The following is a 55,723-nucleotide window of genomic DNA, read 5'->3' on the forward strand; positions in this document are numbered from 1 at the left end:
CATGGCCGCTGGCCTGACCACCCTCAAACTGATCAGCCGCCCAGGCTTTCATGACGAACTGAGCGCGTTCACCAGCCGCCTGCTCGATGGCCTGCAACAGCGCGCCGATGCCGCCGGCATCCCGTTCGTCACCACCCAGGCCGGCGGCATGTTTGGCCTGTACTTCAGCGGTGCCGACGACATCGTCACCTTCGATGACGTCATGGCCAGCGATGCCGAGCGCTTCAAGCGCTTCTTCCACCTGATGCTCGAAGGCGGCGTGTACCTGGCGCCAAGCGCCTTCGAAGCCGGCTTTACCTCGATTGCCCACGGTGAAACCGAGCTGCAGATCACCCTGGATGCGGCTGAGCGAGCGTTCGCCAAGCTCTGATTTTTGCAGCCATCGCGGGGCCAGCCCGCTCCCACAGTGATCATTGTGGGAGCGGGCTGGCCCCACGATGGTGCCTTGGAAGCAGAAAATCGAGTAAAGACTTTGTAAGGTAGGCGCTGCTTATCCCATAATGTGCCACCAGACACTTTGGCCGCAGCTTTGCAGAGGTAAGTCGATCCCCATGAACCGCACCGGCCGCGCCCTCGCCCTGGGCTGCCTGTTGCTTCTTCAGCCCCTGCTGGCCACAGCAGGCGGTAACTCGTTGCTGATTCCGGCGACGGGCCGCTGCACCCTCGATTCCCAGCCCGAAGACCTGCCGCAAGCGCTCGCTGCCTGCCAGGACGCGGCCAAGTCCGGGGATGCACAAGCCCAGTACGAGTTGGGTGAGTTCTACTACGAAGGCACCAACACCCCACGCGACCTCAACCAGGCCCTGAGCTACTTCGAGCAAGCCTCGCTGCAAGGCCACGCCGAGGCGCAGTACCGTCTGGGCACCATGTTCTACAAGGGTGAAGGTGTGGCGGCCAACAATGTGCAGGCCTACATCCTGCTGAAGATGGCAGCGGTCAATGGTGCCGAGGATGCGCTGGACATGGCTGACGAGGTGTCTGCCAAGATGCCGCGCGACGAGCTGGAAATCGCGACCCAGGTGCTGGGGCAGATCTTTCGCAAATACCTGCTGGAGCTGCAGACCGTCGACGGTCGCACGCCCTTCTCGCCGCTGCCCTGAGACCCGTACTTACTTTTCCGGCATTGGCATCGGAAACGGCATTACATTGCCAGTACCGCGCGCCTCGCTGATCTTTGGCGTGCCCAGACGCTCGACCTCATCGATGCGCACGATCGAATGCATCGGCACAAAGCTGCGCACCACGCCTTCGAACTGGGCCTTGAGCTTTTCTTCGCTCGGATCGACCACCACCTGGGTGCGCTCGCCAAAGACAAACTCCTCAACTTCAAGAAAGCCCCACAGATCGCTTTGATAGATCTGTTTGGCATACATCTCGTACACCTGGCCCTGGTTAAGAAAGATCACTTTGTAGATCGGAGCTTCGCGTTTGGTCATTTTGGGCGGGGACAATCACGGGTGGTAAAGAAGTCGCAAACTATAACATAGGCACCAGGTCGACAACGCTAGGATCCACGGCCCCGGCCCCTTATAATGTGCGGTTCTTCGAATTACCAGATGATCTCCCATGGCCAAGAAGCTTTACATCGAAACCCACGGTTGCCAGATGAACGAGTACGACAGCTCGCGCATGGTCGATCTGCTGGGTGAACATCAAGCCCTTGAAGTCACGGCCCGCGCCGAAGACGCCGACGTCATCCTGCTCAACACCTGCTCGATTCGCGAGCGCGCCCAGGACCGGGTGTATTCCCAGCTGGGCCGCTGGCGTGAACTCAAAGACCTGAACCCGGACATGGTCATCGCCGTCGGCGGCTGCGTGGCCAGCCAGGAAGGCGAGTCGATCCGCAAGCGCGCGCCTTACGTCGACGTGGTCTTCGGCCCGCAGACCCTGCACCGCCTGCCGGAAATGATCGACGCCGCGCGCACCACGCGCCAGCCCCAGGTCGACGTGTCGTTCCCGGAAATCGAAAAATTCGACCACCTGCCCGAGCCGCGCATCGATGGCCCCAGCGCCTATGTTTCGGTGATGGAAGGCTGCAGCAAGTACTGCACCTTCTGCGTGGTGCCCTACACCCGTGGCGAGGAAGTCAGCCGACCGTTCGACGATGTGCTGGCCGAAGTCATCCACCTGGCCGAGAACGGTGTACGTGAAATCACCCTGCTGGGTCAGAACGTCAACGGCTACCGTGGCCAGACCCACGACGGGCGCCTGGCGGACCTGGCCGAGCTGATCCGCGTGGTGGCGGCGGTGGATGGCATCGATCGCATTCGCTACACCACCTCGCACCCGCTGGAGTTTTCCGACAGCCTGATCCAGGCCCACGCCGAAGTGCCGGAGCTGGTCAAGCACCTGCACCTGCCGGTGCAATCGGGCTCCGACCGGGTGCTGGCGGCGATGAAGCGCAACCACACCATCCTCGAATACAAGTCCAAGCTGCGCAAACTCAAAGCCGCAGTACCGGGCATCTGCATCAGTTCTGACTTCATCGTCGGCTTCCCCGGCGAAACCGAGAAAGACTTCGAGCAAACCATGAAGCTGGTGGCCGACGTCGGTTTCGACTTCTCCTACTCGTTCGTCTACAGCCAGCGCCCGGGCACCCCGGCCTCGGACCTACCGGACGAAACCCCGGAAGAGCTGAAAAAGGAGCGCCTCAAGGCCTTGCAACATCGCCTCGACACCCAGGGCTTCGAGATCAGCCGACAAATGGTCGGTACCGTTCAGCGCATTCTCGTCACCGACTACTCGCGCCGCGACCCCGGCCAGTTGCAGGGGCGCACCGAGAATAACCGTATCGTCAACTTCCGCTGCGACAATCCGAAGCTGATCGGCCAGTTCGTCGACATCCATATCGACGATGCGCGCCCGCACTCGCTGTTCGGCTCGCTGGCCCATTGACCTGACCTGCCGGGCCTTGTTACAGGCCCGGCGACCCTTGATCGTTTCAGCGCTTTCGCCCTGCAGCGGCTAGGGTTATCCTTGAGACCATATCCTTTGCCGTTGGGCGGCTGAAAAACGACCTTGAACGCACCTATCGAACCACATCGTTTCATCCTCGAGCCCTTCGAGGCCCACCGCTTCGCCAACCTGTGCGGGCAGTTCGACGAGCATCTGCGCCTGATCGAACAGCGCCTGGCCATCGAAATCCGCAACCGCGGCAATCAGTTCGAACTGATCGGCGAACCCAAACACACCTCCTCTGCCGAACAACTGCTGCGCCGCCTCTATCGCGAGGCCAAGGCCACCGAGCTGTCGCCGGAAATGGTCCACCTGTACCTGCAGGAATCGGCCGTCGAAGAGCTGGAAAACCCGGCCGTCAACGAAGTCAGTGTTTCCCTGCGCACGCGCAAGGGCATGATTCGTCCACGCGGGCTGAACCAGCAGCGCTATGTGAAGGAAATCCTCGGCAACGACATCAACTTCGGCATCGGCCCGGCCGGTACCGGCAAGACCTACCTGGCCGTGGCCTGCGCGGTTGACGCCTTGGAGCGTGAACAGGTGCGGCGCATCCTGCTGGTACGTCCGGCGGTCGAGGCGGGCGAAAAGCTCGGCTTCCTGCCCGGCGACCTGGCACAAAAGATCGACCCGTACCTGCGCCCGCTCTACGACGCCCTGTACGAGATGCTCGGCTTCGAGCACGTGGCCAAGCTGATCGAGCGCCAGGTGATCGAGATCGCCCCGCTGGCCTACATGCGTGGCCGCACCCTGAACAACAGCTTCATCATCCTCGATGAGAGCCAGAACACCACGGTCGAGCAGATGAAGATGTTTCTCACCCGTATCGGTTTTGGCTCCACCGCCGTGATTACCGGTGACATCACCCAGGTCGACCTGCCACGCGGCACCAAGTCGGGCCTGGCCCATGTCATTGAGGTGCTCAAGGGCGTGCCGGGCATCAGCTTCACGCACTTCCTGCCCAAGGACGTGGTCCGCCACCCGTTGGTGCAGCGCATTGTCGAGGCCTACGAGCGCTTCGACAGCCAGCAGCAGAACCCGACCGAAGGCAAACAACGCGATGCTTGAGCTCGATCTGCAACTGGCAAGTAATGCACCACACCCGACTGAGCAACAGTTCCGCCAATGGTGTGAACTGGCTTTGCGCCAGCGCACGGCCGACTCGGAGCTGACCATTCGCCTGGTCGATGAAGCCGAAGGCCGCGAACTGAATCGCACCTGGCGGAGCAAAGACTACGCCACCAACGTGCTGTCCTTCCCGGCCGACGTGCCTGATGAACTGCTCGACATCCCACTGCTGGGCGACCTGGTGATCTGCATCGCCGTGGTCGAGCGCGAAGCCGCCGAACAGGGCAAGGTGCTGGATGCCCATTGGGCGCACCTGGTGATCCACGGCTGCCTGCACCTGCTGGGCTACGACCACATCGACGACGATGAGGCCGAGGAAATGGAAGCACTGGAACGAACGTTGCTTGCCGAACTGGGTCATCCGGACCCATACGCCGACGACGAACACGACGACATTCAACACTGATATCTGCAAAGGATCACGAGTAACCGCCATGAGCGAAGATCGATCGAGCAACGGGCAAAAGTCCTGGCTGGGCAAACTGACCCAGGCTTTTGCCCACGAGCCGAAAAACCGTCAGGAGCTGCTTGAGCTGCTGCGCGAAGCCCATCAGAACAAGCTGCTCGACAGCGAGGCGCTGACCATTGTCGAGGGCGCCATCCAGGTCGCCGACCTGCAAGTGCGCGACATCATGGTGCCGCGCTCGCAGATGATGAGCATCAAGGCGACCCAGTCGCCGCGTGAGTTCCTGCCGGCGGTGATCGATGCCGCGCACTCGCGCTACCCGGTCGTTGGCGAAAGCCACGACGACGTGCTCGGCGTGCTGCTGGCCAAGGACCTGCTGCCGCTGATCCTCAAGGAGAACGGCGACAGTTTCAACATCAAGGACCTGCTGCGCCCGGCCACGTTCGTGCCCGAGTCCAAGCGCCTGAACGTGCTGCTGCGCGAATTCCGCGCCAACCATAACCACATGGCCATCGTCATTGACGAATACGGCGGCGTGGCGGGCCTGGTGACCATCGAAGACGTACTCGAGCAGATCGTCGGCGACATCGAAGACGAGCATGACGTCGAGGAAGACAGCTACATCAAGCCGCTGCCCAGTGGCGACTTCCTGATCAAGGCGCTGACGCCGATCGAAAACTTCAACGAGTTCTTCGACAGCCAGTTCTCCGACGACGAGTTCGACACTGTCGGCGGCCTGGTCATGAGTGCCTTCGGCCACCTGCCCAAGCGTAACGAGACCACCGAGATCGGCCCGTACCGTTTCCGCATCCTCAATGCCGACAGCCGCCGGATTCACCTGCTGCGTCTGACCCCAATCACCCGTTAAGGACACCCATGCGCTGGATCACCCGCCCCGGCTGGCCCGGTAACCTGCTGGCCGTGGCGGCCGGTGCAATCACCACCCTGGCCCTGGCGCCGTTCGACATCTGGCCGCTGGCCTTGCTCGCGGCCGGCCTGTTCTACCTCGGTCTGCGCGAGCTCAGCCCACGCCAGGCCCTGGGCCGCGGCTGGTGCTTCGGCTTTGGCCTGTACGCCGCTGGCACCAGCTGGATCTACGTCAGTATCAACACCTATGGCGGAGCCACACCGTTGCTGGCTACCGGCTTGTTGCTGGCGTTCTTTGCCGCCATTGCCTGGTTCTTCGCCCTGCCCGCCTGGCTTTGGGCGCGCTGGTTGCGGCGCAACGAGGCGCCGCTGGCCGATGCCCTGTGCTTCGCCGCGTTGTGGGTCGGCCAGGAAGCCTTCCGCGGCTGGTTCCTCACCGGGTTTCCCTGGCTGTACTCCGGTTACAGCCAGCTTGACGGGCCGCTCTCGGGCCTGGCGCCGCTGGGTGGCATGTGGCTGATTTCGTTCTGCCTGGCCCTGTGCGCCGCACTGCTGTGCAACCTGCCGCGCTTGCGGGCACGCAAGTCGTTCCTGGCTGTGGCCGTCGTGCTGTTGCTGGCGCCCTGGGCGATCGGCCTGGCACTGAAGAACCACGCCTGGACCAGCCCTTCCGGCAAACCGCTGAGCGTCGCCGCCCTGCAAGGCAACGTCGAGCAGGAGCTGAAATGGAACCCGGAACACGTCAACGCCCAGCTGGCCCTGTACCGCGACATGAGCTTCAGCTCCAAACCGGTCGACCTGCTGGTCTGGCCGGAAACCGCGGTACCGGTCCTCAAGGATCAGGCCCAGGGCTACCTGGACATGATGGGCAACTTCGCCGCCGAGCGTAATACGGCACTGATCACCGGCGTGCCGGTGCGCGAAGTGGTGCACCAGCAACGCCGCTATTACAACGGCATCACCGTGACCGGCGAAGGCGATGGCACTTACCTGAAGCAGAAACTGGTGCCGTTCGGCGAGTACGTGCCATTGCAGGACATGCTCCGTGGCCTGATTGCCTTCTTCGACCTGCCGATGTCGGACTTTGCCCGTGGACCGGCCGACCAGCCGCTGTTGCAGGCCAAGGGCTATCAGATCGCGCCGTATATCTGCTACGAAGTGGTCTATCCGGAATTTGCGGCGAGCCTGGCGGCGCGCAGCGACATTCTCCTGACCATCAGCAACGACACCTGGTTCGGCACCTCGATCGGCCCCCTGCAGCACCTGCAGATGGCGCAGATGCGCGCCCTGGAAGCCGGACGCTGGATGATCCGCGCCACCAACAACGGCGTCACCGGCCTGATCGACCCGTTCGGCCGCATCACTGCGCAGATCCCGCAGTTCGAACGCGGCATCCTCTACGGTGAGGTAGTGCCGATGCAGCAGCTCACCCCGTACCTGCAATGGCGCTCCTGGCCACTGCTGATCCTCTGCGCGCTGCTGCTGGGCTGGGCCCTGCTGGCCAGCCGGATGGCCAAGACCGTCTAGTAGAACAGCTTGTAGCCGAGCAGGCCGACTGCCTCGTTGAGCAGTTGGCCGCTCTGCCACAGCGATTTGCCCTCCGGCAGCCAGCCACCGAATGGTCGGGCATGGTCACGACCAAGAAAGCCCACCGGCGCCGGCACTACGTCAAAACCCGCCTGCTCGAAGCTCCAGCGTGAACGCTGCATGTGCCAGGCCTGGGTCACCACCACCACGCGCTTGACCCCCAAGGGCTGCAACAGCTCGGCGCTCATCTGCGCGTTTTCCCAGGTGGTGCGGCTGCGCTCCTCTTTCCAGCGTACGCTCACGCCCAGGTCACGCTGCAGGGAATCGGCCATCAACTGCGCTTCGCTGGGCGGCGTACCGTAGTGCAGGCCGCCGCTGGTCAGCACCGGCAAACCCGAGGCCTTGGCCAACTGCGCCGCGTAGCGCATACGCTCCATGGCCACGCCCGTGGGTTGGTCCTGCGAATCCCAGGCCGGATCACCGCGTTCGCGGCCAGCGCCAAGAATGACAATGGCATCGGCATGCTCGGCCAGCCCTGCCCATTGGCTGGTGACCAGCGCCGGCTCGGTTTCCAGTTGCCGGGCAGCCTGTTCCACCACGACCGGCAGGCTCATCAGCCACAACCCGCCCAAACCCAGGACGAAACACAGCCTCGACAAGCGCGGCCAGGATTTGCGCAGCCACCAGGCGCCAAGCAGCAGCAGAAACAGCACGCCAGGCGGCATGATCATTTGTTTGATGAGATAACGAATCGGCACGGGACACCTCCTTGGAGGTGCGCAGCCTAAGAGGATCGGCACCTGGCAACAATAGTCAGGTGCCAATCAGTGAAGTTTTTTGACTCGGTGGCGCACTCCGCTTTGCGCCGGAAAAACCCGAACGGCTACTTGAATTGCAGCGTCCTGGACTTTGCTGTGGTAGCGGAGCGCTTATCCTTGAGCCAGACGATTCTGGCCGAAGGTGGCGTCTCCGGTTGAGGCAATGCGCCGACGCGTCCATGCCCGCCCTCCGGAAGGGATTCCAGATAGGCCTTGATCACTTCGAATTCAGCGCGGCTCAGACCACGCAACTCCAATTCAGCAGGCACTTCATCGCGTAATCGAACGGAGGTTCTAGCGACCTCGAGGGCCAGGCCCAGACGGTCGATCAGCCGTTCGTAAAGCTCCGGTTTCGTTGCTTGTTGCTGCGACTCTCCCATCCGTTCACCTCATTGAAGATAAATATATCTCCCCCCACACATGAGCTTAGCGTTACTCGCAAAAGCAGCTGGACGCCGCGACCAACGGCCCGCCGCGCCACAGGCGGTGCAATCAGGGTTTCCCTCGGTGGACAGGGGTCATGTATGCTAGGGCGTTCACCATACTTGACACCGGATTGCCGATGCAGCGGTTTGATCGCTGCCTGGATAAGGTCTCCCATTTCTCAGCGCAAAGTAGCCATGCACGAACTCTATCAGCCCCGCGAAATCGAAGCCGCCGCCCAGTCTTACTGGGATGAGCGAAAGTCTTTTGAAGTCAGTGAACAGCCAGGCAAGGACACGTACTACTGCCTATCGATGTTCCCGTACCCAAGCGGCAAGCTACATATGGGCCACGTGCGCAACTACACCATCGGTGACGTGATCGCCCGTTACCAGCGCATGCTCGGCAAGAACGTCCTGCAGCCAATGGGCTGGGACGCCTTCGGCATGCCGGCGGAAAACGCCGCGATGAAGAACAACGTCGCCCCGGCCAAGTGGACCTACGAAAACATCGAATACATGAAGACCCAGCTCAAGAGCCTGGGCCTGGCGTTCGATTGGTCGCGTGAAGTCACCACCTGCAAGCCCGACTACTACCGCTGGGAACAGTGGCTGTTCACCCGCCTGTTCGAAAAAGGCGTGATCTACCGCAAAAACGGTACCGTGAACTGGGACCCGGCCGACCAGACCGTCCTTGCCAACGAGCAAGTCATCGACGGTCGCGGCTGGCGTTCGGGCGCGCTGATCGAGAAGCGCGAAATCCCGATGTACTACTTCAAGATCACCGACTACGCCGACGAGCTGCTGGAAAGCCTCGACGATCTGCCGGGCTGGCCTGAGCAGGTCAAGACCATGCAGCGCAACTGGATCGGCAAGTCCCGTGGCATGGAAGTGCAGTTCCCCTACGATCAGGCCAGCATCGGCCACGCCGGGGCCCTGAAAGTCTTCACCACCCGTCCGGACACCCTGATGGGCGCCACCTACGTGGCCGTTGCCGCCGAGCACCCGCTGGCCACCCAGGCCGCCCAGGGCAACCCCGAGCTGCAAGCCTTCATCGATGAGTGCAAGAGCGGCAGCGTCGCCGAAGCCGACATCGCGACCCAGGAGAAAAAAGGCCTGGCCACCTCGCTGTTCGTCGAGCACCCGCTGACCGGCGAAAAACTGCCGGTGTGGGTCGCCAACTACGTGCTGATGCACTACGGCGACGGCGCGGTCATGGCTGTCCCGGCCCACGACGAGCGCGATTTCGAGTTCGCCCACAAGTACAACCTGCCGGTCAAGGCTGTGATCCGTACCAGCGCTGGCGATGAAGTCGGCAGCGAGTGGCTGGCCGCCTACGGCGAGCACGGCCAGCTGATCAACTCCGGTGAGTTCGACGGCCTGGACTTCCAGGGTGCCTTCGACGCCATCGAAGTGGCACTGATCAAGAAAGAGCTGGGTAAATCCCGCACCCAGTTCCGTCTGCGCGACTGGGGCATCAGCCGTCAGCGCTACTGGGGTTGCCCGATCCCGATCATCCACTGCCCAGCTTGTGGCGATGTGCCAGTACCGGAAGACCAACTGCCGGTCACCCTGCCGGAAAACGTCGTACCCGATGGCGCCGGTTCGCCGCTGGCACGCATGCCCGAGTTCTACGAATGCAAATGCCCGAAATGCGGCACTGCGGCCAAGCGCGAAACCGACACCATGGACACCTTCGTCGAGTCGTCCTGGTACTTCGCCCGCTACGCCTCGCCTAACTACGAAGGCGGCATGGTCGACCCGAAAGCGGCCAACCACTGGCTGCCGGTAGATCAGTACATCGGCGGTATCGAACACGCGATCCTGCACCTGCTGTACGCGCGCTTCTTCCACAAGCTGATGCGCGACGAAGGCCTGGTCACCTCCAACGAGCCGTTCAAGAACCTGCTGACCCAGGGCATGGTCGTCGCCGAAACCTACTACCGCGTTGCCAGCAACGGCGGCAAGGACTGGTTCAACCCGGCCGACGTCGAAATCGAGCGCGATGCCAAGGCCAAGATCATCGGCGCCACGCTGAAGACCGACGGCCTGCCGGTCGAGATCGGCGGCACCGAGAAGATGTCCAAGTCCAAGAACAACGGCGTCGACCCGCAGGCAATGATCGAAGCCTACGGCGCCGACACCTGCCGCCTGTTCATGATGTTCGCCTCGCCGCCCGACATGAGCCTGGAATGGTCCGACTCTGGTGTCGAAGGTGCCAACCGCTTCCTGCGCCGCGTCTGGCGCCTGGCTCAGGCCCACGTGGCCCAGGGCCTGCCGGGCAAGCTGGATGTCGCCAGCCTCGATGACGCACAGAAAGTGATCCGCCGCGCTATCCACACTGCCATCAAGCAGGCCAGCACCGATGTCGGCCAGTACCACAAGTTCAACACCGCCATCGCCCAGGTGATGACCGTGATGAACGTGCTGGAAAAGGCCCCGCAAGCCAGCGCACAGGACCGTGCCCTGCTGCACGAAGGCCTGGAAGCGGTCACCCTGCTGCTGGCGCCGATCACCCCGCACATCAGCCATGAGCTGTGGCAGCAACTGGGTCACCAGGACGCCGTGATCGACGCGCCTTGGCCGGTACTGGACGAAAGCGCCCTGGTCCAGGACAGCATCGTCCTGGTCATCCAGGTCAACGGCAAGCTGCGTGGCCAGATCGAAATGCCGGCCGCAGCCAGCCGCGAGGAAGTCGAAGCCGCTGCGCGCAGCAACGAGAACGTGCTGCGCTTCACCGAAGGCCTGAGCATCCGCAAGGTCATCGTGGTACCGGGCAAGCTGGTCAACATCGTCGCCAACTGACAGGAAACGCCGGCCCGCCACTTATGCGGGCCAGCGCACAGAATCGGCCCACAAGGGAGCTACAACATGATCAAACGCAATCTGCTGGTAATGGGCCTGGCCGTGATGCTCAGCGCCTGCGGTTTCCAGCTGCGCGGTACCGGAACCAGTGAACTGGCGATCAAGGAATTGGACCTGAGTGCACGTAACGCCTACGGCGATACCGTGGTCCAACTGCGCCAGGCCCTGCAGAGCAGTGGCGTCAACGTCCACACCGGTGCGCCTTACAAACTGGTGCTGACCAACGAAGCCGAAACCCAACGCGCAGCCACCTATGCTGGAGGTTCGGGTCGTTCGGCCGAGTATGAGCTGACCACCGTGCTGAGCTACAGCATTGAAGGCCACAACAACACCAACCTGCTCAACGACAAGCTCGAAGTGCGCAAGATCTATGTGCATGACGGCAACAACATCACCGGCTCGCAACAGGAAGCCACACAAGCTCGGAGCGAAATGCGCCGCGACCTGGTGCAGAACATGCTGGTACGCCTGCAGCTGCTGACCCCAGGCCAGCTTGAAGGCCTGCAGCAAAAGGCTGACGAACGTGCCCAGGCCGAAGCCGACGCCCTCGAAGCGGCCCGCCGCGCCCAGGACGAAACGCCCCAGCAGTCGCCGCTGCAACTGCCAGCCAACTGAGATTGAACGGGGCACTTCGGTGCCCCGTCTGCCATCATGAAACTCACTCCCGCCCAACTTAACAAGCACCTGCAAGGCAGCCTCGCGCCGGTCTACGTGATCAGCGGCGATGACCCGCTGTTGTGCCAGGAAGCTGCCGACGCCATCCGCACGGCGGCACGCCAGCAAGGTTTCGATGAACGCCAGGTGTTCAGCGCCGACGCCAACTTCGACTGGGGCACCCTGCTCCAGGCCGGTGCCAGCCTGTCGCTGTTCGCCCAGCGGCGCTTGCTCGAACTGCGCCTGCCGTCCGGCAAGCCTGGCGACAAGGGCGCCGCGGCACTCATCGAATACTGCTCCAACCCCGCTGAAGACACCCTGCTGCTGATCAGCCTGCCCAAGCTCGACGGCAGTGCGCAGAAAACCAAGTGGGGCAAGGCGCTGATCGAAGGGCAACACACCCAGTTCGTGCAGATCTGGCCAGTGGACAGTCACCAGCTACCGCAATGGATCAGTCAGCGTCTGTCCCAGGCCGGACTGAGCGCCCAGCGCGACGCCGTTGATCTGATTGCCGCGCGGGTTGAAGGCAACCTGCTGGCGGCAGCCCAGGAGATCGAGAAGCTCAAGCTACTGGCCGAAGGCAATCAGATCACCGTCGAAACCGTGCAGGCAGCGGTAGCCGACAGCGCCCGCTTTGATGTCTTCGGCCTGGTCGATGCCATTCTCAATGGCGAGGCCGCCCATGCCTTGCGCATGCTCGAAGGTTTGCGCGGTGAAGGCGTCGAACCACCGGTGATTCTCTGGGCCCTGGCCCGGGAACTGCGCCTGCTGGCCGGGCTGGCCCAGCAGTTCAGCCAGGGCGTGCCGCTGGACAAGGCCTTCAGCCAAGCCCGGCCGCCGGTCTGGGACAAGCGCAAACCGCTGATGAGCAAGGCCCTGCAACGCCATTCGGCGCAGCGCTGGAGCCAGTTGTTGCAGGATGCCCAGCGCATCGATGCGCAAATCAAGGGCCAGGCTCAGGGCTCGGCCTGGACCAGCCTGGCGCGCTTGTCGTTGTTGATGGCGGGGCAGCGTCTGGCGTTGCCGGCTGAGTGAAATTAATCGCGGGGCAAGCCCGCTCCTACACAGGTCGTGTGGGAGCGGGCTTGCCCCGCGATAGCTTCACGCCTATATTGCGCCCCACACCCACCTGGCAGGACATCCTGTGATGAGCAAGAAACCCGCAAAACCCGGGCCCAACAAGGCCAAATCGATCATTGCCCAGCCATTGTTCCGCAGCCGCCAGGAACGCGCCGGCAAAGGCAAAGGCAGCTACCGCCGCGAAGCCTTCCAATCGAGAGATTGGGAGGCTTCTTACTTTTTGGCCGCATAAAAGCAAGAATCCGGCAGGCGTGGTATGGTCGGCACCTGACTTGAAATACCTGGACCTGTGCATGCCCTTTTGTCTTACCCGTCGCTGGCAACCTCGCCAGCTGATTGCCGCCTCCAGCCTCATCCTGCTTGTCGCCTGCGCGGAAAAGCCCACCGCCGCCGATGCGCTGCCGCTGGCTCCTGCCCAGCCAGCTCCGGTCGTGACACTGCCCAACCCCGTCGTCGATACCAGCAGCGAAATCCAGCCGCTGCAAAGCTTTGCCCAATGGCAAGCGGGGTTCCGTCAGCAAGCCCTGCAAGCCGGTATCAATACCAGCACCTTTGACCGTGCCTTCCTTGGCGTCATCCCCGACATGGATGTGATCAAGGCCGACCGCAGCCAGCCGGAGTTCACCCGGCCGGTATGGGAATACCTCGATGGCGCCCTGTCGCCGCTGCGTGTGCGCAATGGCAAGGGCCTGCTGGAAAAACACGCCGAACTGCTAAGCCAGATCGAACAACGCTATGGCGTCGACCGCAATGTGCTGGTTTCGGTCTGGGGCATGGAAAGCAACTTTGGCCAGTTCCAGGGTAACAAATCGGTCATCCGCTCCCTGGCCACCCTGGCCTATGAAGGCCGCCGCCCGGCCTTCGCCCAGGCGCAGCTGATTGCGGCCCTGCAGATCCTGCAGAACGGCGATATCCAGCCCGATGCCATGAAAGGCTCGTGGGCCGGCGCCATGGGCCAGACCCAGTTCATCCCCACCACCTACAACACCCACGCGGTGGATTTTGACGGCGATGGTCGCCGGGATATCTGGAACAGCTCGGCTGACGCCCTGGCGTCCACCGCCCACTACCTGCAGAGCTCCGGCTGGCAACGCGGCGAGCCCTGGGGTTTTGAGGTGCAGCTGACACCTGGCTTCGACTACTGGCTGGCGGATGGCAGCCAGCGCAAGACGGTGTCCGAATGGATGCAGATGGGCCTGAAACTGCCCGCCGGTGTGCGTTTGCCTGCCGATAGCGAGCAGCTGTCCGCCGCCTTGCTGTTGCCGGCCGGTTATCGCGGCCCGGCCTTCCTGGTGCTGGATAACTTCCGCGCGATCCTCAAGTACAACAACTCGTCGTCCTACGCCATGGCCGTCGGCCTGCTTGGCCAACGGTTCGATGGCTCGGGTTACATCGCCGGATCCTGGCCCAAGGATGACCTGCCGCTGAGCCGCAGCGAGCGGGTCGAATTGCAGACCCTGCTCAGCGCCCGCAACTACGACGCCGGGGCCGCCGACGGCATTATCGGCGCCAACACCCGCAAGGCCATTCGCAGCGCCCAGCAGGCGATGGGCTGGCCTGCCGACGGCTATCCGACGCACAAGCTGCTCGATAGCCTGCGTCAACGCTAAGCAATACAAAACGCCCCTGTTCAGGGGCGTTTTTCATTCAGCGTCTGAACAAGTCCTGCTCCAGCCGCAAGCACTTGCGATCGGCATCCAGGTGCACCCTGGCCCCTAGCGGCAAGGTCAGGTTCGGGTCGCAATGACCGCTGCGCCATCCGGCCAACACCGGCACCTGCAACGGCGCGAAGAACTGCTGCATCAACGGCGCCAGCGCCTGCAGCGTGATCCCGGCAAAATCCCCGACCAGCACGCCACGAATGCCTTCAAGCTTGCCCGCCAGGCGCAACTGGGTCAGCAGGCGATCGACCCGGTACAGCGGCTCGTTCACGTCTTCAACAAACAGGATACCGCCGCCGCAATGTATTTCTGCAGGTGTACCCAGGGTCGCGCACAACAGTGACAGATTACCGCCCAGCAAGGGCCCGCTGGCCGCGCCTGGCAGGATGGTGGTCAACGGCCAGGCCTGCGGATGCTCAATCGCATCGCCAGCGCTCAAACGGCCGCTGAGCTGTTCGAACAGCGATGACAGGGTCGGCTCCTGCTTGTTGCCCAGCAATTCCGACTTGAGCATGGCACCGTGGAACGACACGAACCCGGCATGGCGGGCAATGGCCGTGTGCAGCGCGGTGATGTCGCTGTAGCCGACCAAAGGCTTGGGGTGACGGCGCAGCAGGTCGAAATCGATGTTGTCCAGCAGACGCATGCTGCCGTAGCCACCGCGCAGGCAGATGATGGCATCGACATCCTCGGCAGCGAAGGCGCCGTGCAGATCTTGCAACCGCTGCGCATCGCTACCGGCCAGATAGCCCTCGGCGGCAGTCACCCCCGGGTAGATCCGGCAGCGATAGCCGCGTGCCTCGAACCACTGGTTGACCTTGAGCGTATCGACCTGGGCGGGACCTGCCGGGGCAATGATTGCAATCAGCCCACCTGCCGGCAAGGCCGCCGGCAAAGGCTGGGCATTCGTCAACAGACCGGCCTGTTGCGTGAAGGGAAGATTCATCCAGACGACTCCTTGTGTGGACTGACCCGCCCACTGTAAATCAATGACCCGTTAGGCAGCACAAGGAAGCCCTGACACAAACAAAAATGCCGACGCCGCAGACTTGCGGGCATCGGCATTGAGGCACGGCGGCGTCGATCAGAGCTTGATCTTGGCCTCGTGCGCCTGCTGGTCAGCATGGTACGAAGAACGCACCAGCGGGCCGGAGGCGACGTTCTTGAAGCCCATCTTGTAGCCTTCTTCGGCGAACCAGGCGAAGGTGTCCGGGTGCACGAAACGCTGCACCGGCAAGTGGCTGCGCGACGGCTGCAGGTACTGGCCGAGGGTCAGCATGTCGATGTTGTGCTCGCGCATGCGATGCATCACTTCGATCACTTCTTCGTCGGTTTCGCCCAGGCCCAGCATCAGGCCGGACTTGGTCGGTACGTGCGGCACCAGTTCCTTGAACTTCTGCAGCAGGGTCAGCGACCACTGGTAGTCCGAACCCGGGCGCGCCGCCTTGTACAGGCGCGGCACGGTTTCCAGGTTGTGGTTGAACACATCCGGTGGCGTCTCGGCGGTGATCGCCAGGGCGACGTCCATGCGCCCGCGATAGTCCGGCACCAGGGTTTCGAGCTGGACGCCCGGCGACAGCGCGCGAATCTCGCGGATGCAGTCGGCAAAGTGCTGGGCACCGCCGTCACGCAGGTCGTCGCGGTCCACCGAGGTGATCACCACGTACTTCAGGCGCAGGTCGGCGATGGCCACGGCGAGGTTCTTCGGCTCGTCGACGTCCAGTGGCTTTGGCCGGCCATGGCCGACGTCGCAGAACGGGCAACGACGGGTGCAGATGTCACCCATGATCATGAAGGTGGCGGTGCCGCCGGAGAAGCATTCGCCCAGGTTCGGGCAGGAAGCTTCTTCACAGACGCTGTGCAGCTTGTGCTTGCGCAGCAGTTGCTTGATGCGGTCGACTTCCGGCGAAACCGGGATACGCACGCGAATCCAGTCAGGCTTTTTTGGCAGCTCGTCGGTGGGGATGATCTTTACCGGGATACGCGCGACTTTTTCCGCGCCACGCAGTTTGACACCCGCTTCGACCTTCGGCCGTGGCGCTGGCGTCACGCTTTGCACTGGTTCTTGCACAACAGTAGTCATATTCAGAAGATTCCGCCCGTAAGGGTCGCCTGCTCAGCATAGTCGAGGTGCTTGACCAGCTGCCCGCGCAGCCTTGCCCTTACCTCAGAGAGTTCGATCGAGCCTGCCTGATCGCGCAGCTGGGTCATGGCCAGCCCCGCATACCCGCAGGGGTTAATCCGGCGGAATGGCGCAAGGTCCATGTCCACGTTCAGAGCAAGGCCGTGAAACGAACAGCCATTGCGAATCCGCAGGCCGAGCGAGGCGATCTTCGCCCCGTCGACATAGACGCCCGGCGCATCGGCCTTGGCCGCCGCCTCGACGTTGTAACTGGCCAGCAACTCGATCAGGCAGCGTTCGATACGGCTGACCAGATCGCGCACGCCAAACCCCAGGCGGCGCACATCCAGCAGCAGATAGGCCACCAGCTGGCCCGGGCCATGATAGGTCACCTGGCCACCGCGATCGGTCTGCACCACCGGGATGTCACCCGGCACCAGCAGATGCTCGGCCTTGCCGGCCTGGCCCTGGGTGAACACCGCCGGGTGTTCAACCAGCCATACCTCATCCGCCGCACCCGGGCCACGCTGGTCGGTAAACCGGCGCATGGCCTCGAGCACCGGCTCGTAGGGCAGCAGGCCGAGGTCGCGAAAGCCGAGGCAATCGGGCATCAGAGCACCATTTTCACGATACCGGTCGCGCGCAGGGCGCTGTTGATGTTGTGCAGTTGGTCTTCACTGGTCGCCACGATGTGCAGCTGCACCGTGGTGTACTTGCCTTCCTTGCTCTGACGCTCAGCCAGGGTCTTGAGATCGACCTCGGCGTACTTCTTGAGGATCTCGATCACCGTGTCCTTGAAATGGACCACGGTGTCACCGATGACCTTGATCGGGTAATCGGCGCAGGGGAATTCGATTTTGTGCGACTTGACGTCTTCGCTCATGGCAATAACGGCCTCGTAAGCCGTGGCAACAACAACGCCCCCGCGTGAGTGGGCGGGGGCGTGGCAGGTCACGATATCAGTTGAACAACCCGTAGAAGAATAGCCGAATGCTATCCCACACACGACGGAAGAAACCACCTTCCTCGACGCCATCCAGCGCGATCAGGTCGGCACTGTGGACAACCTTGTCATCCAGTTTGACTTCCACTTTACCGATCACGTCACCTTTGTTGATCGGAGCGATCAATTGCGGGTTCATGGTCATGCTTGCGGCCAGCTTTTTCAATTGGCCTTTAGGCAAAGTCATGCTCAGGTCCTGGGCCAGACCGGCTTTGACCTGATTGGTCGCACCCTTCCATACCGGCGCCTGGGCCAGTTCCGTGCCCTTCTGGTAGAAGGTCTGGGTTTCGAAGAAGCGGAAGCCATAGGTCAGCAGCTTCTGGGTTTCGGCCGCACGCGATTGCTCGCTGTTGGTACCGAAGACCACGGCGATCAGGCGCATGCCGTCACGGACCGCCGAAGACACCATGCAGTAGCCGGCTTCATCGGTGTGGCCGGTTTTCAGGCCGTCGACAGTCTTGTCGCGCCACAGCAACAGGTTGCGGTTAGGCTGCTTGATGTTGTTCCAGAAGAACTCCTTCTGCGAGTAGATCGCATAGTGAGCCGGGTCTTCGTGGATGATCGCGCGTGCCAGTACCGCCATGTCGTGGGCCGACGAGTAGTGCTCGGGGTTCGGCAGGCCGGTCGGGTTCATGAAGTGGCTGTTGCTCATGCCAAGATCGGTAGCGGTCTTGTTCATCATGTCGGCGAAAGCGTCTTCGCTGCCGGCGATGTGCTCGGCCAGGGCGACGCTGGCGTCGTTACCCGACTGGATGATGATACCGTGCAGCAGGTCGCTGACGCTGACCTGGGTGCCAACCTTGATGAACATCCGCGAACCACCGGTGCGCCAGGCGTTTTCGCTGACGGTGACCGGGTCGTTTTCGCCGATCTGCCCGCGACGGATATCCAGGGTCGCGATGTAGGCGGTCATCAGCTTGGTCAGGCTCGCCGGAGGCAGACGCTGGTCACCATTGTTCTCGACCAGGATGTTGCCGCTGGAGGCTTCCATGAGCACGTAGGACTTGGCAGCCAATTGCGGCGGCGACGGCATCATCTGCTCTGCCGCGAAGGCGGCAGGGGCAATCATCAGCGGTACAAGCAGGCAAAGGCGTTTGGCAAAGCTGGTTATGTTCATCCGTCTCTCGAAATGGCTAATGGGCTCATGCCCTCATGGGCAAAACGTTTACAGGCACATGGCCTGACGGGCAAAACCGCCATTGTACATGGCGGCTGCGCCCGGCTGCATGACAAACCGATCAGTCCCCCCGATCAGTCTGCCGTGACGACTTTGGGCTGCCCCAGGTTGGCCAGACGCACACTGTCCTGCATCTGCTGGGCTTCGCCCTGGCTGTTGATCGGCCCCAGGCGGACCCGGTGCAGGGTCTGCTGGTTACGTACGATCGAACTGATGAAGACCGGCGCGCTGACCATGCTGCTGAGCTTGGAGCGCAGCAGTTCGGCGGCGTCCGGGTTGGCAAAGGCGCCGACCTGCAAGTAAAGACCATTGCCGGCCATGCTGTTGTTGCTGGCGACCTGCAGCGGCACGACCGCGGCGGCATGCTGCTGCGGTGGCGGCGTCCATTGTTCGACCGTGCCGGTGCTGGCCGGCATGGCCTGGGTCTGGGCCACTTGCGGCTGGTCGAGGACCATCGGCGCCGGCTGGCCACGCTGGGCCCACCATTGTTTCGGGTCGATACCCTCGACGCGCACCCGCGCGGTACCGGTTTCGGCATAGCCGAGCTTCTTCGCCGCCGCGTACGACAGGTCGATGATACGGTCGGAATAGAACGGCCCGCGGTCGTTGACCCGCAGGATCACGCTGCGCTGGTTGTCGAGGTTGGTGACCTTGACATAGGCCGGCAGCGGCAGGGTCTTGTGCGCCGCGCTCATGCCGTAGAGGTCATAGACCTCGCCGTTGGCGGTGTTCTGGCCATGGAACTTGGTGCCGTACCACGACGCCGTGCCCTCGGCGCGGTAGTTGCGCGAGTCGGGGATCGGGAAGTAGGTCTTGCCCAGCACGGTGTAGGGGTTGGCCTTGTAGTTACCGGTGTGCACGGTCGGGGTCGCGTCCGGGATCTTCGAGACGTCGACATCCCACCAGGGTGCGCCGTCCTTGTGGGCCCGGTTGATGTCCAGGCCAGGCTTGGCCCGCACCACATTGGTCTTGCCCTGGGTAGAAGTGCTTGGGCGGCTGCTCGAACAGCTCACCAGCACCAGGCCCAGGGCTGCGCAACCGAGCAGTTTCAGCGATGTAGCGGAGAACATTACGCGCATTACTTGGCGCCCCGTGCTTGAACCAGCAGGTCCGAGAGCTGATGCACTGCCATGGCATACATCACGCTGCGGTTATAGCGAGTGATCGCGTAGAAGTTTTTCAGGCCCAGCCAGTATTCCGGGCCATTGTCGCCTTCGAGCCGGAAGGCGGTGACCGGCAGATCATCGCGCAGCGCATCATGACTCGACCAGCCCAGTGCCCGCAACTCCCCGACCGTCTTGACCGCGTCGATGCCTGGGCTCAGGCCCTCGTCGACGCGCTCGCCGCGCACCGTGGCACGGCTGACCACCTGCTCGCCGGCCACCCAGCCGTGGCGCTTGAAGTAGCTGGCCACGCTGCCGATGGCATCGTCCGGGTTGTTCCAGATGTTGATGTGGCCGTCGCCGTCAAAGTCCACGGCGTAAGCGCGAAAACTGCTCGGCATGAACTGCGGCAGGCCCATGGCTCCGGCGTAGGAGCCTTTGAGGGTCAGCGGGTCGACCTGCTCTTCGCGGGCCAGCAACAGGTACTCGCGCAGCTCCTTGCGGAAGAACTCGGCGCGCGGCGGGTAATCGAAGCCCAGGGTCGACAGCGCGTCGATCACCCGGTAGTTGCCGGTGTTGCGGCCAAAGAAGGTCTCGACGCCGATGATCGACACGATCACCTGGGCTGGCACGCCGTATTCCTGCTCGGCACGGGCCAGGGTGGCCTCGTGCTGGCGCCAGAAGTCGACGCCGCGGGCGACCCGGGCGTCAGTGAGGAACATCGGGCGATAGTCTTTCCAGGGTTTTACCCGCTCAGCCGGGCGCGAGATCGCGTCAAGGATCGACTGCTTGCGCTGAACCTCGCGAAACACCCCCATCAGCTGCTCACCGGCAAAACCGTAGTCGCGGGTCATTTCGCCGACGAACTCGGCCACCTGGGGCGAGCCATCGTAGTCGCCGGCACAAGCGCCTTGCGCTGCGCCGAACAAACCCAGAAAGCCGACCCAAGGCGCACAGCGAGCCGCCCAGCCACGCATTGCTTGCATGTAATTCTTCACCTTATTCAAACCTGCGCAATCCATTTGCGATGCGTATGGATCGACATTAAAACCCCAAACGCTGACAGCAGCGTCACCAACGAAGTTCCGCCATAGCTAATGAAGGGCAGCGGCACACCGACTACCGGCAACAAGCCGCTGACCATACCAATATTGACGAACACATAAACAAAGAAGGTCATGGTCAGGCTGCCAGCCAGCAGCTTGCCGTAGAGCGTCTGGGCCTGGGCGGTAATCACCAGGCCGCGGCCGATCAGCAGCAGGTAGATCAGCAACAGCGCGCAAATGCCGACCAGGCCGAACTCCTCGCCAAGTACGGCGATGATGAAGTCGGTGTGGCTTTCCGGGAGAAAATCCAGGTGCGACTGGGTGCCCAACAGCCAGCCCTTGCCGAACACACCGCCCGAACCGATCGCCGCTTTCGACTGGATGATGTTCCAGCCGGTGCCCAGCGGGTCGCTTTCCGGGTCGAGGAAGGTCAGTACCCGCTGCTTCTGGTAGTCGTGCATGACGAAGAACCACATGGCCACCGCCACCGGCACCGCCGCCGCCACCACGCTGAGGATCCAGCGCCAGCGCAGGCCGCCCATGAACAGCACGAAGGCGCCGGAGGCCAGGATCAACAAGGCGGTGCCCAGGTCCGGCTGGCGCACGATAAGGATGAACGGCACGCCAATCAGGATCAGGCTGATCATCACGTGCTTGAGGTGCGGCGGCAGCGAGCGCTTGGCCAGGTACCAGGCAATGGTCGCCGGCATGATGATCTTCATGAACTCCGAGGGCTGGAAGCGGATCACCCCGGGGATGTTGATCCAGCGTGTGGCCCCCATGGCGTTGTGGCCCATGACGTCAACCACCACCAGCAGGATCACCCCGACCACATAGGCCAGAGGCACCCAGCGGGCCATGAAGCGCGGCTCGAGCTGGGCAATCACGAACATCGACACCAGGCCGATGCCGAAGGAGCTGGCCTGCTTGAGCAGCAAGTCCCAGTTTTTGCCGCTGGCCGAATAGAGGACAAACAGGCTGCCGGCCGCCAGGGTCAGCAGCAGGATCAGCAACGGCCCGTCGATATGGATGCGCTGCAGGAAACTGGCGCGGCGCCGCATCACATCCTCGCTGGAGAGCATGCGATCGAAGTTACTCATCACGGGGCAGGCTCCTGGGCAACGGTGGGGTTGGCGAATTCAGGCTTGAGGCGGCCGTCCGGACCAAGCAGCCAGGCGTCCATCACCTGGCGCACCACCGGCGCGGCGACGCCGGAGCCGGACTCGCCGTTCTCGACCATCACCGAGACCACGATCTTCGGGTTGTCGGCCGGCGCGAAGCCAACGAACAGGGCGTGGTCGCGGTGGCGCTCTTGCAGCTTGTTGCGGTCGTACTTCTCACCCTGCTTGATCGCTACCACCTGAGCGGTACCACTCTTGCCGGCAATCCGGTACTGAGCGCCAACCGAGGCCTTGCGTGCGGTACCCCGGGCACCGTGCATCACCTGCTCCATGCCGTGGGTGACCTTGTTCCAGTCCGACTTGTCGCGCAGGACGATGTCGTCCATGGGGTTCTCGTCCACCGGCGGCAGGCCCTCGATGGTCTTGGCCAGGTGCGGGCGGTTCCACTTGCCCTTGCTGGCGATCAGCGCGGTGGCCTGGGCCAGTTGCAACGGCGTGGTCTGCATGTAGCCCTGGCCGATCCCGAGAATCAGGGTTTCCCCCGGGAACCAGGCCTGCTTGCGGGTGGCACGCTTCCATTCCCGCGACGGCATCAGCCCCGGCGACTCTTCGAACATGTCCAGCGAGACCTTCTGGCCGATGCCGAAGCGGTTCATATAGGACGACAGTTTGTCGATGCCCATCTTGTGCGCCAGGTCGTAGAAGTAGGTGTCGTTGGAACGCATGATCGCCGTGTCCAGGTCCACCCAGCCATCGCCGCTGCGGTTCCAGTTGCGGTACTTGTGATCGTAATTGGGCAGTTGGTAATAGCCCGGATCGAACACCCGGCTCGAGGCGGTGACCACGCCACTGTCCAGGCCGGCAATCGCCACCGCCGGCTTGATCGTCGAGCCTGGCGGATACAAGCCGCGCAACACGCGGTTGAACAGCGGCCGGTCGATCGAGTCGCGCAGCTCGGCGTAGGCCTTGAAGCTGATGCCGGTGACGAACAGGTTGGGGTCGAAGCTCGGCTGGCTGACCATCGCCAGCACTTCGCCGGTGTTCGGATCGAGTGCGACAATGGCCCCGCGACGCCCGCCCAAAGCAGCCTCGGCGGCCTCTTGCAGCTTGATGTCGAGGCTCAGGACGATGTCCTTGCCGGGGATCGGGTCCGTACGCTTGAGCACCCGCAACACGCGGCCCCGGGCGTTGGTCTCGACCTCTTCGTACCCCACCTGGCCGTGCAGTTCCGGCTCGTAGAAGCGCTCGATGCCGGTCTTGCCGATATGGTGGGTGCCGCTGTAGTTGACCGGGTCGAGGGTTTTCAGCTCTTTCTCGTTGATCCGCCCGACATAGCCGACCGAATGCGCGAAGTGCGCACCCTGCGGATAATGGCGCACCAACTGGGCCACCACTTCCACACCCGGTAGGCGGAACTGGTTCACCGCGATACGGGCGATCTGCTCCTCGGTCAGCTCGAACAGGATCGGCACCGGCTCGAACGGCCTACGCCCCTGGCGCATGCGCTTTTCGAACAGGGTGCGGTCATCCGGGGTCAGTTCCAGCACCTCGACGATCACGTCGAGCACCTGCTGCCAGTCGCCGGAGCGCTCGCGGGTCATGCTCAGGCTGAAGCTTGGCCGGTTGTCGGCGACGATCACCCCGTTACGGTCGAAAATCAGCCCGCGAGTCGGCGGAATCGGCTGCACATGCACCCGGTTGTTTTCCGACAGGGTCGAGTGATAGTCGTACTGGATCACCTGCAGGTAATACAGGCGGGCAATCAACACGCAGATCAGCAGGACGATCGCCACTGCACCGACCACGACGCGGCTACGCACCAGGCGGGCGTCTTTCTCGTGATCCTTGAGGCGAATCGGCTGCGACATTGAAAGGGCTTAAGGCTTATTTATGGTAGGGATGCCCGGACAATACGGTCCAGGCGCGGTACAGCTGTTCGCCGATCAGTATCCTTACCAACGGGTGGGGCAGTGTCAGCGGCGACAGCGACCAGCGCTGCTCGGCCCGCGCACAGACTTCCGGCGCCAGCCCTTCGGGGCCGCCAACCATGAAGTTGACCGTACGCGAGTCCAGGCGCCAGCGGTCCAGCTCGACCGCCAGTTGCTCGGTACTCCAGGGCTTGCCATGGACCTCCAGGGTGACAATCCGTTCCCCTGGCTGGACCTTGGCGAGCATGGCTTCACCCTCCTGACGAATCAGGCGGGCGACGTCGGCATTCTTGCCCCGGGTATTGAGCGGTATTTCCACCAGCTCCAGCGACAGCTCCGAGGGCAGGCGCTTGGCATATTCATGCCAACCGTCCTCGACCCACTTGGGCATGCGCGAGCCGACCGCGATCAGACGCAGACGCACGAGCTTTCCTTATTCCCGATCTTTGAGCTTGTCTGAAAAGTCGTGGGTGTTTTCCGGGCTGTGGTGCTTGCCATCGGCGGCGCGGCTCTGCTCAGCGCCCAGCCACAGACGTTCGAGGTCGTAGAACTGACGGGCAGCGGCGGTCATCATGTGGACGATGACGTCGTTGAGGTCGAGCAGCACCCAGTCGCTGTCGCCCTTGCCTTCTTCGCCCAGAGGCTGCACGCCCTTGGCCTTGACCTGCTCGCGAACCTTTTCCAGCATCGCGCTGATCTGGCGGTTGGAGGTACCGGTGGCGATGATCATGTAATCGGTCAGGCTGTGCTTTTCACGCACGTCGATGACCTGGATGTCCTGGGCCTTGACGTCTTCCAGGGCGGACTTGGTCAGTTCGACCAGTTCTTCGGCGCTGACGGCGTTGTGTTTTTGCTTGGTCATATAAAACTCATTCAACTCAATAATGTAAGGCGCTTCTCAGCACCCTCAGTTCGGCGCACGGTAAAGGTTGTGCGCATCGATGTAGGCCAGTACTGCGTCCGGCACCAGAAACCGCACCGACTTGCCGCTGGCCAGCAGCTGTCGGATCTGCGTGGCAGACACCGCAAGCGGTGTCTGCCAGACGAATGCAATATTCCCGGCAGGCCCTTCCAGGGCCTGCGGATCACTGACCGAACGCGCTGCCAGCAAGTTGCGCAAGGCATCCGGCGGCTCGACGTCGGCATCCGGGCGTTGCAGCACCAGGATGTGACAGTGTTGCAGCAATTCTTCCCAACGGTGCCAACTGGGCAGGCCGCAGAATGCGTCCCAGCCCAGCAGCAGAAACAGTTGCTCCGAGGCGGCCATTTCGGCGCGCATCAGTTCCAGCGTTTCAATGGTGTACGACGGCTTGTCGCGGGCAAGCTCGCGGGCATCGACCGACAGCGTTGGCACGCCCTGAACAGCGCACTGGACCATCGCCAGACGGTCCTGTGCCGACACCTGCGGCGTGTCGCGGTGCGGCGGGCGGGCGTTGGGCATCAGCCGCAGCTCGTCCAGCGCCAGCACTTCGGCCACCTCCAGCGCACTGCGCAGGTGACCGATGTGCACCGGGTCGAATGTCCCGCCGAGCACGCCGATGCGCCGGGCGGGCGACATCGTCGAGACAGGGGCGAGCGGTTTGCGCTCGGCCAAGTCAGAGCGACTCCTGTCCGCGCAACTGACCGTCGCCGATCACCACGTATTTCTCGCAGGTCAGGCCTTCCAGGCCGACCGGGCCGCGGGCATGCAGCTTGTCGGTGGAAATCCCGATCTCCGCGCCCAGGCCGTACTCGAAACCGTCGGCAAAGCAGGTCGGTGTATTGATCATCACCGAGGACGAATCGACCTCGGCCATGAACTGGCGAGCCTGTGCCTGATGTTCGGTCACGATGGAATCGGTATGGTGCGAGCCATACCGGTTAATGTGTTCAATCGCCTGGTCCAGGCCGTCCACCACACGGATCGACAGAATGGCCGCGAGGTATTCGGTGCCCCAGTCTTCTTCGGTCGCAGGCACCGCCTCGATGATTTTCCGGGTACGCTCGCAACCGCGCAGTTCGACGCCCTTTTCCCGAAATTGGCGGGCCATTTCCGGCAAGAACTCCGCAGCTACCGACTGATCGACCAGCAGGGTTTCCATCGCCCCGCAGATGCCGTAACGGTAGGTCTTGGCGTTGAAGGCGATGCGCCGGGCCTTGTCCAGCTCGGCATGCTCGGCCACGTAAACGTGGCAGATGCCGTCCAGGTGCTTGATCACCGGCACCCGCGCGTCACGGCTGATGCGCTCGATCAGACCCTTGCCACCACGTGGCACGATGACGTCAACGAACTCCGGCATGCTGATCAGCGCGCCGACCGCTTCGCGATCAGTGGTTTCCACCACTTGCACCACCGCTGCCGGCAAGCCGGCCTCGGCCAGGCCGCGCTGGATGCAGGCGGCAATGGCGCGGTTGGAGTGGATGGCCTCGGAGCCGCCACGCAGGATGGTGGCGTTGCCCGACTTCAGGCACAGGCTGGCGGCGTCGATGGTCACGTTCGGCCGCGACTCGTAGATGATGCCGATCACCCCCAGCGGTACACGCATCTTGCCGACCTGGATACCCGACGGCCGGTAGCTCATGTCGCGGATCGCACCGACCGGGTCCGGCAGGCTGGCCACCTGACGCAGGCCGACGATCATGCTGTCGATGCGCGCCGGGGTCAGCGCCAGACGCTCGAGCATGGCCGGTTCCAGGCCATTGGCACGGCCAGCGGCCAGGTCCAGCTCATTGGCGGCGGTCAGCTCGGCGCGGGCAGCATCCAGGGCGTTGGCGGCAGCTTGCAGGGCGCGGTTCTTCTGCGCAGTGCTGGCACGGCCGATCACGCGGGAAGCCGCGCGGGCAGCGCGCCCCAGGCGGGTCATGTAGTCAAGAACGGACTCAGTCATGGGCTCAGTGGTCTTGGCGAAGGGGAAAATCGGATGATTATAGCTGTCGTGCGGCCCCACGCCCAGCGGTGACAGGCGGATGGTCGAAAAGAGTGCCGCGCCCACAGGATTGGCGGTGCTCTCAGGGTTGTTGCAAGACGTGTGGGAGCTGGCTTGCCAGCGATGAAGCCGCCCACAGACAGTTGCTCCAACAGCGCATTTCGGCCATTCAGGGTTGGTTAAGACAGAAATTGCTATCATCGCCCACCTGTCCACCCGCGAACCCGCCAACATGCCCGACTCCGCCCCCTGCCCGCTCCAGGCCCTGCCCGACAGTTTCTTCGACCGCGACGCCGAAGAGCTGGCCAAGGCCCTGCTGGGCAAGGTCATCCGTCATCGCCACGGCCCGTACTGGCTGGCGGCACGGATCATCGAGACCGAGGCCTACTACCTCACCGACAAGGGCAGCCACGCCTCCCTCGGCTACACGGAAAAGCGCCGGGCGCTGTTCCTCGATGGTGGGCACATCTACATGTACTACGCCCGCGGCGGCGACTCGCTGAACTTCAGCGCCCACGGCCCGGGCAATGCGGTGCTGATCAAATCGGCCTACCCCTTCGTCGACGCCCTTTCGGACGACAACAGCCTGGCGCAAATGCAACGCAACAACCCCGACGCCAACGGCCAGGCGCGCCCGCCCGAACGCCTGTGCGCCGGCCAGACCCTGCTGTGCAAAGCCCTGGGCCTGAAAGTGCCGCACTGGGACGGCAAACGCTTCGATGCCGAACAGCTGTTTGTCGAAGACTGCGGTATCAACGTGAAACACATTATCCAGACCACCCGCTTGGGAATTCCCCACGGCCGCGATGAACACCTGCCCTACCGTTTCGTCGATGCCAGCTTCGCCCGCCATTGCACACGAAACCCGCTGCGCCGGGGCCAAGTCGAAGGCCGGGACTACTTTTTACTGACACAAGGAAACTGACACGATGGGCCCATGGCTCGACAGCCTGACCACCTGGCTCAGCACCAACCCGCAGTGGCTGGGTTTGGCCATTTTTCTGGTGGCCTGCGTGGAATGCCTGGCAATTGCCGGGATTATTGTCCCCGGCACCATCCTGCTGTTCGCCGTCGCCGTACTGGCCGGCAGCGGCGCCCTGAGCCTGGGCGAAACCCTGCTGCTGGGCTTTGCCGGCGGCCTGCTGGGTGATGCGATCTCCTACACCCTGGGCCGACGCTTTCACCAGAACATCCGCCGTTTGCCACTGCTACGCCATCACCCGGAGTGGATCGGCAGCGCCGAGACCTACTTCCAGCGTTACGGCATCGCCAGCCTGCTGGTGGGGCGCTTCATCGGCCCGCTGCGGCCGATGCTGCCCATGGTCGCCGGCATGTTCGACATGCCGCTGCCGCGCTTTATTGCGGTAAGCCTGATTGCCGGTGCCGGCTGGGCAGTGGCTTACCTGCTACCAGGCTGGGCCACTGGCGCGGCCATGCGCCTGCCATTGCCGGAAGGGTTCTGGCCGCAAGCCGGGGTTGTCGGTGGCGGCCTGGCAGTGCTGATCGGCCTGAGCATCAACAGCAGCCTGCGCAGTATGCGCCGCGGCACCCGGCTGATTGCCGGGATGAGCCTGCTGGCCCTGACCGGGCTGTTTTTCGGCTGGCCGTACCTGACCCACTTCGACCAGGGCCTGATGACCCTGATCCAGGAAAACCGCAGTCGCGCCATCGACGGCACGGTGGTGCTGATCACCCGCCTCGGCGATTTCCGTACCCAGTTCTTCCTCGGCGGCCTGCTCACCGGCCTGTTGCTGCTGGCCCGCCAGTGGCGCCCGGCAATTTTCGCCGGCAGCACCCTGATCGGCACGGCCCTGGCCAATGGCAGCCTCAAATGGCTGTTTGCCCGGGCGCGCCCGCAAGTACTGACCGACCCGCTGACCACCTACAGCATGCCCAGCGGCCACAGCTCGGCGTCGTTTGCGTTCTTTCTGGTGCTGGCGGTATTGGCCGGACGCGGACAGCCGCCACGCATGCGCCTGACCTGGATCCTGCTGGGTTGCATCCCGGCGCTGTCGATCGCGCTGTCGCGGGTGTACCTGGGGGCGCACTGGCCGACCGACATCCTCGCCGGCGCCATGCTCGCCTGCTGCGTGTGCGCCACCAGCCTGACCCTGACCCAGAATCGCCAGCCGCTCACAGCCCTGCCGCTACGGGTGTGGTGGCTGATCCTGCCGGCCTGCGTCGCCCTGCTGGCGTTTTTCGCCTTGCACTCACTGCCCCACGCCCTGCTGCGCTACCAGTACTGAGACTCAGGCAAACAGCTCGCCCTGCAGCCGATCGAGCAGCGCCTGGATAGCCTCCAGGCGCTTGCGCGGTGAGTCGATGGCCAGCAAGTCGAGCTTGTCTTCTTCGACGAAAGGCAGCAAGTAGGCCAACTGATTGGCCAGCGCCTGCTGGCCGGTCACCGCTACCGGCATGCCCAAGGCCTCGACCATCGGGTGCTCACCCAGCGCCTGCAGCAGCGCCAGCAAGTCGTGATGGTCATCTTCCAGTGGCTCATCGGCAAGCTCCGGCAACCAGGACACATCGGCGACCAGCAACTGATCTTTCTGCACCTCGAACGGCCCGACGCGAAAGCGCCGGGTGCCCTCGACCCGAATCCCGAGCAGGCCGTTGTCCTGCTGCTGAAAGTCGCGAATCAGCGCCTCGCAGCCAATCTGCGAAAAGCCTGTTGGCGCAGCGCCGACCTGCTCGCCTTCAAGGAGGCATACCACGCCAAAACCACCGCCCTGCTTCATGATGCGGCCGATCATGTCCAGGTAGCGCGCCTCGAAGATCTGCAAATCGAGAAAGCAGCCAGGAAACAGCACGGTATTGAGCGGAAACAGGGGTAACGTCATTGCAATTCCTCAAGCAACCAGGCTGACCGCCAGGGGCAGGAACACCGCCGTGGCAACCCCCATCAGGCTCATCGCCAGGGCCGCGAAGGCCCCGCATTCTTCACTTTCCTGCAGCGCCACCGAGGTACCCACCGCATGCGCGGTGACGCCCAGGGCCATGCCACGCGCCTCCGGGCTGTGCACACCGCAACGCGAGAGCAGCGCGGGGCCGAAAATCGCCCCGATCACCCCGGTGATCAACACGAACACCGCCGCCAGCGCCGCCACGCCGCCAATCTGTTCAGCCACCAGCATGGCAATTGGCGAGGTCACCGACTTGGGCGCCATGGTCATCAGGATCATGTGCTCGGCGCCGAACCACCCGCCCAGCAACAGGCAGGCACCCGTGGCGAATACCCCTCCGATTACCAGCGTAGTAAAGGTCGGCCAGAACAGCTGGCGAATGCGCCGCAGATTAAGGTAGAGCGGCACCGCCAAGGCCACGGTCGCCGGGCCCAGGAGGATATTCATGATCTCGGTGCTTTTACGGTACTCGCTGTAGGTCAGGCCACAAGTGAGCAGTACGCCAATCACCACCAGCATCGACACCAGCACCGGCTGCAGGAAGATCCAGCGGGTTTTCTCGTAGGCCGCCAGCACCAGTTGATAGGCACCCAGGGTAATGCCGATGCCGAACAGCGGATGGTGTATCACGGCATCGACGGCACCACTCCAGTCCAGGCTCATGGCTGTTCCTCCTGATTGTCCTGACGGGCCATCAGCTTGTGCATCAGCACGCCGACAAACACCAGGGTGAGCAACGCCGACAGCACCAGCGCGCCGACGATGGCCCAGAAGTCCGCGGCAATGTCCGCGGCATAGACCATCACGCCCACCGCCGGCGGCACCAGCAACAATGGCAGGTAACGCAGCAGGCTGTTGGCCGCCTCGCTCAGGGGCGCACCGACTTCACCCCGCAGCATCAGGTACACCAGCAGCAACAGCAGGCCGATGATCGGCCCCGGAAGGATCGGCACGAACAAGTGATTGATCGCCGTTCCGAGCAACTGGAACAACACCAGCCAGGTCAAACCACGCAACAGCATAAGCATCTCCTTGAAGCCTGGCGGCCATTATAAGCACGCTAACGACCGGGCTATAAGCCGATCTTGGCCGACTTGACCACACCCGGCAGGCGTGCTGATCTTAGACTTTCGAATCTGCCGAAGTCATAAGAAAACCAAAGACAATCTGGAGAGTCACAATGCCCTATGTACCTGTTGCAGAGCTTTCGCAGTACGTTGGAAAGGAACTGGGATGTTCCGAATGGCTGACCATCGATCAACAGCGCATCAACCTGTTCGCCGAGGCAACCGGCGACTTTCAGTTCATCCATGTCGACCCGATCAAGGCGGCAAAAACGCCATTTGGCAGCACCATCGCTCACGGCTTTCTCACCCTGTCGCTGATCCCCAAGTTGATGGAGAACATCCTGGTCTTGCCTGAAGGCCTGAAGATGGTCGTCAACTATGGCCTGGACAGCGTGCGCTTCATCCAGCCGGTGAAGGTCGACAGCAAGGTGCGGCTCAAGGTCGACCTGGCCGACGCCACCGAGAAAAAACCCGGGCAATGGCTGCTCAAGGTCACCGCCACCCTGGAAATCGAAGGCCAGGAAAAACCCGCCTACATTGCCGAACCGCTGTCGCTCTGCTTCGTCTGAGCCTGGCACTGGGTGAAACCGTCCTCGCGACTGTTTCACCCGCCGCATTCTGCGGCATACTCGGGGCCTCACTCGTCCGGACCCCGCCATGCGCCCACTCGTTCCTCTTGCCCTGACCCTGCTACTGGCCGCTTGCGGTGACGGCGAACCGTTGTCGCCCCCTGATGCGCGCCTGCCCGATGGCGGCCGCTATCGTGGCGAAGTGGTCGACGGTCTGCTGCAAGGCGCCGGGCGCATCGACTACCCCAATGGCAGCTGGTACCAAGGCAACTTCCTCAACGGCCAGTGGCATGGCCAGGGTGAATGGCACGGTAGCAATGGCGAGGTTTACCGTGGCCAGTTCCAGCAGGGCCTGTTCCACGGCCTGGGCACCCTGAAGACGCCAGGCAGCAGCTACACCGGCGGCTTCAAGCTTGGCCGCCGCGATGGCGAAGGCACGTTGAAAGAGCCCGGCCTGCTTTACCGTGGCCAGTTCAAGGACGACCAGTACAACGGCGCCGGCCATCTCGAACTGGCTGACGGCAGCCAGTACCAGGGCCTGTTCGCCCGCGGCAAACCCAATGGCGAAGGCATCCGCAGCGATGCCAGCGGTAACCAGTTCAGCGGCCATTTCGTCAATGGCCAGCTCGAAGGCAGCGGCACCTTCAACAGCGCTGAGGGCGATCAGTACATCGGCGCTTTTCATGACAATCGCCTGGAAGGCCGTGGCCGCTACGAAAACGCCGACGGTGACGTATGGATCGGCCAGTTCAAAGATGGCTCGCTCAGCGGCAAAGGCGAGCTGATCGGCAGCGACGACAGCCACTACAAGGGCAACTTTCGCGACTGGCGCTTTTCCGGTAACGGGCGCCTGCGACTGGCGGACGGCAGCGTGTATGTCGGCGGCTTCGAGAACGATACCTACCAGGGCAATGGCCGCCTGACCCTGGTCGACGGGCGCAGTGAAAGCGGCCTGTGGCTCAACGGCCAGCGCGTGCGCGACGAGCACGGCAAGCTGCTGCCCGACCCATTGGAGCTGGCGCTGCTCAACCAGGGCAGCCTGCTCGACCAGGCCCTGGCGAAAGTACCGGCCTCGACCCCAGAAATCGAACTGTACAGCCTGGCCCTGGGCGGCGATGGCAAGCAGAGCGTGTTCCTGCGCGAGGCCGACTACGTCAGCAACATGCTCAAGAGCCGCTTTGGCGCGATCGGCCAGGTCAGCCTGGTCAACCACCGCGACCACCTCGCTGACCGGCCCATGGCCACCCGCGAGAATCTCGCCCGCGCCGTGCGCACCCTGGCAGAACGCAGCGGGCCGGAAGACCTGGTGTTCATCTACCTGACCAGCCACGGCAGCCACGAACACGAGCTGGTACTCGACCAGCCGCGCCTGCAACTGGCCGACCTGCCCGCCGATGCCCTGGCCGCAACCCTGGCGCCGCTGAAAGGCCGCGACAAGATCATTGTCATCTCGGCCTGTTACTCGGGTGGGTATATTGCCCCGCTGAAGGACGAAAAAACCCTGATCATGACCGCCTCGCGCGCCGACCGCGTGTCGTTCGGCTGCTCGGAAGAGGCCGATTTCACTTATTTCGGTGACGCCCTGTTCGCCCAGGCCCTGAATCAGACCGATGATCTGCAGCAGGCCTTTGACCGGGCCAGGACCGCCGTTTCGGAACGCGAGTCGATCGAAGGCTTTGATGCCTCCGAGCCGCAGATCTGGGCCCCCAAGGCAGTCCTTGAGCACTGGCAGCGACTGCGCCAGCAGCAGGCGCGCAAGGCGTTGCAAAGTGACGCGGGCACATCAGGCGAGCATGCAAAAAATGCGAGCAACCACTAAGCTGACTGTATCAAGGGAGAGACATCATGTACTTGACGCCTCAGCACATCCTGCTTGCCGGAGCCACCGGTCTTACCGGTGAACATTTACTTGATCGGCTGCTCAACGAGCCTACCGTCAGCCGCGTATTAGCCCCAACCCGTCGCCCTCTGGCCGAACACCCGCACCTGGAAAACCCGGTGGGTGATCCGGCGGTGTTCCTCCCTCAACTGGCGGGTCGCGTCGACATCGCCTTCTGCTGCCTGGGTACCACCATCAAGCAGGCCGGATCGGAACCGGCCTTTCGCGCGGTCGACCTGGACATGGTCGTCGCCTTCGGCAAACGCGCCCGGGAGATGGGCGCGCGGCATTTGCTGGTGGTCAGCGCCCTGGGCGCCGACCGCAGATCGCCGATCTTCTACAACCGGGTCAAAGGCGAAATGGAGGCCGCATTGAAGGCGCAGGACTGGCCGCAGTTGACCATTGCCCGACCGTCGCTGCTGCTGGGTGATCGCCTCGAGCCGCGGCTGTCGGAGAGACTGGCCGGCCCATTGTCGAAGCTGATTCCGGGTAAATACCGGGGGATTGAGGCGTGCCAGCTGGCCAGGGCGTTGTGGCGCTTGGCCCTGGAGGAGCAGGACGGGGTTCGGATTGTCGAGTCCGATGAATTGCGCAGGTTGGGCAAGTAAACCTTGGGGCTGCTTTGCAGCCCATCGCTGGCAAGGCCAGCTCCCACAAGGATCTGCATTCCCCCCCCTGTGGGAGCTGGCGTTGCCGGCGATGAGGCCAGCCGTTACAACCCACCCGTCGCCTGAAACCCAACCCCCAACGCGGTCAACACCGACAGCGGCAGCAGCAAGGTATCGAGCAAGGCGCTGCCCGGCAGATCCAGCCCAGGGTACTTCGGCGCCTCGGCGCCAAAGCGGTCCATGGCGCAACAGCCACCCTTCAGGGCGTACAAGTCCAGGCGCGTTCCGGCATAAACCACCGGCGCTCCCGGCTTGGCCGCATCCAGGGTACGCACACTGGCGCAACCATTAGCCATCAAGCACAGCAGCACCACGCCAAGCTGACGCTTCATTCATCCGCGCCAAAATGATGCTCACCCCAACGCGGCAGCATGTCCTGGGGAATGTTCAGCACGTTGAGGATCCGCGCGACGACAAAGTCGATCAGGTCATCGATGGTCTGTGGCTGATGATAAAAGCCCGGTGCCGCCGGCAGGATCACCGCGCCCATGTTCGACAGCTTGAGCATGTTCTCCAGGTGGATGGTCGAGAATGGTGCCTCGCGCGGCACCAGGATCAACTGACGACGCTCCTTCAAGGTGACATCCGCAGCCCGCTCGATCAGGTTGTTGCAGGCGCCGGTGGCGATCGCCGACAGGGTGCCGGTAGAACACGGCACCACCACCATCGCCGCCGGCGCGCCGGAGCCCGAGGCTACCGGGGACATCCAGTCTTCCTTGCCATACACGCGGATCTGTCCGGCGGCAGCGCCGGTGTACTCGGTGAGGAAGGCTTGCATGGCTTGCGGTTTGGCCGGCAACAACACATCAGTCTCGGTGGCCATGACCAGTTGCGCGGCCTTGGAGATCAGAAAATGCACCTCGCGGTCTTCGCGCACCAGGCAATCGAGCAGGCGCAGCCCATACTGCGCCCCCGAAGCCCCGGTCATGGCCAGCGTGATGCGTTCCGGCCCGCTCATTTCAGCGCCTCGGCCAGCTTGCCGTGCAGGCCGCCAAAGCCGCCGTTGCTCATGATCACCACCTGGGTGCCGGGCTTGGCCTGGCTCTTGACCCGTTCGATGATCGCCTCAAGGCTGTCGGCGACCACGGCCGGCACCTTGCATTCGGCAGCGGTGGCGGCCAGGTCCCACCCCAGGTTCGGCGGTGCATACCAGATCACCTGGTCGGCATCGTTGACGCTTTCCGGCAAGCCATCGCGGTGGGCACCGAGCTTCATCGAGTTGGAGCGCGGTTCGATCACGGCGATCAGCGGCGCATCGCCGATGCGCTTGCGCAGGCCGTCGAGGGTGGTGGCGATAGCCGTTGGGTGGTGGGCGAAATCGTCATAGATGGTCACGCCCTGCACTTCAGCGACCTTTTCCATCCGGCGTTTAACGCTTTTGAACGCACTCAGCGCGGCAATACCCATGGCCGGCACCACGCCGACATGGCGAGCAGCGGCCAGGGTGGCCAGCGCGTTGGCGACGTTGTGCTGACCGGTCAGCTCCCACTCGACCACGCCTTGAGTTTCGCCCTCGAAGCTGACTTCGAAACGCGAACCATCGGCGCTGAGCAGTTTGACCTGCCACTGCCCGCCTTCACCGGTGGTTTGTACCGGGGTCCAGCAGCCCATCTTGATCACCCGCTCCAGCGCCGGCTCGGTGGTGGGATGAATCACCAGGCCTTCGCTCGGAATGGTCCGCACCAAATGGTGGAACTGCCGCTCGATGGCTGCCAGGTCGGGGAAGATGTCCGCGTGATCGAACTCAAGGTTATTGAGGATCGCAGTGCGTGGACGGTAATGAACGAACTTGGAGCGCTTGTCGAAGAAGGCGCTGTCGTACTCGTCGGCCTCGACCACGAAGAACGGCGTACCGCCCAGACGGGCCGACACCGAGAAGTTCTGCGGCACGCCGCCGATCAAGAAACCCGGGCTCATGCCGGCGTGCTCCAGCACCCAGGCGAGCATGCTGCTGGTGGTGGTCTTGCCATGGGTACCGGCAACCGCCAGCACCCAGCGGCCTTGCAGCACATGGTCGGCCAGCCACTGTGGCCCCGACACATAGGGCAGGCCTTTGTTCAGTACGTATTCCACTGCCGGGTTGCCCCGCGACAGGGCATTGCCGATCACCACCAGGTCCGGCGCCGGGTCCAGCTGGGCGGCGTCATAGCCCTGGGTCAGTTCGATGCCCTGGGCTTGGAGCTGAGTGCTCATCGGTGGGTAGACGTTGGCATCGGAGCCGGTGACCCGATGGCCCAGCTCCTTGGCCAGCACGGCCAGCGAACCCATGAAAGTGCCGCAAATACCGAGAATATGAATGTGCATGATCGACCTCGCAAAACGTCGAGGCAGGGTAGCCTAGGGCGCGACAAATCGCATCCTGTGTTTCGCTCAAGCGTCTCGGGCGATGCCGTGTTTGCGAAGTTTTCGATACAAGGTATTGCGGCTGACCCCCAACTGCGCCGCGACATGGGTCATGTGCCAGCGGTGTTTTTCGAGTGTGACCAGCAAGGCGCTGCGTTCGGCGTCCTCCAAAGGAGATTCGCCTTCCCCCTGCCGGAGCGGGCTTGCACCGCAAAGGGGTGGCTCAGACAGACCGCTATCGCGGGGCAAGTCGGGTAACCGCAGCGCTGCGCCTACAATAGTGGCTGGCAGGTCGGATTGGCGGATACAGCCGTCATCACACAGCGCCACCAGGGTACGCAAGACGTTGCGCAACTGGCGCACGTTGCCCGGCCAGGCGAAGTCGAGCAACGCCCTGCGCGCCGCAGGCTCCAGGCTCACCGATTGCTCGCCGGCCTCTTCAGCCAGGATGAAATCCAGCAGTTGCGACTTGTCACTGCGCTCGCGCAAGGCCGGCAGCTCGATCTCAAGCCCGTTGAGCCGGTAATAAAGGTCCTCGCGAAAGCTGCCATCCTCGACCCGCTCCAGCAGGTTGCGGTGGGTGGCGCTGATGATGCGCACGTTGACCGCCTGCGGCTCGCCGCCAATCGGCACCACCATGCGGTCTTCCAGGACACGCAGCAAGCGGGTTTGCAGGGCCAGGGGCATGTCGCCGATCTCGTCCAGCAACAACGTGCCACCATCGGCTTGCTGCAACTTGCCGCGCATGCCTTCCTTGCGCGCCCCGGTAAAACTGCCACCACGATAGCCGAACAGCTCGCTCTCGATCAGGCTCTCAGGGATCGATGCGCAGTTAAGGGCGACAAACGCCTTGCCGCTGCGCTGGCTGGCCAAGTGCACGGCCTTGGCGAAAGCCTCCTTGCCGCAGCCGGTCTCGCCGTTGAGCAGCAGCGGCACATCGCGCTCGAACACCCGTACCGCCCGGCGAAAATCGTTCTGCAGGGCCGGGTCGACCAGGCAGATACCCGCGGCTTTCTCGGTTTTGACTGGCGTCGCAAGCGGCGCCAGCGCAGGCACCATCGACCGTACCTGGCCACGCAGACTGGCGAACAGCAAGCGCCCATCGCGGGTGCGCAGCGGCCAGCTGGTGCTGGCCTGGGCGGTGGCACGGCTGAGCAGCTCGCTCTGGGAGCAATCGAAGAACATATCCACAGGCTTGCCGAGCAAGCCGCCGCGGACGGTGCCCAGCAGGTTCAAGGCGCTCTGGTTGACCGCGCAAATCCGTCCATCGCCATCAAAGGCCAGCAACCCTTCACTGAACAGCCCGACGGACTCGGCCTGCAGGTGAAAGCGCAGCAGGTACTGGTTTTCGAAATAACGCAGGAAGTAGCAGCTCTCGATCATCTTCGCCGAGAGGTTGACCAGCGCCATGGTGTGAAACTGGCTCTGGCGCGAAACTTCAGCCCGCGCCGAGGACACATCGAGCACCGCCAGCAGTTCGCCGTGCGGGTCGAACACCGGGCTGGCCGAGCACGTCAGCCCGGTGTGACGGCCACGAAAGTGCTCATCCTGATGAATGGTCACCGCCTGGCGCTCGACCAGGCAGGTGCCGATGCCGTTGGTGCCTTCGCGGGCTTCGCTCCAGTCGGCTCCGAGCCACAGCCCGGCACGCTCGAAGATGCGCCGCTCGGTGGGCGCGGTGACGCAATTGAGGATCACCCCGCGGGCATCGGTGAGCAGTACCGCATGGCCGGCGCCGGAAAGCTGCTGGTGCAGGCTGTTCATTTCGTTGCCAGCGATCTGCAGCACCTGCTGCAAGCGCTCGCGGCTTTCCAGCACGCGGCCATGTTCAAGCACGGTCGGGGCCATGCTCTGGGCCGGGTCCAGGTGATAGTCCTCAAGGCAACGCAACCACGAGCGAGCGATCGACGGATCGCTGCCAGGGCCCTGTGCCAGGGCCTTGCCCTGGGTCACAGTGAGTACTTGCCGGGCATGCCGGCTGAGGTGATTGCTCTGCACTTTTTATTGTTCTCCGCAGACGAGACAGGCCCAGCATCCTCCACCCATCGGCGCAATGCAATGCTGGCTTGACTGTTGGGTCACACCCTGTGTCAACAACGGTACAAAGTGTCACCCAGGCTGTGCCAGGCACGCTACAGCGCCCCGCCACCACCCGCGAAGAAACCTCCCAAACCCTTGATTTACCTAAGGCCGCCTACACTGGCCCAACCCTTGCTCTATGCTTTACATCCTCCCAACAAGCACAATAGCCAGGAGACACATCATGCGTTATGCACATCCCGGTACCGAAGGCGCCAAGGTTTCCTTCAAGAGCCGTTACGGGAACTACATCGGTGGCGAGTTCGTTGCCCCCGTCAAAGGCCAGTACTTCGAAAACACCTCGCCGGTGAACGGCCAACTGATTGCCGAATTCCCGCGCTCCACTGCCGAAGACATCGACAAGGCCCTGGACGCCGCACACGCTGCGGCGGATGCCTGGGGCGCCACTTCGGTGCAGGCACGCTCGCTGATCCTGCTGAAAATCGCCGACCGTATCGAACAGAACCTCGAACTGCTGGCCATCACCGAAACCTGGGACAACGGCAAGGCCATCCGCGAAACCCTCAACGCCGACATCCCGCTGGCGGCCGACCATTTCCGCTACTTCGCCGGCTGCCTGCGCGCCCAGGAAGGCAGTGCCGCCGAGATCGACGGCAACACCGTGGCCTACCACCTCCATGAACCGCTGGGCGTGGTCGGGCAGATCATCCCGTGGAACTTCCCGATCCTGATGGCCGCGTGGAAACTCGCCCCGGCCCTGGCCGCCGGCAACTGCGTGGTACTCAAGCCCGCCGAGCAAACCCCGCTGGGCATCAGCGTGCTGCTGGAAGTGATCGGCGACCTGCTGCCGCCTGGCGTGCTCAACGTGGTGCAAGGCTATGGCCGCGAGGCCGGTGAAGCCCTGGCCACCAGCAAGCGCATCGCCAAGATTGCCTTCACCGGCTCCACCCCGGTCGGCTCGCACATCATGAAATGCGCCGCCGAGAACATCATCCCGTCCACCGTCGAGCTGGGCGGCAAGTCGCCGAACATCTTCTTCGAAGACATCATGCAGGCCGAGCAGAGCTTCATTGAAAAAGCCGCCGAAGGCCTGGTGCTGGCGTTCTTCAACCAGGGCGAAGTGTGCACCTGCCCATCCCGCGCCCTGGTGCAGGAGTCGATCTACCCGGCGTTCATGCAAGAGGTGATGAAGAAGATCAAGCAGATCAAGCGCGGCGACCCGCTGGACACCGACACCATGGTCGGCGCCCAGGCCTCCGAGCAACAGTTCGACAAGATCCTCTCGTACCTGGAAATCGCCGAGAAGGAAGGCGCCGAGCTGCTGACCGGCGGCAAGGTGGAAAAACTCGAAGGCAGCCTGTCGACCGGTTATTACATCCAGCCGACCCTGCTCAAGGGCACCAACAAGATGCGCGTGTTCCAGGAAGAAATCTTCGGCCCGGTGGTGAGCATCACCACCTTCAAGGACGAAGCCGAAGCCCTGGCGATTGCCAACGACACCGAGTTCGGCCTCGGCGCCGGTGTCTGGACTCGCGACATCAACCGCGCCTACCGCATGGGCCGCGGTATCAAGGCCGGTCGCGTATGGACCAACTGCTACCACCTGTACCCGGCCCACGCCGCGTTCGGTGGCTACAAGAAGTCCGGCGTCGGCCGTGAAACCCACAAAATGATGCTCGATCACTACCAGCAGACCAAAAACCTGCTGGTCAGCTACGACATCAATCCGCTGGGCTTCTTCTAAACGAGAAACAGGGCGGCTCCAATCCCGGGGCCGCTCTGGCTCGCTTCCTGCAAGACCATCACCAGACAAACCGGCACCCGCCGGTATTGATAAAAAGAACAGGTGAATCCTATGCCAAGCGATCATACCGGCAGCGCGCCGGCAGGCTCTTCTGTCGACTTCGAAAAGGTCGGCTCCGACTACTTCCAACAACGTGAACTGAAAAAGGGCGCCGCCGGCTGGGTATTGCTGGTGGGCCTGGGCGTCGCCTACGTGATTTCCGGCGACTACGCCGGCTGGAACTTCGGCCTCGCCCAGGGTGGCTGGGGCGGCATGTTCCTCGCCACCTTGCTGATGGCGACCATGTACCTGTGCATGTGCTTCTCGCTGGCGGAACTGTCGTCGATGATCCCCACCGCCGGTGGAGGCTACGGTTTTGCCCGCAGCGCGTTCGGGCCATGGGGCGGGTTTCTTACCGGTACGGCGATCCTCATCGAGTACGCCATCGCCCCGGCGGCCATTGCAGTGTTTATCGGCGCCTATTGCCAGTCATTGTTCGGCATCGGCGGCTGGATGATCTACCTGGCGTTCTACATCATTTTTATCGGCATCCACATCTTCGGTGTCGGTGAAGCGCTCAAGCTGATGTTCATCATCACCGCCGTGGCCGCCATTGCCCTGGGCGTGTTCCTGGTGGCGATGGTGCCGCACTTCGATGTCAACAACCTGTTCGATATCGCCCAGACCGACGCCGTTGGCGCCAGCAGCTTCCTGCCGTTCGGCTATGTCGGGGTGTGGGCCGCGATCCCTTACGCGATCTGGTTCTTCCTCGCCGTCGAAGGCGTACCGCTGGCCGCCGAAGAAACCAAGAACCCCAAGCGCGACCTGCCCCGCGGCCTGATCGGCGCCATGCTGGTGCTGCTGGCCTTCGCCCTGCTGATCCTGGTGGTCGGCCCTGGTGGCGCCGGTGCCGAAGCGTTGAAAGCCTCCGGTAACCCGCTGGTTGAAGCGCTGTCGAAAGCCTACGGCGGCTCGACCTGGATGGGCGGTTTCGTCAACCTGGTGGGCCTGGCCGGCCTGATCGCCAGCTTCTTCTCGATCATCTACGCCTATTCACGGCAGATCTTTGCCTTGTCCCGTGCCGGCTACCTGCCACGCAAGCTGTCGGAAACCAACAAGAGCAAGGCCCCGGTGCTGGCCTTGGTGATCCCCGGGATCATCGGTTTCGGCCTGTCGCTGACCGGCCAGGGCGACCTGTTGATCCTGGTCGCGGTGTTCGGCGCTACGCTGTCTTATGTACTGATGATGGCCGCGCACATCACCTTGCGCATCCGCCGGCCGAAAATGGAGCGCCCGTATCGCACCCCCGGCGGCATCTTCACCTCGGGCGTGGCCCTGGTGCTGGCCTGCATCGCGGTGGTGGCGGGCTTTCTGGTCGACCCACGGGTGGTGATTGGCGCCGCGGTGATTTATGCGGTATTGATTGCCTACTTTGCGTTCTACAGTCGGCACCACCTGGTCGCCGGGACCCCGGAAGAAGAATTCGCCGCGATCCAGAAGGCCGAAGAGGCCCTGCACTGATCAACGCCACCTACGCCGCAGGCCAGCCCTGCGGCGTTCTGGAGAGTCTGTATGGCAAGTTTTGTACACACGGCAGGCAACCAGACCTACCGTTTCGACAGCCTCAAGGAAGTCATGGCCAAAGCCAGCCCGGCGCGCTCGGGTGACTTTCTCGCCGGCGTCGCCGCCAGCAACGATGGCGAACGGGTAGCGGCGCAAATGGCCCTGGCCGATATCCCGCTCAAGCACTTCTTGAGCGAAGCGCTGATCCCTTACGAAGACGATGAAGTCACCCGGCTGATCATCGACACCCATGATGCCAGCGCCTTTGCCGCCGTCAGCCACCTGACCGTGGGCGGGCTGCGCGACTGGCTGCTCAGCGAAGCCGCCGATGAACACAGCCTGCGTGCATTGGCCCCGGGCCTGACCCCGGAAATGGCCGCGGCGGTCTCGAAAATCATGCGCGTCCAAGACCTGGTGCTGGTGGCGCAGAAAATCCGCGTGGTCACCCGTTTTCGCGGCACCATGGGCCTGCGCGGGCGCCTGTCGACCCGCCTGCAGCCCAACCACCCCACCGATGAGCCGGCGGGCATTGCCGCAAGCATTCTCGACGGCCTGCTATACGGCAACGGCGATGCCATGATCGGCATCAACCCGGCCACCGACAGCATCGCCTCGATCTGCGCGCTGCTGGAGATGCTCGACGCCATCATCCAGCGCTACGACATCCCGACCCAGGCCTGCGTGCTGACCCACGTGACCACCTCGATCGAGGCGATCAACCGTGGCGTGCCGCTGGACCTGGTGTTCCAGTCGATTGCCGGCACCGAGGCGGCCAACGCCAGCTTCGGCATCAACCTCAATGTGCTCAAGGAAGGCTACGACGCAGGTCTTAGCCTCAACCGCGGCACCCTCGGGCAGAACCTGATGTACTTCGAGACCGGCCAGGGCAGCGCCCTGTCGGCCAATGCCCACCATGGCGTCGACCAACAAACCTGCGAAACCCGCGCGTATGCCGTGGCCCGCCACTTCAAGCCGTTTCTGGTCAACACCGTGGTCGGCTTCATCGGCCCGGAATACCTCTACAACGGCAAGCAGATCATCCGCGCCGGGCTTGAGGATCACTTCTGCGGCAAGCTGCTCGGCGTGCCCATGGGTTGCGACATCTGCTACACCAACCACGCCGAAGCCGACCAGGATGACATGGACATGCTCCTGACCCTGCTGGGTGTCGCCGGGATCAACTTCATCATGGGCATCCCCGGCTCCGACGACATCATGCTCAACTACCAGACCACCTCGTTCCACGATGCGCTCTACGCCCGCCAGACCCTGGGCCTCAAGCCTGCGCCGGAATTCGAGGCCTGGCTGGCGCGCATGGGTATTTTCACCCAGGCCGACGGCCGGGTGCGTTTTGGTGACAACCTGCCACCGGCCTTCCGCCAGGCCCTGGCGCAACTGGGATAAGCGAGTCGACTATGGCCAACACTCCCCAACACGACAACAGCAGCAATCCCTGGTTGGAATTGCGCCGCCTGACCCCGGCGCGCATTGCCCTGGGCCGCACCGGCACCAGCCTGCCCACTGGCGCTCAGCTCGACTTCCAGTTCGCCCACGCCCAGGCCCGCGATGCCGTGCACCTGGCCTTCGACCACGTCGGCCTGCGCGAGCAGCTGAGCGCACACGGGCGTGACAGCCTGTTGCTGCACAGTGCCGCCGCCGATCGCCACAGCTACCTGCAACGCCCCGATCTGGGGCGCCGGCTGCACGAAGATTCAGCACAACGGCTGCGCGAGCATGCCCAGGCCACCCCCGGCGGCGTTGACCTGGCCATCGTCGTCGCCGACGGCCTCTCGGCCCTGGCCGTACACCGCCATACCCTGCCGTTCCTCGCCCGCCTGGAAGAACAGAGCGCCGCCGACGGCTGGTCGACCTCACCGGTGGTATTGGTGGAGCAAGGCCGGGTGGCGGTTGCCGATGAAGTGGGCGAACTGCTCGGGGCCAAGATGACCGTGATCCTGATCGGCGAACGCCCAGGCCTGAGCTCGCCGGACAGCCTCGGGCTGTATTTCACCTACAACCCCAAGGTCGGCCTCACCGATGCCTACCGCAACTGCATTTCCAACGTGCGCCTGGAAGGCCTGAGCTACGGCATGGCCGCCCATCGCCTGTTGTACCTGATGCGCGAAGCCTGTCGGCGGCAGTTGTCGGGGGTCAACCTGAAGGATGAAGCCCAGGTGCAAACCCTTGAGTCAGACAGCGATGCGCCGAAAAGCGGAAACTTCCTGCTGAGTAAACCTTGAGATCCTAGATTGCGTTTTCTAATTGCTTTCAGGCAGCATCTACCAAGGCTGTCGGCGACTCGCCGTAAACTCCCATGGACTCTGAGGCCTGCTTATGCGAATCATCCAAGCAACCCTGGAACACCTGGACATGCTGGTCCCGCTGTTCGTCAGATACCGCGAGTTCTACGGCCAACTGCCTTACCCGGACTCCTCGCGCTCATTCCTGGAAAAACGCCTGGAACGTGGCGAGTCGATCATCTACCTGGCCCTGCCGGACGATGACGACGGCAAACTGATGGGCTTCTGCCAGCTCTACCCGAGTTTTTCGTCGCTGTCGCTCAAGCGCGTGTGGATCCTCAACGACATCTATGTCGCCGAAGACTCCCGGCGCATGCTGGTGGCCGACCACCTGATGCGCGCAGCCAAGAAGCTGGCCAAGGAAACCAACGCCGTGCGCCTGCGGGTGTCTACCAGCAGCGACAACGAAGTGGCGATGAAAACCTACGAATCCATCGGCTTTCGCAAAGACACCGAATTCGAGAACTACATCCTGCCAATCACCTCGGACTGATCCGGGCGCAACGGCAGGCGCCGCGCCTGCCGTTCACATCCATTCGACATCCGCCGCTACAAACTGCGCAGGCACAATCTGTTCGTAGCCGTATAATGCGCCTCTTCATTGTGTGTGAAACTTTACCCATCTCCCGGGTAGCGACCGTCCGCATTCGCACTGCCAGCCATCGCAAGCCCGTCCCTCGGGTCAAGAACACAGGTGCTGTACATGGATTTCAACCCGCTGGACCTAATTCTGCATCTCGATGCCTACCTGGACCTGTTGGTCAACAACTACGGCCCGTGGATCTACGCGATCCTGTTCCTGGTGATCTTTTGCGAGACCGGTCTGGTCGTCATGCCGTTCCTGCCGGGTGACTCCCTGCTGTTCATCGCCGGCGCCGTCGCTGCTGGCGGCGGCATGGACCCGGTCCTGCTCGGCGGCCTGCTGATGGCCGCAGCCATCCTCGGCGATAGCACCAACTACGTGATTGGCCGAACGGCGGGCGAACGCTTGTTCCGCAACCCCAACTCGAAGATCTTCCGCCGCGACTACCTGCAGCAGACCCACGATTTCTACGAACGCCATGGCGGCAAGACCGTGACCCTGGCGCGCTTTCTGCCGATCCTGCGGACCTTCGCGCCGTTCGTCGCCGGCATCGCGAAAATGCACTACCCGCGCTTTCTCGGCTTCAGCGTCGCCGGTACCGTGCTCTGGGTGGGCGGCCTGGTGACCCTCGGCTATTTCTTCGGCAACGTGCCGTTCATCAAGCAGAACCTGTCGCTGATGATCGTCGCCATCATCCTGCTGTCGCTGGTGCCGATGATCATTGGCGTAGTGCGCAGCCGCATGAACCGCAACGAAGCCAAGGTTCACTAAGCCCGGCCTATGTGGTCGCTCCGCGCCTGGCGCCGTCGCCGCACCCTGGCCCGACACCCGCTCGACCCGCAGCGCTGGCAGCGGGTGCGCGAGCGCCTGCCGATGCTCGATGGCCTCAGCGACGAAGAAGACCAGTGGCTGCGTGAAGCCTGCGTACTGTTCCTGCACGACAAACACCTCAGCGCCCTGCCCGGGGTCGAGCTGGACGGCGAGCAGCGGCTGTTTCTCGCCGCCCAGGCGCAACTGCCGCTGCTGCACCTGGGCGAGCTGAACTGGTACCAGGGTTTCCACGAGATCATCCTCTACCCCGACGACTTCCTCAGCCCCCAGCGCCATCGCGACGCCAGTGGTATCGAACACGAGTGGGACGGTGAGCACAGTGGCGAAGCCTGGCAGCAGGGCCCGGTGATCCTGGCCTGGCCGGGGGTGCAGGCCAGTGGGGGCTGGGAAGGCTACAACCTGGTGATTCACGAACTGGCGCACAAGCTCGACATGCTCAATGGCGATGCCAACGGTCTGCCGCCACTGCACAGCGATTTACGCGTCAGCGACTGGGCCCAGGCCATGCAGGAGGCCTTTGACGACCTCAACCGCCAGCTTGACCGCAACCCCGACGCCGAGACCGCCATCGACCCCTATGCCGCGGAAAACCCGGCGGAGTTCTTTGCGGTGACCAGCGAATACTTCTTTAGCGCTCCCGACCTGCTCAACGACGCCTACCCCGCGGTGTACCAGCAACTGCGCGGCTTTTACCGCCAGGACCCGCTCGCCCGCCTGCAGCAGTTGCAGCGCCATCACCCGCATTACCGGCAGCCCCAGGACTGAGCCAGCCGGACATCCGGGCGGGCGTGGCAAGCGCAGCGGAATGTGCCTATAATCGCGACCAATTTTTGGCCAAACATGGGGGCACTGCCCAATGAGCTACAGCAAGATTCCGGCTGGCAAAGACCTGCCGAACGACATCTACGTCGCCATCGAGATTCCAGCCAACCACGCGCCGATCAAATACGAGATCGACAAGGACAGCGACTGCCTGTTCGTTGACCGTTTCATGGCCACCCCGATGTTCTACCCGGCCAACTACGGCTACATCCCCAACACCCTGGCCGACGACGGTGATCCCCTCGACGTGCTGGTCGTGACGCCGTACCCGGTTGCCCCAGGCTCGGTAATCCGCGCCCGTCCGGTCGGCATCCTGAACATGACCGACGATGGCGGCGGCGACGCCAAAGTCATCGCCGTACCGCACGACAAACTGTCGCAACTGTACGTCGACGTCAAAGAATACACCGACCTGCCTGCCCTGCTGATCCAGCAGATCGAGCACTTCTTCGCGAACTACAAAGATCTCGAGAAAGGCAAGTGGGTCAAGATCGAAGGCTGGGATGGCGCTGATGCCGCTCGCGCCGCGATCACCAAGTCGGTTGCAGCTTACAAAGGCTAAGCGACCCTCGACAAAAAGCCCCGCACCTGCGGGGCTTTTTGTTTGTGTACACCTCAATCACTGCCCCACAAATCCCTGTGGGAGCTGGCGACAGCCGGCGATCGACCGATGGGCAATTGCTGGCTGCTGATAAAGCTTGCGACACCTACCGTCTCGTCGTACGCATCCTCGTTCATGCCACGACTCCCTCTTCCACGGCCTGCAGCTTGCTCAGCGCATGCTCGACCAACGCCCTGGCCATCTCGGCCGAATGCAACACATTCACCAACATGCCCTGGCCGGGTTCATTGGCGTGGGCTCGGCAGAATTCGTCGGTAGTGTCGTGGATACCGCGCAGCAGTTCGCTGGCAAAAGCCAGGGAGTCAGGAGGGATCAGGTCGCTGTGGATGGCGAAGTAGGGGGTGGTGATGTTGTTGCGGGATACATCGGAATACGGTGGGTCGGGGACGATCTTCTTCATGACGTACCTCCTATATCTATCAGGAGCTACCTCCGCATCCCTCTCACAGGATTAGGGTGGCAGCCGTACGCGGGGTGAGAGACCGGTAGACATAGGAAACCCGGCCAGACCGAGGTCTGCCCGCGCACAGCTGCCATAACTAGCTGCTTCTACTATCTACTCGAGCTCTCACACCCGGTCGCCAACGTAGCGACCCGAGGAAACTAGCCCTGTAGCACCTATATAACAACAGTGAAAAGGCAGCAGCGTGCGTAGGATAGTTCCGAACACCATCCAAGTGGATTTTTTTGCCAAGAAACCTCTTACGCCAGCCTAGGCAAACGCCTGTAAGCCAGACAATTTCCCGCCTTCAAAATGAACCTCGCGTTTATAGCCCAGGCGCTGCAAGCCCACTAAACTCGGGCCTCATGAATACATCTGGCGATCGTCTCAAAGTGCTCCTGAGCGAGTGCAACCTGTCCCCCTCCGACTTTGCCGCGCAACGCAAGGTCACGCCGCAGCACGTCAACAACTGGTTCAAGCGCGGCGTGCCCTTGGCCCGCCTGGATGAAATCGCCGAACTGTTGTGCGTGCGTAGCCGTTGGCTGCGCAACGGCGAAGGCCCCAAACACCCCAACCCCTTGCCGCGCCTCAACAGCCAGGCGGCCCGCCCGGGTGTCGAAGGCCCCGATGCCAGCCTGTTGGCGGCGCACAACCACAACGACATCCAACTGCCGTTCTACAGCGTCCAGGCCCGCCAGTTAAAAGCTGTTGATGACCGCTACCTGCGCCTGCCCATCCGCGCCCTCGACGCCCTGGGGGTCGACCCTGGCGATGCCCTGTGCCTGAGCGTGCCCGGGCACAACATGAGCCCGCTGCTACCGCGCGGCACCACCCTGGCCGTCGACCGCCGCCTCACCCGCGTGGTCGACGGCGAGATCTACGCCCTGCTGCACAATGGCCGCCTGCGCATCAACAGCCTCAGCCGTCGCGCCAACGGCGCCTTGCGCCTGCACAGCCAGGACAGCGACGAATACCCGACCGAAACCTACAGCCCGGCGCAACTCAAGACCCAGCATTTGGAAGTGCTCGGCTGGGTGTTCTGGTGGGGCCACCTGCGCGACAGCCGCCCGGCTTGAGCGTTGGCGAAGATTTTTTGCTGGGCATCGCCGGCCAATCCCAGTATGCTACGCCGCACATTTAGCCCGGCGGCCCAGCTCGCCCGCGGCCCTGGCGCGGCACCCCACCGCTTGCCCGCCACCTCCCGGCCCCAGCGCCGGGGCAACGATTTTAAGGCGGTTGCGGCTTACCAAAAATTAGCCAAGCCCGTCCCCGGAAGCCGGCCACAAGCCGGCTTTTTAATTGTCTGAAATTACCCTATCCCTTTCCAGAGCCCAGCTGATAATCCAGCTATTTCAGGGACGTAAGCCATCTCCTTGTTTTATGGCGCTCACACCTAGTCAGTGGATCCCGAATTGACCGGCAGAGGCTCGGGCGCGCTGTGATTTAGCGTGATCACGCCCAGCAAAATCGCCGCAGCCCCGATGATTGTGATGATCTGCGGCCACTCATTAAAGAAAACAAAACCATAAAAAACACCCCAAACGAGTGCCGTGTATTCAACCGGCGCCAGTTTCGAAGCGTTCGCCCTGCTAAAGGCCTGGGCCAGCAAAAAGTGGCCGGAAGCGCCAAGAACCCCGACACAAAGAAACATCAGAAGATCTTTGTAGTCAGGCGTTACCCACCCCCACAGCAGGCATGGAATCAGCAACAGTAAGGTTGGTGTGAGATTCTGAAAAATGATAATGGTCACGATCGGATCCCGGGTAGCTCTGGAACGCAGGATGATCATGGAAATGGCATAAGCCACCGCAGAAACAATCCCTGCCGCCACGCCTATCCATGCCGCCGTCGTAGACTCAACACCCAAAATGGAGTTGCCTAAGATCATCAGCAAACCAGAAATCCCGAGCACCAATGCCAGCAGAATTCGCGCAGTCAAACGCTCACCCAGCACCAGGACCGCCAGGACCACGATAACCACCGGCGAGATAAAGGACACGGCAACAGCCGTGGCAATGGGAAGAAGCTTCAGTGAGTAGAACAGCGTTAATACTGAAATCGCCACCAATACCGAACGCGCACCATTGGTAACAAAGGACTGCTTATCGGGCCACGACGGACGAAAATACAGTGCCAGCAACACACTGATCAACAAGCCTCCGGCAAATCGGAAAAATGCAATTTCCAGCACCGGGTATCGCGTCGCAAGGCTTTTTACAAACGGATCCATCAAACAAAGAATTGCCATGGCCAACGTAGCCTGGGTGGTGGCTGAGATTTTCATTCTGCATCCTGCATTTGGTGTATGGAAAAGGCGATATCCGCTTTTTCGAGCAGTGGCAACGACAACACCTCACCGCGGTAACAGAGTACTGGCAGAGGCTGCGTGAGTGTTGGCAGCCCCGTGAGACCAAGACGAGTCCATAAAGCCTCAGCCACACCAGGCAGTAGCGGATAAGCAAGTGTCGCCAGCCCATACAAATAAATCAACGCACCGTGCTGATCGGTCATCAGCACGTCCTGCTGCGCCACCCAGCGCTCGATGCCTTGAACAACCGAAGAGACGCTAAAGTCATTAAGATTTTCATTGCACCAAGGCACAAAAAATAGCTGCGCCAGACTGGCGGGACAATCAACCTGCACGGACGCAACGACGCCTCCCGTAGCGAGGTATTCGTGCGCACGCTGAATACTGTTGTATAAAGCTCGCCCTGCCCCGATGTTATTGAACTCAATGTACCGATCTACCGAGAAATCTCGGGTACTCGGTTCTACGCAGAGGCTGGCCAGGTAGTACCTTAAAACATCACGATCCACCGTTTTGCAACGCAGCAGCTCATGACCCCAGATACCATGTTGTCTACTGGTTGAAAACTTCAATCCCTCAAAAGTCAGAAAGCCGGAAACGATCGGGTGATCGATACACTTCCAGGTCAGCGACTCCTGTGCGACGGCGGACTCAAAGACCAATGCGCTGAGTACATTATCAAATCCACACATCCCGACAGTGACAAAATCGCTCGCCCGCTCAAAGGGGTTTACCTGATCCCCTGTCAGTTTCTTGTATAACTCACCTGCAAAAATATAATCCGCAAAGCCAGAATAATTGAATATTTTTTCCGACGTTGAAAATCCTTCCAGGCGCAAACCGTAATCACCAGCATGGGTCAACCTGACCAGCGCATCTTGCTGCGCTAGAAACCACAGGGGGGTATCGGCAAGCGGACGGGAAGTTAAGCGCTGGGCAATGCGCTTGCGCAAATAATCACGGGTGTCATAGGACAGTTTAAGAAACCGAGAAGTATGCTGCCGCTCAATCGTCGGTTTACCACCGAGCGCCGAAGGATTGATCAAATGCTCTGGCGAATTGATCGCGCCACAGCCCTCGCAGATGAAACCACATACGCTGGCAGAACAGTGTGGACAATGCCCACTGAGCCGCGCGCCACTACAAATAGACCCTGTTTCAACATCCTCAAGATAGGACTCAGTAATCGCCTGTACTTTGCCCAAGGCCGCCAGGGTATTGAATACCTTTGTCTGAGTCTGAACATAGAGCTCATGCCATTCCGAGCTCAGGGGACAGGCAAACTCATCCATGTCGATGGACAACAACTCCAAATCCTGCGCGATACCGGCATGCAGATCCAGTACGCGCCGTTTACGCTCTTGCTCATCCCTGTGAAGCAATGACACATAGGAGTCATACGCATCGGTACTGCCGACAAAAAAGACAGTCTGTCCATGTTGACGTAGCGTTCGCGTGAAAATGTCGAGCGGCAGGTAAACGCCGGCCATATGCCCCAAGTGAAGCCGTCCGTTGGGGGTTGGCGGACTTGGAACAATAAGATATCGGTTAGGCATGAGCGACTAGACTCCCTGTCCCCAGCAGCGTTAATACATCGTCGGCTATGGCAGGAGCCAGGCGATAACCAGCACCTCCCGCAGCCCCCGCATAATAGACGCCCTTGGTAAATGGATCGCGAGAGACATAGGGGGCGGAGCTTCGCGAATAGCCATCGCAAAAAACTCGCCCGCCGCTGATAGTGTTCATGAGACGTGGAAAATACTGACTTAAAAAACGCCGTGCATAGGCCGCTTCCGTCTCAGAAATAGACAACCTGGAATCATCGGGAATAACATTCCACTCTTGGCTACATATCGATAGCAAATATCTGTTTCTGGCATAGTCAGGAGCGAGGAAGACATCATCCTCCAGCCATTGAACCATGGGGCTTCCCTGTTGGGGCGCTTCATCAATATGAAACGCGACAATTTTCTTACTGCGCACTGGTGGAAACGTATACGAAGCAAACTCACTGGCCATCCACGGCCCAGTGGCAACAACGACGTGGGTTGCCGATAAGCATGTGCCGTCTGAAAGCACAACGTTAACACCCCAAGAACGCTCCAGACATGAGGTGTAGCGTACACCTTCAATAATGACCCCACCCTCATGCAGGAAATCACGAATAAGGATGTCTGAGGTTTTAATCGGCGAACCCACGGTGTCTTCGGGATCGTACATCAGTCGTTCGTCTCGACCGACTTGCAAGCCTGGCAGATACCTGAGCAACTCTTCCTGCCTGGCGCGCGATGCCACCTGCAACCGATCGCTGGCGAGCCTGCGTGTAAGCGTATCTTGGGCCGCTTCCTGAATGACCCAGAATGAAGGCACACGGGCAGGGGCACTGTCAGGCAGGACGTCAATGTTCTCTTCGTAAATCTTTTTAGACTTGGCCACCAACGCCTGCATTGTAGCCGATTCAAAGTAAGGTGTACGCAGTGCCAGGGCATAAGCTGTGGCCCCTTGACTGGCGAGTTTCTGCTCAATCAGTAAAACATTTTTATGATGAAATTTTCGCGCCATCCATGCGATCGTTACGCCAATGATCCCCGCACCGACAACAATAAGATCCCACTTTTTAGTCATCGTGCCACCAAATGTTGAAGACCGTCACAGCCTGGCCTTTAGACGCAAAGAGTTGGTGTTCTTGAAAAGGTGAGAAGGCGAATACGGAGCCAGGCGAAACGTCATATTGGTCATTGCCTCTGGACAAACGGCCTTGCCCTGAAAGCACAAGCCAAAGCTCACGGACCTGATGCGTATCAAGGCCCGTCGTATGCCCAGATGAAACGATAAAAAAACCAAAACCACATCGGTTTTTCAATTCATGCTCAACGATCAGCATGCCATTTTCACGAATAAGCTGCCGGCGTAGCGAAATTGCGGAGAGAATTTTTTTATTGAACATGAGAGCGCCTATCCTCCTGCATGGCCAAACCGCCCCAGGCCATGAAGCTGTCAGCGGTAGACGTATCGAAAACACTAACACCAGCAATACTGTTGATGATACTTGCGCTGCGCCATGCAAGAAGGCTCAAATTTGGATCAGCCACGCCATGGGTATGCTTCGCGGCATTCTGCAAATAGAGCTTATGCACCATCGGCCGATGGGTCTTTATCGAATAATCATCATTGACGCAGTACCCCGAGTGTTCTCGAAGGAGCAACGTGTCAACAGGTTTCAAAAATTCGAAATCCGGAGTTTTATAGCCGGTCGCGAGAACCACATAATCAGCGGCAAGCGCCCCCCGGTCACCGTTGGAGTAACGATAACCCAGCCGATACTTTCCATTCTCCTGCAGCACGTGATCCAAAGTGCTGGAGGGTATCAGGCGCACCTCACTACGGGTGTGTTGCATAAAGTTATTTAAGTAGATCGCCTTATATATCTCCTTGAGGGTATCTGGCGAAATACCATCACTGGCAAGTTTTTGCTCTACCAGAAGTCGGTCGCGTTGAGGTTCCGGGGCATTGAAAAAATGTTGAACATACCCAGGGGAAAACAATTCATTCACAAACGGAGACTCATCAAGCGGGGCAAATATACTCCGCCTCGACAACCAGTGAATCTCCTTCGGCGGCTTGTCCATCCTGAGCAAATCAAGAAGAATTTCAGCCCCGCTTTGCCCCCCGCCAATAATGCAGACAGCATCGGTGCAGCCCAGCGAAGCACGGCGAAATGAATAGGTTGACGAATGAAATACTTTATGGCCCAGGTAGGGTTTGAACAGATCGGGAATATTAACCGTACGGCCAGTACCAACAACGACATTTTTGGCGAGAATCGCGCGCCGACTTGTTTCGACCCTGAAGCCGTCCTTTACATGATCAATGCGAACGACTGACTCACTGAAATTACACCAAGGCAACTGTTCCACCACCCACTTACAATAGCGATGAAACTCTTGCCGAGTCAGCTTTCCTCGATCTGTATTTAAGAAATGATACAGCGCTCCAATTCGCTGCAAATACATAAGGAACGAATAGCGATTCGACGGATCGACCAACGTCACTAGGTCTTTCATGAAGGAGGTTTGCATGGACACGTCAGAGAACATCATGCCTGAGTGCCACTGAAAATCGCTTTGCCTTTCAAAAAACACTGCTTTCAATTTAACGGCATGGGTGGAACCATTGATTAACGCACTCAAACTGAGGTTTGAAGGGCCCAAGCCGACACCCACGATATCCCAAACAGTGCCGATCGATTGCATACTATCACCTGACTTTAGAGAATATTGACGTTTTGCTCGGTCATGGCTACAGGGACGCTGTGGCCACCGCAATCTGCCCGTATGAAATTCCAGCATCGTTGGGCGGTAACTTTTTATGCACGTAGGGATTGAGCCCGAGCGCCTTCAATTCTTGATAAGCGTTGAGCATTAGAAACTCGTTCAAAAAGACGCCGCCACTCAACACAATCTGGCGGGTGTGGAAGCGCCCTGTCAGCGCTTCACCAACAGTGCTGATCATGTCGACCACCGTGGAATGAAACTTTCGGCTGATGCGCGTGCGACAAATACCCTCAGCCAGGTCAGTGACGATCTGGCGAATCATCTCTCTGTAATCAATCGTTATCAGACCGTTCTCTGAATGGACCAGTCCGTAGCTATAGCAAGGCGCCAGGGAATGACTACGTTCCAGGAGACCTTCCAGTTCTATAGGACCTTGTGCTTCGTACTCGGCGGTATCGCACACACCGATCAGGCTGGCGACGCCGTCAAACAATCGCCCCATGCTGGTACAGCTGATGCTGTTGACATTTCGACGATACATCACCTCGTAGACCCTTAGTCTTTCAGCCCCCAAGCGCTGAAAAAGATCGCAGCTTACAATGTCATCAAGGCTGTCAAACGCATCACAGAGCAAAGCTACCGCCACCCGACTGGGATCTTTTACCGCCGCGTCTCCACCGAGCAGTTTCAACGGCCTGATAGTGGCTACTCGACGTACAGCGGCATAGTCCCCCAAGAGAAACTCAGCCCCCCAGATGGTACCGTCGGTACCGTAGCCGGTCCCATCAAAAATGACCCCCAGCGTCAAACCCGCAAGATTGTTTTCGGCCATGCACGATGCCATATGTGCATGATGATGTTGGACTTGCATCACAGGAAGTTCGGTATTGGCCATCGCACTACGGGTTGCACTAAAAAGAGGATGCATATCGCACGCAATCAGCGCAGGGCGCACGTCGTTGAGCTGACAAAGATCGTTCGCGCATTGTTCGTGAGCGGCGAGCGTCAGGGGGTTCTTCAAGTCGCCGATATGCTGACTCAAAAACACCTGCTGCTGCTTGGAAACCGCGATGGTGGTTTTCAGTTCTGCGCCATAGGCCAGAACGCTTTTCCCCTCTAGCGCCATCGATACCGGAAACGGTGCGTACCCGCGGGATCTGCGGAAAAAGGTCAACAGGGGCTCTTTCCAGTCCTTTACCTGGCTAACTCTGACAACCGAATCGTCGACACGACGCTGTATGTCGCGGTTATGCACCAAGAGACAATCCGCCACGCCCTGCAACAAGCCAAGTGCTTCGTGGTTTTCATAACAGATGGGCCTGCCCGAAAGGTTCGCGCTGGTCATGACCAGCGCATCGAGCGCGGGATCCTCTAAAAGAAGGTAATGCAAGGGAGCGGAAGGCAACATCAAGCCAATCATGGGGTTTCTTGGCGCAATAGCCTCAGCCACCGTGCTGGTTCTTTTTCGCAGCAATACAATGGGCCGTGCGGAGCTCGTCAATACGGCAGCCTCTTGCTCAGAGACGTCAGCCCATGCTCTTGCCGTCTCGACGTCCCGAACCATCACTGCGAAAGGTTTGGAGTCACGCTTTTTTCTTTTCCTGAGTAGCTTGACGGCCCCCTCATCGCTGGCACAAACCGCCAGATGAAATCCGCCGATACTTTTAACACCGAGTATCTTCCCGCCAGCCAGCAAGCGACGGGCTTCGACAATTGCTTCATTTCTGTGAAGCAGGGATCCGCTGGCATCCAGAAGTTCAACCTCCGGGCCACAGTCCGGACACGCAACAGGCTGAGCGTGAAATCGACGACTCGCCGGATCAAGGTATTCTCGTTCGCAATCACGGCACATCGTGAACGTGCACATTGTCGTCTTTATACGATCGTAGGGCATGCTGCGGATAATTGAATACCTTGGCCCGCAGTTCGTGCAGTTGATA

General features: G+C 61.6%; 57 protein-coding genes (2 of these 57 running past the window's edge). 26 read left to right on the forward strand and 31 right to left on the reverse strand.

Annotated elements, in window-relative coordinates:
• Together hemL and NLX68_RS18370 are read left to right on the forward strand one after the other, a co-directional pair.
• Positions 1-370: the end of a glutamate-1-semialdehyde 2,1-aminomutase gene (gene hemL, locus NLX68_RS18365; protein ID WP_254285144.1), read on the forward strand. The gene continues 911 nt to the left of window position 1, outside the view; the window shows 370 of its 1,281 coding nt (coding positions 912-1,281); its start codon lies beyond the left edge, outside the window; its stop codon occupies positions 368-370.
• Positions 371-551: 181 nt separating this feature from the next.
• Positions 552-1,100 (forward strand): tetratricopeptide repeat protein, encoded by a 549-nt coding sequence (locus tag NLX68_RS18370; RefSeq protein ID WP_010222918.1) that lies wholly within the window; start codon positions 552-554, stop codon positions 1,098-1,100.
• Between the two features lie 9 nt (positions 1,101-1,109).
• Here the strand turns inward: NLX68_RS18370 and NLX68_RS18375 are convergent, their stop codons facing one another.
• On the reverse strand, positions 1,110-1,436 hold the full coding sequence (locus NLX68_RS18375; protein ID WP_010222917.1) for a DUF1820 family protein: 327 nt from the start codon (positions 1,434-1,436) through the stop codon (positions 1,110-1,112).
• Positions 1,437-1,566: 130 nt separating this feature from the next.
• Between NLX68_RS18375 and miaB the strand changes: the two genes are divergently transcribed.
• From miaB to lnt, 5 genes are all read left to right on the forward strand, one after another.
• Positions 1,567-2,895, forward strand: coding sequence for a tRNA (N6-isopentenyl adenosine(37)-C2)-methylthiotransferase MiaB (miaB, locus tag NLX68_RS18380; protein ID WP_254285145.1), 1,329 nt, complete (start codon positions 1,567-1,569; stop codon positions 2,893-2,895).
• A 123-nt stretch (positions 2,896-3,018) separates the two neighbouring features.
• A complete protein-coding gene (locus NLX68_RS18385) occupies positions 3,019-4,020 on the forward strand; it encodes a PhoH family protein (RefSeq protein ID WP_010222915.1) in 1,002 nt (333 codons plus the stop codon).
• On the forward strand, positions 4,013-4,486 hold the full coding sequence (ybeY, locus tag NLX68_RS18390; RefSeq protein ID WP_254285146.1) for an rRNA maturation RNase YbeY: 474 nt from the start codon (positions 4,013-4,015) through the stop codon (positions 4,484-4,486). Before NLX68_RS18385 ends, ybeY begins: the two co-directional genes overlap by 8 nt.
• Positions 4,487-4,514: 28 nt before the next feature.
• A complete protein-coding gene (locus NLX68_RS18395; protein ID WP_010222913.1) occupies positions 4,515-5,354 on the forward strand; it encodes an HlyC/CorC family transporter in 840 nt (279 codons plus the stop codon).
• Positions 5,355-5,362: 8 nt separating this feature from the next.
• Positions 5,363-6,880, forward strand: coding sequence for an apolipoprotein N-acyltransferase (gene lnt, locus NLX68_RS18400; RefSeq protein WP_010222912.1), 1,518 nt, complete (start codon positions 5,363-5,365; stop codon positions 6,878-6,880).
• Here lnt and NLX68_RS18405 read toward each other — a convergent pair.
• Complete coding sequence (locus tag NLX68_RS18405) at positions 6,877-7,638, reverse strand: YdcF family protein (RefSeq protein ID WP_254285147.1); 762 nt, start codon at positions 7,636-7,638, stop codon at positions 6,877-6,879. The two genes, lnt and NLX68_RS18405, sit on opposite strands and share 4 nt — an antisense overlap.
• A 125-nt stretch (positions 7,639-7,763) precedes the next feature.
• A complete protein-coding gene (locus NLX68_RS18410; RefSeq protein ID WP_254285148.1) occupies positions 7,764-8,078 on the reverse strand; it encodes a hypothetical protein in 315 nt (104 codons plus the stop codon).
• A gap of 240 nt (positions 8,079-8,318) precedes the next feature.
• Here NLX68_RS18410 and leuS point away from each other — a divergent pair, with 240 nt between their 5' ends.
• The 5 genes from leuS to NLX68_RS18435 all read left to right on the forward strand — a co-directional run bounded on the left by leuS (position 8,319) and on the right by NLX68_RS18435 (position 14,329).
• Positions 8,319-10,925: a leucine--tRNA ligase gene (gene leuS, locus NLX68_RS18415; RefSeq protein ID WP_254285149.1), complete on the forward strand. Its 2,607-nt coding sequence runs from the start codon at positions 8,319-8,321 to the stop codon at positions 10,923-10,925.
• A gap of 66 nt (positions 10,926-10,991) precedes the next feature.
• Entirely contained in the window at positions 10,992-11,600 is a 609-nt protein-coding gene (lptE, locus tag NLX68_RS18420; protein ID WP_254285150.1) for an LPS assembly lipoprotein LptE, read from the forward strand.
• A gap of 36 nt (positions 11,601-11,636) precedes the next feature.
• Positions 11,637-12,674, forward strand: a complete 1,038-nt coding sequence (holA, locus tag NLX68_RS18425) for a DNA polymerase III subunit delta (protein ID WP_036996974.1) — start codon at positions 11,637-11,639, stop codon at positions 12,672-12,674.
• Positions 12,675-12,786: 112 nt separating this feature from the next.
• The gene (arfA, locus tag NLX68_RS18430) at positions 12,787-12,951 is read left to right on the forward strand and encodes an alternative ribosome rescue factor ArfA (RefSeq protein ID WP_010222906.1); all 165 of its coding nucleotides are present in this window, start codon (positions 12,787-12,789) and stop codon (positions 12,949-12,951) included.
• 61 nt (positions 12,952-13,012) lie between these two features.
• On the forward strand, positions 13,013-14,329 hold the full coding sequence (locus NLX68_RS18435; RefSeq protein WP_254285151.1) for a lytic murein transglycosylase: 1,317 nt from the start codon (positions 13,013-13,015) through the stop codon (positions 14,327-14,329).
• 37 nt (positions 14,330-14,366) lie between these two features.
• Here the strand turns inward: NLX68_RS18435 and NLX68_RS18440 are convergent, their stop codons facing one another.
• The 13 genes from NLX68_RS18440 to NLX68_RS18500 all read right to left on the reverse strand — a co-directional run bounded on the left by NLX68_RS18440 (position 14,367) and on the right by NLX68_RS18500 (position 26,747).
• A complete protein-coding gene (locus tag NLX68_RS18440; RefSeq protein ID WP_254285152.1) occupies positions 14,367-15,326 on the reverse strand; it encodes an LD-carboxypeptidase in 960 nt (319 codons plus the stop codon).
• Between the two features lie 138 nt (positions 15,327-15,464).
• Positions 15,465-16,463 (reverse strand): lipoyl synthase, encoded by a 999-nt coding sequence (gene lipA / locus NLX68_RS18445; RefSeq protein WP_010222903.1) that lies wholly within the window; start codon positions 16,461-16,463, stop codon positions 15,465-15,467.
• A 2-nt stretch (positions 16,464-16,465) separates the two neighbouring features.
• Complete coding sequence (gene lipB / locus NLX68_RS18450; protein WP_254285153.1) at positions 16,466-17,113, reverse strand: lipoyl(octanoyl) transferase LipB; 648 nt, start codon at positions 17,111-17,113, stop codon at positions 16,466-16,468.
• On the reverse strand, positions 17,113-17,385 hold the full coding sequence (locus tag NLX68_RS18455) for a DUF493 domain-containing protein (protein WP_010222901.1): 273 nt from the start codon (positions 17,383-17,385) through the stop codon (positions 17,113-17,115). Before NLX68_RS18455 ends, lipB begins: the two co-directional genes overlap by 1 nt.
• 76 nt (positions 17,386-17,461) lie before the next feature.
• The gene (locus NLX68_RS18460) at positions 17,462-18,622 is read right to left on the reverse strand and encodes a D-alanyl-D-alanine carboxypeptidase family protein (protein ID WP_100782774.1); all 1,161 of its coding nucleotides are present in this window, start codon (positions 18,620-18,622) and stop codon (positions 17,462-17,464) included.
• Between the two features lie 134 nt (positions 18,623-18,756).
• Positions 18,757-19,761 (reverse strand): septal ring lytic transglycosylase RlpA family protein, encoded by a 1,005-nt coding sequence (locus NLX68_RS18465; RefSeq protein WP_254285154.1) that lies wholly within the window; start codon positions 19,759-19,761, stop codon positions 18,757-18,759.
• Positions 19,761-20,771: a lytic murein transglycosylase B gene (gene mltB, locus NLX68_RS18470; protein ID WP_010222898.1), complete on the reverse strand. Its 1,011-nt coding sequence runs from the start codon at positions 20,769-20,771 to the stop codon at positions 19,761-19,763. Before mltB ends, NLX68_RS18465 begins: the two co-directional genes overlap by 1 nt.
• A 17-nt stretch (positions 20,772-20,788) precedes the next feature.
• Positions 20,789-21,892, reverse strand: coding sequence for a rod shape-determining protein RodA (rodA, locus tag NLX68_RS18475; protein ID WP_010222897.1), 1,104 nt, complete (start codon positions 21,890-21,892; stop codon positions 20,789-20,791).
• 38 nt (positions 21,893-21,930) lie between these two features.
• Positions 21,931-23,820, reverse strand: a complete 1,890-nt coding sequence (mrdA, locus tag NLX68_RS18480) for a penicillin-binding protein 2 (protein ID WP_159389200.1) — start codon at positions 23,818-23,820, stop codon at positions 21,931-21,933.
• Positions 23,821-23,836: 16 nt separating this feature from the next.
• Complete coding sequence (rlmH, locus tag NLX68_RS18485) at positions 23,837-24,304, reverse strand: 23S rRNA (pseudouridine(1915)-N(3))-methyltransferase RlmH (RefSeq protein WP_010222895.1); 468 nt, start codon at positions 24,302-24,304, stop codon at positions 23,837-23,839.
• Between the two features lie 9 nt (positions 24,305-24,313).
• Positions 24,314-24,742 carry a ribosome silencing factor gene (gene rsfS, locus NLX68_RS18490; protein WP_010222894.1) on the reverse strand — a complete coding sequence of 143 codons (429 nt, stop codon included), beginning with the start codon at positions 24,740-24,742 and terminating at the stop codon, positions 24,314-24,316.
• A gap of 45 nt (positions 24,743-24,787) precedes the next feature.
• Complete coding sequence (gene nadD / locus NLX68_RS18495; RefSeq protein WP_050990013.1) at positions 24,788-25,438, reverse strand: nicotinate-nucleotide adenylyltransferase; 651 nt, start codon at positions 25,436-25,438, stop codon at positions 24,788-24,790.
• Between the two features lie 37 nt (positions 25,439-25,475).
• A complete protein-coding gene (locus NLX68_RS18500; RefSeq protein ID WP_254285155.1) occupies positions 25,476-26,747 on the reverse strand; it encodes a glutamate-5-semialdehyde dehydrogenase in 1,272 nt (423 codons plus the stop codon).
• A gap of 271 nt (positions 26,748-27,018) precedes the next feature.
• Between NLX68_RS18500 and NLX68_RS18505 the strand changes: the two genes are divergently transcribed.
• Both NLX68_RS18505 and NLX68_RS18510 read left to right on the forward strand, forming a co-directional pair.
• The gene (locus NLX68_RS18505; RefSeq protein ID WP_254285156.1) at positions 27,019-27,711 is read left to right on the forward strand and encodes a DNA-3-methyladenine glycosylase; all 693 of its coding nucleotides are present in this window, start codon (positions 27,019-27,021) and stop codon (positions 27,709-27,711) included.
• A 4-nt stretch (positions 27,712-27,715) separates the two neighbouring features.
• On the forward strand, positions 27,716-29,032 hold the full coding sequence (locus NLX68_RS18510; protein WP_254285157.1) for a bifunctional DedA family/phosphatase PAP2 family protein: 1,317 nt from the start codon (positions 27,716-27,718) through the stop codon (positions 29,030-29,032).
• Positions 29,033-29,035: 3 nt separating this feature from the next.
• Here the strand turns inward: NLX68_RS18510 and NLX68_RS18515 are convergent, their stop codons facing one another.
• From NLX68_RS18515 to NLX68_RS18525, 3 genes are read right to left on the reverse strand one after another with little or no spacing between them, the layout of a single operon-like run.
• Positions 29,036-29,626 (reverse strand): LON peptidase substrate-binding domain-containing protein, encoded by a 591-nt coding sequence (locus tag NLX68_RS18515; protein ID WP_159389201.1) that lies wholly within the window; start codon positions 29,624-29,626, stop codon positions 29,036-29,038.
• 9 nt (positions 29,627-29,635) lie between these two features.
• Positions 29,636-30,346 carry an LrgB family protein gene (locus NLX68_RS18520; protein ID WP_174242341.1) on the reverse strand — a complete coding sequence of 237 codons (711 nt, stop codon included), beginning with the start codon at positions 30,344-30,346 and terminating at the stop codon, positions 29,636-29,638.
• Between the two features lie 2 nt (positions 30,347-30,348).
• Positions 30,349-30,711 (reverse strand): CidA/LrgA family protein, encoded by a 363-nt coding sequence (locus tag NLX68_RS18525; RefSeq protein WP_010222887.1) that lies wholly within the window; start codon positions 30,709-30,711, stop codon positions 30,349-30,351.
• Between the two features lie 158 nt (positions 30,712-30,869).
• On the opposite strand from NLX68_RS18525, the gene NLX68_RS18530 reads away from it, so the two are divergent.
• The 3 genes from NLX68_RS18530 (at position 30,870) to NLX68_RS18540 (ending at position 33,812) form a co-directional block, all read left to right on the forward strand.
• Entirely contained in the window at positions 30,870-31,325 is a 456-nt protein-coding gene (locus NLX68_RS18530; RefSeq protein ID WP_010222886.1) for a MaoC family dehydratase, read from the forward strand.
• Positions 31,326-31,413: 88 nt separating this feature from the next.
• Positions 31,414-33,144 (forward strand): C13 family peptidase, encoded by a 1,731-nt coding sequence (locus NLX68_RS18535; protein ID WP_254285158.1) that lies wholly within the window; start codon positions 31,414-31,416, stop codon positions 33,142-33,144.
• Between the two features lie 26 nt (positions 33,145-33,170).
• Positions 33,171-33,812, forward strand: coding sequence for an oxidoreductase (locus NLX68_RS18540; protein ID WP_254285159.1), 642 nt, complete (start codon positions 33,171-33,173; stop codon positions 33,810-33,812).
• 104 nt (positions 33,813-33,916) lie between these two features.
• Here the strand turns inward: NLX68_RS18540 and NLX68_RS18545 are convergent, their stop codons facing one another.
• The 4 genes from NLX68_RS18545 to NLX68_RS18560 form a co-directional block, all read right to left on the reverse strand.
• Positions 33,917-34,204 (reverse strand): YceK/YidQ family lipoprotein, encoded by a 288-nt coding sequence (locus NLX68_RS18545; RefSeq protein WP_254285160.1) that lies wholly within the window; start codon positions 34,202-34,204, stop codon positions 33,917-33,919.
• Positions 34,201-34,830 carry a flavin prenyltransferase UbiX gene (gene ubiX / locus NLX68_RS18550; protein WP_159389202.1) on the reverse strand — a complete coding sequence of 210 codons (630 nt, stop codon included), beginning with the start codon at positions 34,828-34,830 and terminating at the stop codon, positions 34,201-34,203. Before ubiX ends, NLX68_RS18545 begins: the two co-directional genes overlap by 4 nt.
• Positions 34,827-36,176, reverse strand: coding sequence for a UDP-N-acetylmuramate:L-alanyl-gamma-D-glutamyl-meso-diaminopimelate ligase (gene mpl / locus NLX68_RS18555; RefSeq protein ID WP_010222881.1), 1,350 nt, complete (start codon positions 36,174-36,176; stop codon positions 34,827-34,829). Before mpl ends, ubiX begins: the two co-directional genes overlap by 4 nt.
• Before the next feature lie 66 nt (positions 36,177-36,242).
• Positions 36,243-38,213, reverse strand: coding sequence for a sigma-54-dependent Fis family transcriptional regulator (locus tag NLX68_RS18560; protein ID WP_254285161.1), 1,971 nt, complete (start codon positions 38,211-38,213; stop codon positions 36,243-36,245).
• A 265-nt stretch (positions 38,214-38,478) separates the two neighbouring features.
• On the opposite strand from NLX68_RS18560, the gene NLX68_RS18565 reads away from it, so the two are divergent.
• The 8 genes from NLX68_RS18565 (at position 38,479) to ppa (ending at position 46,699) form a co-directional block, all read left to right on the forward strand.
• Entirely contained in the window at positions 38,479-39,999 is a 1,521-nt protein-coding gene (locus tag NLX68_RS18565) for an aldehyde dehydrogenase family protein (protein WP_254285162.1), read from the forward strand.
• A gap of 111 nt (positions 40,000-40,110) precedes the next feature.
• Complete coding sequence (gene eat, locus NLX68_RS18570; protein ID WP_100782778.1) at positions 40,111-41,559, forward strand: ethanolamine permease; 1,449 nt, start codon at positions 40,111-40,113, stop codon at positions 41,557-41,559.
• A gap of 51 nt (positions 41,560-41,610) precedes the next feature.
• Positions 41,611-43,005, forward strand: a complete 1,395-nt coding sequence (locus NLX68_RS18575; RefSeq protein WP_010222876.1) for an ethanolamine ammonia-lyase subunit EutB — start codon at positions 41,611-41,613, stop codon at positions 43,003-43,005.
• A gap of 11 nt (positions 43,006-43,016) precedes the next feature.
• On the forward strand, positions 43,017-43,841 hold the full coding sequence (gene eutC / locus NLX68_RS18580) for an ethanolamine ammonia-lyase subunit EutC (RefSeq protein WP_254285163.1): 825 nt from the start codon (positions 43,017-43,019) through the stop codon (positions 43,839-43,841).
• Between the two features lie 94 nt (positions 43,842-43,935).
• Positions 43,936-44,394, forward strand: a complete 459-nt coding sequence (locus tag NLX68_RS18585; protein ID WP_254285164.1) for a GNAT family N-acetyltransferase — start codon at positions 43,936-43,938, stop codon at positions 44,392-44,394.
• A gap of 210 nt (positions 44,395-44,604) precedes the next feature.
• A complete protein-coding gene (locus tag NLX68_RS18590; protein ID WP_254285165.1) occupies positions 44,605-45,255 on the forward strand; it encodes a DedA family protein in 651 nt (216 codons plus the stop codon).
• 9 nt (positions 45,256-45,264) lie between these two features.
• Positions 45,265-46,080, forward strand: a complete 816-nt coding sequence (locus tag NLX68_RS18595) for a zinc-dependent peptidase (RefSeq protein WP_254285166.1) — start codon at positions 45,265-45,267, stop codon at positions 46,078-46,080.
• A 91-nt stretch (positions 46,081-46,171) separates the two neighbouring features.
• A complete protein-coding gene (gene ppa / locus NLX68_RS18600; protein WP_007933577.1) occupies positions 46,172-46,699 on the forward strand; it encodes an inorganic diphosphatase in 528 nt (175 codons plus the stop codon).
• Positions 46,700-46,752: 53 nt separating this feature from the next.
• Here ppa and NLX68_RS26470 read toward each other — a convergent pair whose 3' ends face one another.
• The gene (locus NLX68_RS26470) at positions 46,753-46,875 is read right to left on the reverse strand and encodes a hypothetical protein (protein ID WP_302056252.1); all 123 of its coding nucleotides are present in this window, start codon (positions 46,873-46,875) and stop codon (positions 46,753-46,755) included.
• On the reverse strand, positions 46,872-47,159 hold the full coding sequence (locus NLX68_RS18605) for a hypothetical protein (protein WP_254285167.1): 288 nt from the start codon (positions 47,157-47,159) through the stop codon (positions 46,872-46,874). Before NLX68_RS18605 ends, NLX68_RS26470 begins: the two co-directional genes overlap by 4 nt.
• 407 nt (positions 47,160-47,566) lie before the next feature.
• On the opposite strand from NLX68_RS18605, the gene NLX68_RS18610 reads away from it, so the two are divergent.
• Complete coding sequence (locus NLX68_RS18610; RefSeq protein ID WP_254285168.1) at positions 47,567-48,277, forward strand: XRE family transcriptional regulator; 711 nt, start codon at positions 47,567-47,569, stop codon at positions 48,275-48,277.
• Between the two features lie 317 nt (positions 48,278-48,594).
• Here the strand turns inward: NLX68_RS18610 and NLX68_RS18615 are convergent, their stop codons facing one another.
• The 6 genes in view from NLX68_RS18615 to hypF are tightly spaced (at most 46 nt apart) and all read right to left on the reverse strand, a layout consistent with a single transcriptional unit that may run on beyond the window.
• Positions 48,595-49,485 carry a DMT family transporter gene (locus NLX68_RS18615; protein ID WP_254285169.1) on the reverse strand — a complete coding sequence of 297 codons (891 nt, stop codon included), beginning with the start codon at positions 49,483-49,485 and terminating at the stop codon, positions 48,595-48,597.
• Positions 49,482-51,065 (reverse strand): class I tRNA ligase family protein, encoded by a 1,584-nt coding sequence (locus tag NLX68_RS18620; RefSeq protein WP_254285170.1) that lies wholly within the window; start codon positions 51,063-51,065, stop codon positions 49,482-49,484. Before NLX68_RS18620 ends, NLX68_RS18615 begins: the two co-directional genes overlap by 4 nt.
• A complete protein-coding gene (locus NLX68_RS18625) occupies positions 51,058-52,134 on the reverse strand; it encodes an FAD-binding oxidoreductase (protein ID WP_254285171.1) in 1,077 nt (358 codons plus the stop codon). Before NLX68_RS18625 ends, NLX68_RS18620 begins: the two co-directional genes overlap by 8 nt.
• A complete protein-coding gene (locus NLX68_RS18630) occupies positions 52,127-52,456 on the reverse strand; it encodes a cupin domain-containing protein (protein ID WP_254285172.1) in 330 nt (109 codons plus the stop codon). The genes NLX68_RS18625 and NLX68_RS18630 overlap by 8 nt, the downstream gene beginning before the upstream one ends.
• Positions 52,446-53,762 (reverse strand): lysine N(6)-hydroxylase/L-ornithine N(5)-oxygenase family protein, encoded by a 1,317-nt coding sequence (locus NLX68_RS18635; RefSeq protein WP_254285173.1) that lies wholly within the window; start codon positions 53,760-53,762, stop codon positions 52,446-52,448. Before NLX68_RS18635 ends, NLX68_RS18630 begins: the two co-directional genes overlap by 11 nt.
• A 46-nt stretch (positions 53,763-53,808) precedes the next feature.
• Positions 53,809-55,723: the 3' portion of a carbamoyltransferase HypF gene (hypF, locus tag NLX68_RS18640; RefSeq protein ID WP_254285174.1), read on the reverse strand. 386 nt of this gene lie beyond the right edge of the window; 1,915 of the gene's 2,301 nt are visible here — the last part of the coding sequence; its start codon lies off the right edge, out of view; it ends in the stop codon at positions 53,809-53,811.

It is taken from the genome of Pseudomonas sp. SBB6, assembly GCF_024213215.1.
Taxonomy (GTDB): Bacteria; Pseudomonadota; Gammaproteobacteria; order Pseudomonadales; family Pseudomonadaceae; genus Aquipseudomonas; species Aquipseudomonas donghuensis.

What these genes read in the sequence shown, in the direction of transcription:
- NLX68_RS18370 (WP_010222918.1), top strand. Translation starts at nt 552, where the DNA reads ATGAACCGCACCGGCCGCGCCCTCGCCCTGGGCTGCCTGTTGCTTCTT.
- NLX68_RS18375 (WP_010222917.1), bottom strand. Translation starts at nt 1,436, where the DNA reads ATGACCAAACGCGAAGCTCCGATCTACAAAGTGATCTTTCTTAACCAG.
- miaB (WP_254285145.1), top strand. Translation starts at nt 1,567, where the DNA reads ATGGCCAAGAAGCTTTACATCGAAACCCACGGTTGCCAGATGAACGAG.
- ybeY (WP_254285146.1), top strand. Translation starts at nt 4,013, where the DNA reads ATGCTTGAGCTCGATCTGCAACTGGCAAGTAATGCACCACACCCGACT.
- NLX68_RS18395 (WP_010222913.1), top strand. Translation starts at nt 4,515, where the DNA reads ATGAGCGAAGATCGATCGAGCAACGGGCAAAAGTCCTGGCTGGGCAAA.
- lnt (WP_010222912.1), top strand. Translation starts at nt 5,363, where the DNA reads ATGCGCTGGATCACCCGCCCCGGCTGGCCCGGTAACCTGCTGGCCGTG.
- NLX68_RS18410 (WP_254285148.1), bottom strand. Translation starts at nt 8,078, where the DNA reads ATGGGAGAGTCGCAGCAACAAGCAACGAAACCGGAGCTTTACGAACGG.
- leuS (WP_254285149.1), top strand. Translation starts at nt 8,319, where the DNA reads ATGCACGAACTCTATCAGCCCCGCGAAATCGAAGCCGCCGCCCAGTCT.
- lptE (WP_254285150.1), top strand. Translation starts at nt 10,992, where the DNA reads ATGATCAAACGCAATCTGCTGGTAATGGGCCTGGCCGTGATGCTCAGC.
- holA (WP_036996974.1), top strand. Translation starts at nt 11,637, where the DNA reads ATGAAACTCACTCCCGCCCAACTTAACAAGCACCTGCAAGGCAGCCTC.
- arfA (WP_010222906.1), top strand. Translation starts at nt 12,787, where the DNA reads ATGAGCAAGAAACCCGCAAAACCCGGGCCCAACAAGGCCAAATCGATC.
- NLX68_RS18435 (WP_254285151.1), top strand. Translation starts at nt 13,013, where the DNA reads ATGCCCTTTTGTCTTACCCGTCGCTGGCAACCTCGCCAGCTGATTGCC.
- NLX68_RS18440 (WP_254285152.1), bottom strand. Translation starts at nt 15,326, where the DNA reads ATGAATCTTCCCTTCACGCAACAGGCCGGTCTGTTGACGAATGCCCAG.
- lipA (WP_010222903.1), bottom strand. Translation starts at nt 16,463, where the DNA reads ATGACTACTGTTGTGCAAGAACCAGTGCAAAGCGTGACGCCAGCGCCA.
- lipB (WP_254285153.1), bottom strand. Translation starts at nt 17,113, where the DNA reads ATGCCCGATTGCCTCGGCTTTCGCGACCTCGGCCTGCTGCCCTACGAG.
- NLX68_RS18455 (WP_010222901.1), bottom strand. Translation starts at nt 17,385, where the DNA reads ATGAGCGAAGACGTCAAGTCGCACAAAATCGAATTCCCCTGCGCCGAT.
- NLX68_RS18460 (WP_100782774.1), bottom strand. Translation starts at nt 18,622, where the DNA reads ATGAACATAACCAGCTTTGCCAAACGCCTTTGCCTGCTTGTACCGCTG.
- NLX68_RS18465 (WP_254285154.1), bottom strand. Translation starts at nt 19,761, where the DNA reads ATGCGCGTAATGTTCTCCGCTACATCGCTGAAACTGCTCGGTTGCGCA.
- mltB (WP_010222898.1), bottom strand. Translation starts at nt 20,771, where the DNA reads ATGCAAGCAATGCGTGGCTGGGCGGCTCGCTGTGCGCCTTGGGTCGGC.
- rodA (WP_010222897.1), bottom strand. Translation starts at nt 21,892, where the DNA reads ATGCGGCGCCGCGCCAGTTTCCTGCAGCGCATCCATATCGACGGGCCG.
- mrdA (WP_159389200.1), bottom strand. Translation starts at nt 23,820, where the DNA reads ATGTCGCAGCCGATTCGCCTCAAGGATCACGAGAAAGACGCCCGCCTG.
- rsfS (WP_010222894.1), bottom strand. Translation starts at nt 24,742, where the DNA reads ATGACCAAGCAAAAACACAACGCCGTCAGCGCCGAAGAACTGGTCGAA.
- nadD (WP_050990013.1), bottom strand. Translation starts at nt 25,438, where the DNA reads ATGTCGCCCGCCCGGCGCATCGGCGTGCTCGGCGGGACATTCGACCCG.
- NLX68_RS18500 (WP_254285155.1), bottom strand. Translation starts at nt 26,747, where the DNA reads ATGACTGAGTCCGTTCTTGACTACATGACCCGCCTGGGGCGCGCTGCC.
- NLX68_RS18505 (WP_254285156.1), top strand. Translation starts at nt 27,019, where the DNA reads ATGCCCGACTCCGCCCCCTGCCCGCTCCAGGCCCTGCCCGACAGTTTC.
- NLX68_RS18510 (WP_254285157.1), top strand. Translation starts at nt 27,716, where the DNA reads ATGGGCCCATGGCTCGACAGCCTGACCACCTGGCTCAGCACCAACCCG.
- NLX68_RS18515 (WP_159389201.1), bottom strand. Translation starts at nt 29,626, where the DNA reads ATGACGTTACCCCTGTTTCCGCTCAATACCGTGCTGTTTCCTGGCTGC.
- NLX68_RS18525 (WP_010222887.1), bottom strand. Translation starts at nt 30,711, where the DNA reads ATGCTGTTGCGTGGTTTGACCTGGCTGGTGTTGTTCCAGTTGCTCGGA.
- NLX68_RS18530 (WP_010222886.1), top strand. Translation starts at nt 30,870, where the DNA reads ATGCCCTATGTACCTGTTGCAGAGCTTTCGCAGTACGTTGGAAAGGAA.
- NLX68_RS18535 (WP_254285158.1), top strand. Translation starts at nt 31,414, where the DNA reads ATGCGCCCACTCGTTCCTCTTGCCCTGACCCTGCTACTGGCCGCTTGC.
- NLX68_RS18540 (WP_254285159.1), top strand. Translation starts at nt 33,171, where the DNA reads ATGTACTTGACGCCTCAGCACATCCTGCTTGCCGGAGCCACCGGTCTT.
- NLX68_RS18545 (WP_254285160.1), bottom strand. Translation starts at nt 34,204, where the DNA reads ATGAAGCGTCAGCTTGGCGTGGTGCTGCTGTGCTTGATGGCTAATGGT.
- ubiX (WP_159389202.1), bottom strand. Translation starts at nt 34,830, where the DNA reads ATGAGCGGGCCGGAACGCATCACGCTGGCCATGACCGGGGCTTCGGGG.
- mpl (WP_010222881.1), bottom strand. Translation starts at nt 36,176, where the DNA reads ATGCACATTCATATTCTCGGTATTTGCGGCACTTTCATGGGTTCGCTG.
- NLX68_RS18565 (WP_254285162.1), top strand. Translation starts at nt 38,479, where the DNA reads ATGCGTTATGCACATCCCGGTACCGAAGGCGCCAAGGTTTCCTTCAAG.
- eat (WP_100782778.1), top strand. Translation starts at nt 40,111, where the DNA reads ATGCCAAGCGATCATACCGGCAGCGCGCCGGCAGGCTCTTCTGTCGAC.
- NLX68_RS18575 (WP_010222876.1), top strand. Translation starts at nt 41,611, where the DNA reads ATGGCAAGTTTTGTACACACGGCAGGCAACCAGACCTACCGTTTCGAC.
- eutC (WP_254285163.1), top strand. Translation starts at nt 43,017, where the DNA reads ATGGCCAACACTCCCCAACACGACAACAGCAGCAATCCCTGGTTGGAA.
- NLX68_RS18585 (WP_254285164.1), top strand. Translation starts at nt 43,936, where the DNA reads ATGCGAATCATCCAAGCAACCCTGGAACACCTGGACATGCTGGTCCCG.
- NLX68_RS18590 (WP_254285165.1), top strand. Translation starts at nt 44,605, where the DNA reads ATGGATTTCAACCCGCTGGACCTAATTCTGCATCTCGATGCCTACCTG.
- NLX68_RS18595 (WP_254285166.1), top strand. Translation starts at nt 45,265, where the DNA reads ATGTGGTCGCTCCGCGCCTGGCGCCGTCGCCGCACCCTGGCCCGACAC.
- ppa (WP_007933577.1), top strand. Translation starts at nt 46,172, where the DNA reads ATGAGCTACAGCAAGATTCCGGCTGGCAAAGACCTGCCGAACGACATC.
- NLX68_RS26470 (WP_302056252.1), bottom strand. Translation starts at nt 46,875, where the DNA reads ATGAACGAGGATGCGTACGACGAGACGGTAGGTGTCGCAAGCTTTATC.
- NLX68_RS18605 (WP_254285167.1), bottom strand. Translation starts at nt 47,159, where the DNA reads ATGAAGAAGATCGTCCCCGACCCACCGTATTCCGATGTATCCCGCAAC.
- NLX68_RS18610 (WP_254285168.1), top strand. Translation starts at nt 47,567, where the DNA reads ATGAATACATCTGGCGATCGTCTCAAAGTGCTCCTGAGCGAGTGCAAC.
- NLX68_RS18615 (WP_254285169.1), bottom strand. Translation starts at nt 49,485, where the DNA reads ATGAAAATCTCAGCCACCACCCAGGCTACGTTGGCCATGGCAATTCTT.
- NLX68_RS18620 (WP_254285170.1), bottom strand. Translation starts at nt 51,065, where the DNA reads ATGCCTAACCGATATCTTATTGTTCCAAGTCCGCCAACCCCCAACGGA.
- NLX68_RS18625 (WP_254285171.1), bottom strand. Translation starts at nt 52,134, where the DNA reads ATGACTAAAAAGTGGGATCTTATTGTTGTCGGTGCGGGGATCATTGGC.
- NLX68_RS18630 (WP_254285172.1), bottom strand. Translation starts at nt 52,456, where the DNA reads ATGTTCAATAAAAAAATTCTCTCCGCAATTTCGCTACGCCGGCAGCTT.
- NLX68_RS18635 (WP_254285173.1), bottom strand. Translation starts at nt 53,762, where the DNA reads ATGCAATCGATCGGCACTGTTTGGGATATCGTGGGTGTCGGCTTGGGC.